The 55,713-nt window shown below is 41.1% G+C and carries 37 protein-coding genes; 16 read left to right on the plus strand and 21 right to left on the minus strand.

Annotated features, from left to right (window positions below):
* The 3 genes from QX565_RS07425 to QX565_RS07435 form a co-directional block, all read right to left on the minus strand.
* The coding region (locus QX565_RS07425) for a chondroitinase family polysaccharide lyase (protein ID WP_502874517.1) at window positions 1-1,872 on the minus strand (1,872 nt) is incomplete at its 3' end.
* 27 nt (window positions 1,873-1,899) lie between these two features.
* Complete coding sequence (locus QX565_RS07430) at window positions 1,900-3,435, minus strand: sulfatase family protein (RefSeq protein ID WP_289292215.1); 1,536 nt, start codon at window positions 3,433-3,435, stop codon at window positions 1,900-1,902.
* A 227-nt stretch (window positions 3,436-3,662) separates the two neighbouring features.
* Window positions 3,663-7,733, minus strand: a complete 4,071-nt coding sequence (locus tag QX565_RS07435; protein ID WP_289292217.1) for a hybrid sensor histidine kinase/response regulator transcription factor — start codon at window positions 7,731-7,733, stop codon at window positions 3,663-3,665.
* Between the two features lie 73 nt (window positions 7,734-7,806).
* Between QX565_RS07435 and QX565_RS07440 the strand changes: the two genes are divergently transcribed.
* Together QX565_RS07440 and QX565_RS07445 are read left to right on the plus strand one after the other, a co-directional pair.
* Window positions 7,807-8,448 (plus strand): carbohydrate-binding family 9-like protein, encoded by a 642-nt coding sequence (locus QX565_RS07440; protein ID WP_221650625.1) that lies wholly within the window; start codon window positions 7,807-7,809, stop codon window positions 8,446-8,448.
* A 595-nt stretch (window positions 8,449-9,043) separates the two neighbouring features.
* Window positions 9,044-9,817, plus strand: a complete 774-nt coding sequence (locus QX565_RS07445) for a hypothetical protein (protein ID WP_221650626.1) — start codon at window positions 9,044-9,046, stop codon at window positions 9,815-9,817.
* Between the two features lie 665 nt (window positions 9,818-10,482).
* Here QX565_RS07445 and QX565_RS07450 read toward each other — a convergent pair.
* From QX565_RS07450 to QX565_RS07470, 5 genes are all read right to left on the minus strand, one after another.
* Window positions 10,483-11,412, minus strand: coding sequence for a tyrosine-type recombinase/integrase (locus QX565_RS07450; protein ID WP_289292222.1), 930 nt, complete (start codon window positions 11,410-11,412; stop codon window positions 10,483-10,485).
* A 339-nt stretch (window positions 11,413-11,751) separates the two neighbouring features.
* The gene (lpxA, locus tag QX565_RS07455) at window positions 11,752-12,522 is read right to left on the minus strand and encodes an acyl-ACP--UDP-N-acetylglucosamine O-acyltransferase (protein ID WP_221650628.1); all 771 of its coding nucleotides are present in this window, start codon (window positions 12,520-12,522) and stop codon (window positions 11,752-11,754) included.
* A 49-nt stretch (window positions 12,523-12,571) separates the two neighbouring features.
* Window positions 12,572-13,957, minus strand: coding sequence for an efflux transporter outer membrane subunit (locus QX565_RS07460; RefSeq protein WP_221650629.1), 1,386 nt, complete (start codon window positions 13,955-13,957; stop codon window positions 12,572-12,574).
* Between the two features lie 98 nt (window positions 13,958-14,055).
* Window positions 14,056-17,259, minus strand: coding sequence for an efflux RND transporter permease subunit (locus QX565_RS07465; RefSeq protein WP_221650630.1), 3,204 nt, complete (start codon window positions 17,257-17,259; stop codon window positions 14,056-14,058).
* A 29-nt stretch (window positions 17,260-17,288) separates the two neighbouring features.
* On the minus strand, window positions 17,289-18,437 hold the full coding sequence (locus QX565_RS07470; protein ID WP_289292226.1) for an efflux RND transporter periplasmic adaptor subunit: 1,149 nt from the start codon (window positions 18,435-18,437) through the stop codon (window positions 17,289-17,291).
* Between the two features lie 1,203 nt (window positions 18,438-19,640).
* On the opposite strand from QX565_RS07470, the gene QX565_RS07475 reads away from it, so the two are divergent.
* A complete protein-coding gene (locus QX565_RS07475; RefSeq protein WP_414429675.1) occupies window positions 19,641-21,512 on the plus strand; it encodes an Ig-like domain-containing protein in 1,872 nt (623 codons plus the stop codon).
* The gene (locus QX565_RS07480) at window positions 21,466-22,332 is read left to right on the plus strand and encodes a DUF3108 domain-containing protein (RefSeq protein WP_289292230.1); all 867 of its coding nucleotides are present in this window, start codon (window positions 21,466-21,468) and stop codon (window positions 22,330-22,332) included. The genes QX565_RS07475 and QX565_RS07480 overlap by 47 nt, the downstream gene beginning before the upstream one ends.
* Here the strand turns inward: QX565_RS07480 and QX565_RS07485 are convergent.
* Window positions 22,319-22,726 carry a PaaI family thioesterase gene (locus tag QX565_RS07485; RefSeq protein ID WP_221650633.1) on the minus strand — a complete coding sequence of 136 codons (408 nt, stop codon included), beginning with the start codon at window positions 22,724-22,726 and terminating at the stop codon, window positions 22,319-22,321. The two genes, QX565_RS07480 and QX565_RS07485, sit on opposite strands and share 14 nt — an antisense overlap.
* Window positions 22,727-22,945: 219 nt before the next feature.
* Between QX565_RS07485 and QX565_RS07490 the strand changes: the two genes are divergently transcribed.
* Entirely contained in the window at window positions 22,946-24,151 is a 1,206-nt protein-coding gene (locus QX565_RS07490) for a glycoside hydrolase family 88 protein (RefSeq protein ID WP_289292233.1), read from the plus strand.
* Between the two features lie 122 nt (window positions 24,152-24,273).
* Window positions 24,274-25,818, plus strand: a complete 1,545-nt coding sequence (locus tag QX565_RS07495) for a sulfatase family protein (protein WP_221650635.1) — start codon at window positions 24,274-24,276, stop codon at window positions 25,816-25,818.
* Between the two features lie 239 nt (window positions 25,819-26,057).
* Here QX565_RS07495 and cysS read toward each other — a convergent pair whose 3' ends face one another.
* From cysS to QX565_RS07515, 4 genes are all read right to left on the minus strand, one after another.
* Window positions 26,058-27,533: a cysteine--tRNA ligase gene (gene cysS, locus QX565_RS07500; protein ID WP_289292236.1), complete on the minus strand. Its 1,476-nt coding sequence runs from the start codon at window positions 27,531-27,533 to the stop codon at window positions 26,058-26,060.
* A 58-nt stretch (window positions 27,534-27,591) separates the two neighbouring features.
* Entirely contained in the window at window positions 27,592-28,407 is an 816-nt protein-coding gene (locus QX565_RS07505; RefSeq protein WP_221650637.1) for a Cof-type HAD-IIB family hydrolase, read from the minus strand.
* 329 nt (window positions 28,408-28,736) lie between these two features.
* Window positions 28,737-33,044: a pectinesterase family protein gene (locus tag QX565_RS07510; RefSeq protein WP_289292239.1), complete on the minus strand. Its 4,308-nt coding sequence runs from the start codon at window positions 33,042-33,044 to the stop codon at window positions 28,737-28,739.
* 154 nt (window positions 33,045-33,198) lie between these two features.
* Window positions 33,199-36,246, minus strand: a complete 3,048-nt coding sequence (locus QX565_RS07515) for a DEAD/DEAH box helicase (RefSeq protein ID WP_289292240.1) — start codon at window positions 36,244-36,246, stop codon at window positions 33,199-33,201.
* A gap of 54 nt (window positions 36,247-36,300) precedes the next feature.
* Here QX565_RS07515 and mnmA point away from each other — a divergent pair, with 54 nt between their 5' ends.
* Window positions 36,301-37,368 carry a tRNA 2-thiouridine(34) synthase MnmA gene (gene mnmA, locus QX565_RS07520; RefSeq protein WP_221650663.1) on the plus strand — a complete coding sequence of 356 codons (1,068 nt, stop codon included), beginning with the start codon at window positions 36,301-36,303 and terminating at the stop codon, window positions 37,366-37,368.
* A gap of 244 nt (window positions 37,369-37,612) precedes the next feature.
* Here the strand turns inward: mnmA and QX565_RS07525 are convergent, their stop codons facing one another.
* Window positions 37,613-39,124 (minus strand): GH3 auxin-responsive promoter family protein, encoded by a 1,512-nt coding sequence (locus QX565_RS07525; RefSeq protein ID WP_289292242.1) that lies wholly within the window; start codon window positions 39,122-39,124, stop codon window positions 37,613-37,615.
* 136 nt (window positions 39,125-39,260) lie between these two features.
* Here QX565_RS07525 and QX565_RS07530 point away from each other — a divergent pair, with 136 nt between their 5' ends.
* On the plus strand, window positions 39,261-40,274 hold the full coding sequence (locus tag QX565_RS07530; protein ID WP_221650641.1) for an ATP-dependent 6-phosphofructokinase: 1,014 nt from the start codon (window positions 39,261-39,263) through the stop codon (window positions 40,272-40,274).
* A 5-nt stretch (window positions 40,275-40,279) separates the two neighbouring features.
* Here QX565_RS07530 and QX565_RS07535 read toward each other — a convergent pair whose 3' ends face one another.
* Genes QX565_RS07535 through QX565_RS07550 form a run of 4 tightly spaced genes read right to left on the minus strand, consistent with a single transcriptional unit; the run spans window position 40,280 to window position 43,642 of the window.
* Window positions 40,280-41,227 (minus strand): glycosyltransferase family 10 domain-containing protein, encoded by a 948-nt coding sequence (locus QX565_RS07535; protein ID WP_221650642.1) that lies wholly within the window; start codon window positions 41,225-41,227, stop codon window positions 40,280-40,282.
* Entirely contained in the window at window positions 41,224-42,123 is a 900-nt protein-coding gene (rnc, locus tag QX565_RS07540) for a ribonuclease III (protein ID WP_221650643.1), read from the minus strand. Before rnc ends, QX565_RS07535 begins: the two co-directional genes overlap by 4 nt.
* Window positions 42,124-42,127: 4 nt before the next feature.
* Window positions 42,128-43,390: a beta-ketoacyl-ACP synthase II gene (gene fabF / locus QX565_RS07545; RefSeq protein WP_221650644.1), complete on the minus strand. Its 1,263-nt coding sequence runs from the start codon at window positions 43,388-43,390 to the stop codon at window positions 42,128-42,130.
* Between the two features lie 15 nt (window positions 43,391-43,405).
* Window positions 43,406-43,642: an acyl carrier protein gene (locus QX565_RS07550; protein WP_002558672.1), complete on the minus strand. Its 237-nt coding sequence runs from the start codon at window positions 43,640-43,642 to the stop codon at window positions 43,406-43,408.
* A gap of 98 nt (window positions 43,643-43,740) precedes the next feature.
* Here QX565_RS07550 and purN point away from each other — a divergent pair, with 98 nt between their 5' ends.
* Window positions 43,741-44,361, plus strand: a complete 621-nt coding sequence (gene purN, locus QX565_RS07555) for a phosphoribosylglycinamide formyltransferase (RefSeq protein ID WP_289292247.1) — start codon at window positions 43,741-43,743, stop codon at window positions 44,359-44,361.
* Between the two features lie 357 nt (window positions 44,362-44,718).
* Here purN and QX565_RS07560 read toward each other — a convergent pair whose 3' ends face one another.
* Window positions 44,719-45,747: an endonuclease/exonuclease/phosphatase family protein gene (locus tag QX565_RS07560; protein ID WP_289292249.1), complete on the minus strand. Its 1,029-nt coding sequence runs from the start codon at window positions 45,745-45,747 to the stop codon at window positions 44,719-44,721.
* 236 nt (window positions 45,748-45,983) lie between these two features.
* Entirely contained in the window at window positions 45,984-47,036 is a 1,053-nt protein-coding gene (gene pdxB / locus QX565_RS07565) for a 4-phosphoerythronate dehydrogenase PdxB (protein WP_289292251.1), read from the minus strand.
* A gap of 122 nt (window positions 47,037-47,158) precedes the next feature.
* Here pdxB and QX565_RS07570 point away from each other — a divergent pair, with 122 nt between their 5' ends.
* The 6 genes from QX565_RS07570 (at window position 47,159) to QX565_RS07595 (ending at window position 52,293) form a co-directional block, all read left to right on the plus strand.
* Window positions 47,159-48,250: a glycosyltransferase family 4 protein gene (locus QX565_RS07570; protein WP_221650655.1), complete on the plus strand. Its 1,092-nt coding sequence runs from the start codon at window positions 47,159-47,161 to the stop codon at window positions 48,248-48,250.
* Window positions 48,251-48,331: 81 nt separating this feature from the next.
* Window positions 48,332-48,937 carry a DUF4254 domain-containing protein gene (locus QX565_RS07575; protein WP_221650656.1) on the plus strand — a complete coding sequence of 202 codons (606 nt, stop codon included), beginning with the start codon at window positions 48,332-48,334 and terminating at the stop codon, window positions 48,935-48,937.
* Window positions 48,938-48,940: 3 nt separating this feature from the next.
* Window positions 48,941-49,978: a glycosyltransferase family 9 protein gene (locus tag QX565_RS07580; protein ID WP_221650657.1), complete on the plus strand. Its 1,038-nt coding sequence runs from the start codon at window positions 48,941-48,943 to the stop codon at window positions 49,976-49,978.
* Between the two features lie 19 nt (window positions 49,979-49,997).
* Window positions 49,998-50,981, plus strand: a complete 984-nt coding sequence (locus tag QX565_RS07585; RefSeq protein WP_221650658.1) for a glycosyltransferase family 2 protein — start codon at window positions 49,998-50,000, stop codon at window positions 50,979-50,981.
* Window positions 50,982-50,999: 18 nt separating this feature from the next.
* Complete coding sequence (locus tag QX565_RS07590) at window positions 51,000-51,383, plus strand: GtrA family protein (protein ID WP_221650665.1); 384 nt, start codon at window positions 51,000-51,002, stop codon at window positions 51,381-51,383.
* Between the two features lie 4 nt (window positions 51,384-51,387).
* Window positions 51,388-52,293 carry a lysophospholipid acyltransferase family protein gene (locus QX565_RS07595; protein WP_289292255.1) on the plus strand — a complete coding sequence of 302 codons (906 nt, stop codon included), beginning with the start codon at window positions 51,388-51,390 and terminating at the stop codon, window positions 52,291-52,293.
* Between the two features lie 5 nt (window positions 52,294-52,298).
* Here the strand turns inward: QX565_RS07595 and QX565_RS07600 are convergent, their stop codons facing one another.
* Window positions 52,299-53,426, minus strand: a complete 1,128-nt coding sequence (locus QX565_RS07600) for a glycosyltransferase family 4 protein (RefSeq protein WP_289292256.1) — start codon at window positions 53,424-53,426, stop codon at window positions 52,299-52,301.
* 115 nt (window positions 53,427-53,541) lie between these two features.
* Between QX565_RS07600 and QX565_RS07605 the strand changes: the two genes are divergently transcribed.
* Window positions 53,542-55,482, plus strand: coding sequence for an LTA synthase family protein (locus tag QX565_RS07605; RefSeq protein WP_289292258.1), 1,941 nt, complete (start codon window positions 53,542-53,544; stop codon window positions 55,480-55,482).
* Window positions 55,483-55,713 lie beyond the last annotated feature (231 nt).

Consider the following 55,713-nt stretch of genomic DNA (forward strand, 5'->3'; position numbering starts at 1 on the left):
CCATAGATAACGCGAATGACCGCGGGCTACTGCCGACCAGTTATTACGACGTTGTATGGATACACAAGCGTATCCCATTGCTTTATTTCCTTCAGGATCCTGTTCCGGACTAAATCCTTTAGCAGTAAATAGATTTCTGAAGGATTCTTCTTGTTTGTTGCATTTATACGGTGCTTCTGTAAGGCGTAAATAGGCATTGGCCATATCTGTGTCGATATCTTGTTTTCTGTCAGGGGAGCCTGCCAGAGCCATTAGAATATAATGCTCGGGAATTAACTCTCCTTTCCCATTGGGATGACGCCCGGACATTGAGAGAGGGAAACTACGTTTGTTACAATAGAAACGCATGGTGAGAAGTACCTCTTTTACTGTCTGATGAGCTAATTCTGATACTGCAAAATTGGTATGACTTAATAGGTAAATCATGTTGGTAGCTCCGGTAAGACCACCTGTTGCATAGGCCGGATAATTGTTACAATGGTGATAGGCGGAACCGTCTGCTTTGAAGGCATCATTCAACCCTTCAGCCGGTAGACAACCATTATTGAGCCATCGTGAGTAGGATTTCAGATACTGTACTTTCTCAGGAGTATCTTCCATGAACAGGATGCTGGCGATGCGTCCGGTACTGAGTGTATTAAAGAAATCAATATCGATACCTGCTGTTTTCGGTTTATTATATACATCGTTTACAGTCGAATACCAAAGCATTGCCTTTTCTGCTTCTTCTTGTTTTCCTATTTCCCGGAATACCTCTTTCATCAGAAAATAGGCTGTAAAGAAAGGACGGAAACTATAACCGTAATGGGTGATATTACCCAGACAACTGCCATATGCTATCCCCTGATCGGTAATATGATCATACATTGTAATAAACATTTGCTTGAGCGCGTCTTTGTCTTGAGGATTTATTGCATTGTTATATGCCACGGCGATTCTGTTCATCAAACTAAAGAAATTGCTAACCTCCATGTTATTAGCGGCTATTATATTTCCTTTCCAATCCGGCAGAATGCGTTCGTAAGCTTCGGCTGCACGTCCGTAAAAAAGAGGAAGTCCGGAAACTTTGCCATCTTTGTATGTTATACCATAGGAGTCATATGCTTTGCGCAGGTTGGCTATCGTCTGAGGAGTAACCTCACTTGGAGGACAGATTATTTCCCGCAGACGATTTTCTATTACTTTTATTTCCTTATGTTGCAGGTTACTAACCGTCTTTTCCAGTGGGATATCCGGAGTTAATTGAGAATATTTTAATGCAAATAACCAATGATTACCGGTTTCTTTGTTAACAAACGGCACTTGTAAATCGGCAGTTTGATAACGATGATCCATTTTAGCGGCTGTGAGCAAATGATCAATGAATATTTCGCCCGGAACATCGGGAGCGGTAATGCGTATTTTGTTCATTCCCTCTTCGGGGGTCCCTTGCATATCCCGTTCATAAGATACCCAGGCAGCCCGCCATCCATGGAAATTCAATCCGAAAGGGAACGAAGTACATACTTTTCCATCTTTCAGAAATTCGAATTGCATAGTTTGGGCTATTGGCTTTTCATTGTATATCCATACCACAAAGACTGACAGGTATTTATCAACTCCTGTCGGATCTTTCTTTTCGAATTTCAGATCTTTATCAATGGTGATACTGCTCCCTGGCTGGAATTTCCATTGCAGGGAGTGCGTACCGTCTTTATAATGTTGGTCGGAGATGGATAGACCGGAGTTTGTACCGGAAATAAATGAAGGTACTTCTGCCGATTCGAAAGACAGAAGCCTGTCATGTTTAACTATTTGTGCTGAAAGCAGGATAGGTGTAACCGCCATTATGGTAGCACAGATACCATTTCTGATAGATTTGTATTTTGTCATATGAATTGTGTATTAAAAATAAGATCTTTATTTCTTTACTTCTTCTAATAAAGCAGATAACTCTTGCACTATTTTGGGATGTTCGTTTGCCACATTCTGTCTTTCGGAAGGATCAGATGACAGATTGTATAGTTGAGCACGTTTATCATTGCCTAATTCCATTTTTGTCCAGTACTCGATAGCCGGTCCATCACTGGGTTCAATGTATTTCCATTGTCCCTTGATGATAGCAAGTGTATTATTCAGGTTTTGCTGTACAACGTAGTCACGGTTAGCAGCTTCTTTACCTAATAACACTCTTAAATGTTCCTGACTATCAGGAGCAGCCCCCTTTCGCAAAGGCTGTTTCAGTAAAGAAGCAAGAGAGGCATAAACGTCTATTTGGGAGAAAAGGGCTTGTTGTTTACTTGGTTTGATGCCTGCCGGCCAGCGAACGATGAATGGAATGCGTGTACCAGCTTCATAAGCACTGTATTTGCCACCTCTGTAAATCCCCATAGGGGTATGGCCGTTCAGCATTTCAAGAGCCTGGTCTTGATAACCGTCATCAATGACGGGACCATTATCGCTTGTGAAAATTAGCATTGTGTTGTCTGTAAGGTTCAGGCTGTCCAATGTATTCATGATTTCACCGATTGTCCAGTCCAATTGCAGAATAACATCACCGCGGGTACCTAATCCGCTTTTACCTGCAAAACGAGGGTGTGGAATGCGGGGAACATGTACATCCTGTGTTCCCATATACAGGAAGAACGGTTCGTCTTTATGTTGTGAAATGAAGTTTTTAGCTTTGTTGGTAATGATGTCGGCAATATCTTCGTCTTTCCAGAGAGCCGATTTTCCTCCTGTCATCCATCCGATGCGGGGAATACCATTAATAATTGTATTGTTGTGCCCTTGGCTGGGTTTGAGTGTAACCAACTCTGGATTTTCTTCACCTGTAGGCCAGTTACCCACTTTATGATTATAGCTGACTGTAATCGGGTCGTTCGGGTCGAGTCCTACTACCCGCCCATTCTCTACGAACACACAAGGTACACGATCTACGGTAGCAGGAATTACAAATTCGTAATCAAAACCGATGTCTTGTGCATTGGGTGATATCTGTTTATTGAAGTTGGTTCCTCCTTTGGGACCTAGTCCGAGATGCCATTTCCCTATTACACCGGTAGTATATCCTGCATCTTTCATCATGTCGGCCATCGTGACACAAGTAGTATCAATAATTAATTCGGAGTTTCCCGGAGCAATTCCTGTGTTTTCTTGTCGCCAGGGATACATGCCTGTTAATAGTCCGAACCGGGAAGGAGTACTGGTGGCGGAAGTTGCATAGGCATTGGTGAACTGTACACCTTGTCCTGCCAGCCGGTCAATGTTAGGGGTACTAACTTTGGTTGCTCCGTAACAACTAAGATCACCAATGCCAAGATCGTCAGCAAAAATATAGATAATATTAGGTTTTTGTTGCTTGTTATTTCCAGTTTCTTTTTGGGCACTGACTCCACAACTCGTTATCAAAGTGATACCGGAAAGTAGAGGTAAAGTATACAATACCTGTTTCATGGTTTTTATTGTTTAAGGATTTCTACAGTGCAAAGATAGTCCTCATGAAACAAGATAGTGGATAATGTTGTACGGATAAAGGCAAGAAAAGTACATAATGGGGAGTGATAAGCGATTAGGGATGGGTGATTAGTGGTTAGTGATTAGTGATAAGTGATTAGTAGGCTGCGCAATTTTCCTGTATGGTACTAATCACTTATCACTAATCACTAATCATTAACCACTAATCACTCTTCTTCTTCGTCGTCTTCTCCTTCTTCTCCTTTTCGATAATTCATCGGACTGACGTGATATACATCTTTAAAACATTTACTGAAATATCGCGATGAAGAGAACCCTACTTTATCCGAAATTTCTGTAATGTTCAACTCTGGATTGTTCCGTAACATAACGGCACCTTTTTTCAGACGGATGGTAAGTATGAAATCATTGGGAGTTTGTCCGGTTACGGCTTTTAGCTTACTGAACAGGTTGGTACGTGCCATTCCCATTTCACGGGCAAAGGTATTGACATTGAAAGTTGAATCATCCAGATACTTTTCTATAATTTCCATAGCACGGTCCAACATCTCCTTATCCATAGGATTTGTGGCCAGAATCTGTGCAAATGCCTGAGGCTGTTTTGTAAACTTCTCCTGCAACTGAATACGAGAATTGACAAGATTATTGCAACGTGAAACTAATATGTTGATATTGAATGGTTTTGTGATATAATCATCAGCTCCAAGACGTAATCCTTCTACAGTATGTTCTACGGCAGTTCTTGCTGTAAGTAAAACGACCGGGATATGGCAGGTATTAAACTCGCCTTTGATCTGTTTGCACAATTCCGTTCCGGACATACGAGGCATGACTACATCACTTAACACGATACCTGGCATTTCCTTCTGTACCAGTTCCAATGCTTCTACGCCATCCGATGCAGTAATAACCTGATAGAAAGTTCGGAAGAGTTCTGCCAGCATTTCACGAATAGATGCATCATCTTCCACAATCAGCATTTTAATATCTGATGGGTGAGTCGGAACGATGTCGTTGTCTAAAGCTGCTTCTGCCATTACAGCGGCAGTACCTGGCTGTACGGGTTCCTGCTGTTGTATGATCTCTTCTTTCAGGGAAATCTGCTCTTGTTCAAAGTGCCCGTTGCCTAATTTTAATGTGATAATAAAGCTACTGCCTTTACCTTTTTCACTTTCTACGGATATTGTACCGTGATGTAACTCAATGATACCTTTGGTTAATGCCAGTCCTATTCCGGTTCCGGCACCTACTGCTAAAGTGTCAAGCTGCTCAGTCTGATAGAAGCGGTCGAATATTTTATCTATCTCGGCAGCATCAATACCCGAACCTGTATCTTGTATTATGATGACAGCATTGCCGTTTTGTTTTTTTACACAGATAGAGATCGTGTCTTCTTCCTTAGTATGCTTTAATGCGTTGGAGAGTAAATTGTTGATGACTTTTTGCATCTGCTTCTGGTCATACCATACTTCAATGTCTTCCTCCTCTTTTTTAAATTTGAAGTTGATTTTTTTGCTGCTGGCATACTCTAAAAATAATAAGTAGTTTTCATAAAGGAAAGTAACCAGATTATGCCTGCTTACTTTAATCTTCATATGTCCCTGTTCCTGTTTACGGAAATCCAGTAACTCTCCGATTAACTCGCGCAATTGCATACTGCTTTTGTAAATCCTTAAAATTTTATTATACACAGTTGGAGTAAATGTCTGTATTTGTAACAGCGTTTCTATCTGCCCCACAATAAGTGTAAGTGGTGTACGGAATTCATGAGAAATATTAGTGAAGAATCTTAGTTTGGACTGATTTAATGATTCCAGATCTTCAATATGTTTCTGTTCGTATTTGAGAGATTCACGCAAACGGATTCTCGATTTATAAACCCGGATAAGATATAATAGCAGACTACCTGTTAACACAACATAAATAAGGTACGCCCACCAAGTCTTATACCATGGTGGAAGAATATGAATTTTTAGCCGGATTGCTTTGATATCTTCCCGCTGGGTCTTTACTATAAAAGTATACGTACCGGGATTCAGGTTGGTGTATGTGATGAAGTTTTGACCGCGTTGTACACTGTTCCATTCATTGGAAAATCCTTCGAGACGATAAAGTATTTTATCCCGGTTGGCAGGAATATAGTTCGAGGTGGCATATTCGATACTAAACATATTCTGATTCGCCTGTAGGGTAATCTCGGGAGTATAAGATAAAGAGTATTGCAAGATACCGGTTTCGTCATCCGGAGCAATCTCTTTTCCGTTGACGACGAGACGTGACAGGAGGATATTGTATGATTTTGGGGTAAAAAACAGAGCTTTTTCGTGAAAGGATATCATTCCCTGTACACCACCCAGGAATACTTCTCCGTCACGGGTGATATACAGTGCATTCTCATTCACAGCAGTTAAAGGAAATCCGTTTTCAATGCTGTAATTGTGGAATCTTCGGTTAGGAACATCAAACTGGGAGAATCCTTGATTAGTAATGAGCAGCAGGCAGTTTTTTTCAAAAGACGATTCATGTATTTCGTAGATACAATCACTGGAGAGGCCGTTTTTCTGCATATCGAAATTCTCAAAACTATCTGTTTCCTTGTGATACAGATCGAGCCCGCTGCCTGATGTAGAAAACCATAAGTTGCCCTGGCTGTCCTGCATGATACTGTTTACATTGTTGTTACTGATACTGTTTGTATGATTGTCGACATCGTTCGGAATTGTTGGGTCATGTCGGTAATTGGTCAGTTTATCTGTATCAAACCGATAGGAATAAACGCCTTCGCCTGTTGCAGCAATCCAAAGTGTACTGTCTCTATCAACAAATAAATCGGCCACCATTTTTATAGCCTGTCCTTCTCTGGTATCTTTGAAGAGTTGCTGGCAGGTTTCTGTTTCCGGATCAAATAGGCATACCCCGTTTTGTGTACCCACAATGAGCTGATCATGGAAAGGAGTTATATCCCGGATGATGTCTGAGGGTAATGAGTGGGGATCATCTTCTTTCATTCTGTAATGAGTGAAGCGGTTCGTACGTAAATCCAGTTTATTAAGTCCGCCTAAGTGGGTTCCGAACCACATTCTTTCACCCTTTTGATCATAATAGATCGCTTTTACGTTATTATGCGAAATACTGTTGCGTCCCTCTTCGTGGCGTAACCATCGGAAAGTCCCTTCTTTTCGGTAATAGACATTTACTCCACCTCCTTCTGTACATATCCATAAATTTCCATCCTTATCTTCTATCATACGTCCGATGATAGAACTACTTAGGCCATCCCGTTCTGTATCGGAAGCTTTGTATCGGGTATAAATTTCGTATTCCGGATTGAAATAATTTACTCCTCCGAAATAGGTACCGAGCCACAAGGTACCCTGGGCGTCCTTTACAATGCACCAGATAGAAGAGTGCGTGAGGCTTTCTGTTTCATGGCCTGCTGTATAAACGTCAAAACGGCCATTCTTCTTTTGATAACGATTCAGCCCATTAAATGTACCGATCCAAATATTTCCATTGTTATCCTCACAACAATCTCTGACAAAATCAGAAGAAACACTATTTGGATTTAACGGGTCGTGACGCATATTGTGTATTGTTCCCCCTCTGTCGATGTGATATAATCCGTATTCCCAGCTTCCGATCCATAGCTCTTTTGAAGAATCCTGGTAAATACTTGTTATATTTCCCTTTTCAATGGGGTGGGTAAGTGTTTTGTTTTTGTCTAGTTTGTAAACGCCGCTGTTTTCGGTTCCCATCCATAGATTACCTTTATCGTCAAGATGGAGGCAAACGATAGAAATATCTTTTCCTGCCAAGTGGTAAGTAAGATCAAAGTTCCGTGTCTCCTTATTGAATACATATACTTCATCCTTTTTACCGATAAAAAGACGTTCGTTAAAATAAATACTTGTGACTTTTCCTTGCAATAAAGTGGTAAACTTTTGGGTGGTAAGGTCGAACTCGGCTACACCTTCCGTACATAGCACATAGACTTTTCCTTTCTGATCTCCTGTAATACGAAGAATGGTATTACAGAACAAACTGTTAGGATTGTTTTTCTGTAGTTTGAATGTTTTTATATTATTACCATTGTAACGGTTCAGCCCTTCACGTGTGCCTATCCAGATTCCCCCTTCTTCGTCTACATAGAGACTGTTCACAGAAAACTGAGATAACCCGTCATCAGTAGTCAGATGACTGAAAGTTATGTTTTGTTTCTGAGCAAGAACGGTGACTGTATTAAGTATAACTAAGAATAAAAGGATGAATTTTTTCACTTTTTGCCGGGTTTAAGGTGAAACTAACCACAAATATATTACTTTTGTTTGACTTATAGAAATACATGAAGCTATGAAAGTAAAAAAAATTAGTGTAGCCAACGTGGAAGTCAGTTCACTTCCTAAATTGCTGGATGAAGAAAAGATTGGATTCCAGCCTATTAATCAAGTGAATTGGACAGAATATCCTTATTGTCCGAAAGTAGAATTTCGGGTAGCTCATACAGAGAGTGCCATTTTGCTGCATTTTAAAGTAACAGAGGCCAGCGTGCGTGCCCGCTATGGCGAAGATAACGGTTCGGTGTGGACTGATTCCTGTGTGGAGTTCTTTTCTATTCCTGCCGGCGACGGAATCTACTATAATATTGAATGTAATTGTATTGGGACTGTTTTGATAGGGGCCGGTCCACAACGTAACAACCGTGAACATGCGCCGGTAGATGTAACGGCTCAGGTACAGCGTTGGTCAAGTCTCGGACGTGTACCTTTTGAAGAGCGGGTAGGAGAAATAACCTGGGAGGTTGCCTTGGTTATTCCTTATACTGCATTTTTTAAACATCAGTTAACCTCACTGGATGGTAAAACAATAAAGGCGAACTTCTACAAATGTGGTGACGAACTTCAAACTCCGCATTTCCTTTCCTGGAATCCTATCGAGATAGAGAAACCAGATTTTCATCGTCCCGATTTCTTCGGTACATTGGAAATGGAATAAACAAGAGTGTTTATCTTCTTCCACCTGTTTTGAACGAAACGGCTAATTCCCTTAAAGTTCATAACAGGTGGAATTTTTTTTGTTCTGCATTTATTTATTCTTCTGAAACTGCTGATGGTATCCACATAGCATATAATCTAAAATATAAAAATAGTATATTATTATGTCTATAAATGCATGCATTTAATATGTTGTTTATTAATGTGATATGGATATTGGTATGCTCTTGCTGTATTTATAACATCCGGATGTTATAATGGGAAACATCTGGATGTTCTAATATTCCGCTCCTTGAGTTCTTTTTATATCAAAGTTACTGTTTGTATGTATACAAGTGTACTGTTAGTGGTAGGAAATATAGTATAGGTTGGATCTCTTTATATAGGGAGAAACATTTATAGATTTGTATTGAGAAATATAACCGAACAGTGATAAGAAAAAATATATATAAGAATTTATTTTATATTGTTGACTATTAGAATATAATAATGAGAATTTTCTTACATTGTTGTAATAAAAAAAACTATATTTGAGAATTGTTAGAGTGGAAAGTACTTACTTCTTATTATTGATGTTTAATTTAAAATTGAATATTATGAGGTGTTCATTTTATCTTTTAATGTTGTGTACAGTTTGCTTGGTGAGTTGTGCTACTGGAAAACAAATGGTTTCCAGTGTAGTTCGTAATGCAGAAACAGGAGATGCTGTGAAAGAAAAAAGCATATATGTACCAAAGGGTACAGTCTGCATTATACATAATTCTAATTTTAAGGAGGATAGTAATGGAGAAATTCTATACTCTATGTTATTAAACGCTTCTGATCGTAAGAAAAAAGGTAGTTATGTTATTTCAATAGAAAATGGATCTTTGTCTCATCGCTTATTGAACGAGCTGGAAAAATATATCGATGAACAGAGAAACAGAGACTGTTCTTCGATTTATACAAGAAAAAACACCAACAATAAAGATAGTTTGTTATTGGCTATAGCTGAAAAATATCAGCCTGATATGGTTATTATGTTGGCTGATATGAAAACTGTAATGCATGTTGGCGGTAAGAAAGTAACCGATGACGGCTCTTTGAATGATCCTATTACTTCTTATTCTGGTTTTGAGGTTAATAATGTAGGTCAGACATATACTTTTCCAAAGGGTGAGCAAGACTTATTTGTAAGTACGAATGTTGTATTGGAATGGTATATATATGATTCAAGTTCACACAAGACGATTCGGCTAGATCAGAATTTAGATAATTTATGTAAAGAATATTATGCCCATGGATTTGCATATAAAGAGATTGATGATCTCACAACAGTTGTTTTGAAAGAAGTAATGAAGGAGTTTACTAAAATATTACGTATGAAATGAGTCACAAATTGATTAAGAAGAAGATGCATCCGACTTTTATGTTGATAAACAATTAGAGTATGTAAGCATCTTCTTTTTTTCTGATTAAAAGAGACGGACGATTGTGATTATCCCTCTTTCTTTTAGCTCTGTTAATATTTGGGCCTCTTTACTGCTGCGGGCTCTGGATCTGTGAGCAAGGCTATAAACCCGCCAGGGAGTAGTATTAAATGTAGCTGCGATGTTAATATACTCCTTTCTGTTGCTCGAAAATAAAAAACTACCAAACCATGTTATCATAACTCCTGTCTGTTTTGCTTTTTTGTTAATAATATTATTTTCAGGTTATAGTTCTGTTACTTTGTAGGTAACAGAAAAAAGGTAAAACAGGAGCTCTAAAGCGTTTTGAGTAGCCGTTTTTTAAATTATTTATCATTTGCATAGAAGTAGATGCAATAGTAATGTAGTCCATATTTATTCGGATAGATATGGTGATGTTATTCTTTTACATTATAAGGTTGTTTTATGAGTAGTTTGGGTGAAATGTTCCTCTATTCTTAATTTTTGATTTATATTTCCTTGTTTTGATAAAAAAATAGGAGGATTATTTTGTTCATAGGAAAAATATTTTAATCTTTGTACCAATATATATATTCTGTTACCTACAAAGTAATAAGGTCAGCAGTTCATGGATTGAGGTGTATTACTGACGAAATGATTTTCCTGTTTGCTGCATCTATTTTTTCAATATTGAAGGGCTTCAAATAAGTCTCCGTAACTGTAATTGATGAATGTCCCATTGCTTCTGAAATAATTCCGGGATGGATTTCATTATAATAAGCCAGGGTAGCCCATGTGTGCCTTGCGGTATATGAACTCAGGCGTGTCCTGAGCCGAAGCACTTCTGTTAGAAGAGAAAGCTGCTGATTGAATGTGCGTAGTGTCCATTGATATTCATGGTAAGCCTCTGTTGTACCTTCTTTATGGGTCAGAAATGGAAACAGGTAAGGGGAATGTGGATTTGTATCCATATATTCCTCCAGAATACTTAATGCTTCCTGAGGTATTTTTACGGTTAGTTGTTTACCCGTTTTGCGGCGACGGTAGGTGATGATGTTGCCATTTAAGTCTTTTTTGTGTAAGTTCACCAAATCTACAAAAGGTAAGCCACGCAGCATAAACATAAGAATGAATAAACCGTGCGTACGGGAAAGGTGGTGGGGTGTTTCATCTGTATTCCAGCTATGAAGTATTCGGGACATATCTTTGATATTCAATGCTTTCTTTCTGTCTGCCCGTGTTCCTGTATAAACCTGCTTGAACAAGCGCGGAACGTAGGGAGCCAGATGCTTATCGACAGCACGGTTGTAGGTGGCCCGTAATGCCCGTAGATACGTGGACACTGTATTCCAGCTTCTTTGTTTTTGCCTTAAATATGATTCAAAGCCTTTCAATAATTCCGGTGTAATTTTTTTGAAAGGTATTGTGTTGCTATGGCAAAATCCTATAAAACTATTTAAACTGCTTTTGTATATATGCGCGGTCCCGTGATTATTATTCTTCTCAAAGTTATAGATTACAGAGCGCATGAAAAATACGAAATCTTTTTGTTTCATTCTTTTTGATTATTAGTTTATAAATGATCAGTGAAATATCTCTTCTGTTCTTCTTTTAAATCTATCTGTATATATTTACATATTACATAGATAAAAGAGTGTAGAGAACAAATTCAGATGAAAGTTATTCTTATTTTTCAGACTCCTTAGCTAACGAAGAAGGCTTGTTAACTTTTATTTGATATAATATATCTGCATTAGAGAGGAAAGTGGAGGAATTCTGATGGAGGATCTTATGGTGGTAAGTTTATATGGATGATTGGTGATTAAAAGAAGAAGGTTCTGTCTACCCTTTTAAGGGCAAACAGAACCTTCTTCTTTTAAGTATATTTTTCAGGCTTATTTTACAATACCTCGTTCCGATCCTTTCACGAAGCTAACGATGTTTTCGATTTCTTCGCTCATTGGTACCTGATCTATGATTTTCTGTACAGCATCAGTCAGGCTGAAATTACCTTGGTAAATCAAACGGTAGGCATTGGCAATATGGCGTAAAATTCTCTCCGAAGTATTGTGGTGTTGAGTCAGTACAACAGCATTCACCCCATGATAAGTAGTTGGATTACCTGACATAATAATATATGGAGGAACATCTTTTGAGATGCGGCATCCGCTTTGGATCAATGTCCAGCTACCTACATGACAATACTGATGGAGGATAACGTTACCACTTAGGATAGCACAATCGTCAAGTGTACATTCGCCGGCTATTGTTGTTGCAATTCCTGCTACGCAATGGTTGCCTATCTGAACATCGTGACAGATGTGAACCTTATCCATGAGGAAGTTCTCATTTCCAATTTTTGTAGCATTGCCTGCAAAGGTTGCACGGCTGATTACTACATTTTCACGGATATGATTGTTGTCACCAATAATCAGATTGGTTTCTTCTCCCGTATAGTGGAAGTCCTGAGGTTCTGCACCGAGTACTGCATGGTGGTGTATCTTATTACCTTTACCCATACGTGTTCCTTTCAGAACACTGGCGTAGGCCATGATTACACAGTCGTCCCCGATTTCGACATCTTTTTCGATATAGGCAAAAGGTTCGATAGTGACATTTTTTCCAATTTTTGCCTCGGGGTCTACATAAGCTAACGGACTAATCATATTATTTACGATTTAATTATTAACGATTTACGATTGAGGAAACGTTTCCTCAATCTTCTCTTCCACCACCCAATGCACGATACAGGCTTACTATAGCCTGCATGCTGTCGAAGCTGTCAGATACCTGCGACAAACGTGCGCTAAGCAGTGATTGCTCTGCTGACAGTACTTCAAGATAAGTAGACGTGCCTAATTTAAACAATTCTTTTGTATATTCAGCACCTTTCTCTGCAGATTCTACCTGAAATTTACGTGCAGAGGTTTTTTCGGCTGTTGTTTGATACAAAGAAAGGGCATTACTAACTTCGCTTCCGGCATTCAGCAGAGATTGCTGAAAAGCAAGTTTTGCTTCTTCCTGTTGTGCTTTGGCTATTTTCAAACGGGCAATATTACTACCACGATAGAATAGAGGCTGTGTCAGTGAACCAAGAGCTGAAGCAAGAAGTTTACCCGGATTGACAATCATACTCCCCGCACTGTTAGTCCAACCGGCAGAACCGCTGATTGTAATTTGCGGATAGAAAGCAGCACGAGCTGAATTGGTGTTATAGTAAGTATTGGCCAATGCCATTTCAGCAGCTTTCACATCGGGGCGGTTCGATAATAACTGGAGAGGTATTCCTACTGAAAATTCAGAAGGCAGTTGCTGTTCTTCAAGTGTACTGCGTTTGACGGTTTGCGGAGCTTGTCTGAGCAGCATACAAAGTGCATTCTCTGTTTCACGAATGCTCTGACGGATAGCAGGAAGGGATGCCAATACTTGTGCATAAGCCGTTTCGCTTTGTGAAACAGCAGCGGCATTGGTCATTGCTGCATCTTTCATGGCACGCATTGTTTCTACATTGCGCTTCATGATGTCGGCTGTTTGTTCGGAGATGTCCATCTGACGGTCGAGCATTAGCAATGTATAGTACGTATTGGCGATACCGGCTATAATTTGTGTCTGTACAGCCTGGCGGTAAGCCTTGGTTTGTAATAGGGTAGCTTGTGCACCACGTTTGGCATTCAGCAATTTTCCAAACAAGTCAATTTCCCAGCTGGCTGTTACCGGCAGCGAATACGTCTTGGTGGCAGCACTTTTATCAAAGCTGCTGATTGTTCCCTGTGGCGACAGTGCTAACGAAGGAGCATAAGCCAGACGTGAAGTCATTAGCGCATTTTTTGCTTCTTCTACTTTCAGGATGGCTGTCTGGAGGTCGGTATTATTGGCTAACCCTTGCTCGATAAGTGTTTGCAACTGAGGGTCAGTAAACACTTCTCTCCAAGGCAGATTGCCGAAGTTGGCAGTATCTGAGGCCAGTGTATCACCGGTAGCTACCGTGTCGCGATACAAACCGGCAGTCAGTATGTCTTCGGGCCTGTCATACGATTTATAGATGTGGCAGCTGCTCAGAAGAGCAGTTGCACACAACATATATATAATTTGTTTCTTCATTCTAATCTTATTTAGTAGTTGGAATTTAGAATTTAGTAGTTAGCAGGAGAAGAATGGGGTTCTTCTAACTTCTAACTGCCGGCTTCTAACTTCTAATCTTATTTAGCATATTGTTCAATTTCTGTTTCAGCATCTGAATTGTCGATATCTTCCCATTCCATCGGTTTGATTTTCTCCTGTAAGTACTGGAAGATTACGAACAATGCGGGTACTACAAATATCTGGCAAATCATACCAATCAACATACCACCTACGGCAGAAGCACCTAATGCACGGTTACCATTGGCACCTACACCAAAGGCGAACATCATAGGAAGCAAACCTACTACCATAGCCAATGAGGTCATCAGGATAGGACGAAGACGCGCACCGGCACCTAATACTGCAGCCCAGGTAATACTCATACCCATCTTACGACGGTCGAGGGCAAACTCTACAATCAAAATGGCGTTCTTTGCCAACAGACCGATCAACATAATCAAGGCAATCTGCATATAGATGTTGTTGGTCGCTGCCCCAAGTATCGGGACAATGTTGTTGGCAAGCCCCATCAGATGTACGAAAATGAAACTACCGGCCAGACCGAATGGTACAGAAAGCAATACTGACAATGGCAGGATATAACTTTCATACTGGGCACTCAACAGCAAGTAAACGAATACGAAGCAAAGGATAAAGATCATTGCCGTTGTACTGCCGCTTGAACTCTGCTCTTCACGGGTCATACCGGAGAACTCATAGCCGAATCCGGTTGGCAGGGTTTGTTCTGCTACTTCCTGCATAGCTTGAATAGCCTGACCACTACTATAACCATCAGCCGGGTTACCGTTGATCTTCATAGACGTAAACATGTTGAAACGGGTGATATTATCCGGTCCGTATACTTTCTTGATAGTCATGAACTGGGTGATGGGAGCCATTTCATTTCCGTTACGCACTTTGATTGATTTCAAAGACTCCAGATTGGTACGACTGTTAGGATCGGCCTGGATCATTACACGGTACAACTTACCGAAACGGTTGAAGTTGGATGAGTATAGACCACCATAATAACCTTGTAGGGTCGTTAGGATTGCATTCGGAGTCAAACCTGCTTTTTTACAAGCTGCCGCATCAATATCAATCATGTATTGCGGGAAGTTCGGATTAAATGAAGTTTGTGCCGAAGCAATTTCAGGGCGCTCTGTCAACTTGGTTATAAAGTCTTGTGCCACCTCATAGAATTTGTCCAGGCTACCCCCGGTTTTGTCCTGCAAGTTCAACTCAAAACCGTTGGATACACTATATCCGGGGATCATAGGAGGTGCAAACAGCAAAACGCGTGCATCTTTTATTACCTTACGGGCTTTGAGGTAAAGCATACCAGAGACAAAGTCGGAACGCTGCTCAATGGTACGGTCATCCCAGTTTTTCAACTTACAGATAAATGAACCGTATCCCGGTCCTTGACCTGCCATGAAGCTGTATCCGGAAATCATCGTACGGCTTTCGATAGCGGGTTCGGAAGCAAGCAGACTGTCTATTTGCATCAATACCTGTTCGGTACGGTCTTGTGATGTACCGGGAGGAAGATCGACAACTGCCATAATGGTACCGGTATCTTCATTGGGAACCAGTCCGGTAGGAGTGATCTTCATAAAGAAGAGCAGCAAGGCGATACCGGCTACTACGGATCCTATCGTCAGCCAGGGCTTATGGATAAAGTTCAGTGTACCTTTCTTGTATTTCTTTAATATCCCGTCGTAATAAACATTGAATGCAGTGTGGAAACGGCTGACGAAAGTAGATTTCTTTCTTTCTTCCGGATCATGAGGTTTCAATAAGATAGCACATAATGCCGGAGTCAGTGTTAATGCATTTACAGCAGAAAGTCCGATTGCAATCGCCATGGTAAGACCGAACTGGCGGTAGAATACACCGGATGTTCCCGACATAAAGCTAACCGGGATAAACACGGACATCATTACCAGCGTAATAGAAACAATGGCACCACCCAATTCACTCATGGCGTCAATGGAAGCAAGACGGGCTGATTTGTAACCCTGGTCCAGCTTGGCATGAACGCCCTCGACGACGACGATGGCGTCGTCGACCACTATGGCAATGGCGAGCACCATGGCGCAAAGGGTCAGCAAGTTGATACTGAATCCGATGATATAAAGTACGAAGAATGTACCAATCAAGGCTACAGGGATGGCAATGGCAGGAATCAATGTAGAGCGCAGGTCTTGCAAGAAGATGTATACCACGATGAACACCAGAATAAAGGCTTCAATCAGCGTTTTGATTACTTCATGAATGGAAGCGAATAAGAAGTCGTTGGCATTCTGCGAAATACTTACTTTTACGCCCGGAGGCATTGTTTTCTCTGCATTTTTCAGTAAAGTTTCGCAATCCTGGATAATCTGTGTTGCATTGGAACCCGCTGTCTGGAAGATAATGGCAGTTACACTCGGATGACCATTTGTTTTATTGGCAAACCCGTAAGTCAGACGTCCCAATTCAACGTTGGCTACATCCTTGAGGCGTAATACTTCACCATCGGCAGTGGCGCGGATGACGATATTCTCAAATTCTTCCTGGCTTTGCAGACGGCCTTTATACTTCAATGTATATTGGAAAGTCTGGTTACCGCGTTCGCCCAGTGAACCCGGGGCAGCTTCGATATTTTGTTCTGCCAGGGCAGCGGAGATGTCAGTCGGCATCAAGTGATATTGAGCCATTATTTCCGGTTTCAGCCAGATACGCATGGAGTAGTCAGACCCCATTACCATGGCGTCACCTACCCCCGGCACACGCTGTACTTCCGGAATAACGTTGATTTTGGCATAGTTCTCAAGAAACTCATTGTCGTACTTGTCGTCAGAACTATAGAGAGAGAAGACAAGCAACATACTGGTTTGCCGTTTAGAGGTGATAACACCCACCTGTGTAACCTCTGCTGGGAGGAAGCCCTGAGCTTTGGCAACACGGTTCTGCACGTTCACGGCAGCCATATCCGGGTCGGTTCCCTGTTTAAAGTAAACTTCAATGGAGGCATCTCCGGTGTTAGTTGCCGTAGAAGTCATGTACATCATGTTCTCCACACCATTGATCTGCTCCTCAAGCGGAGCAATCACACTGTTCAATACAGTCTGTGCATTGGCTCCCTGATAAGTCGTGCTGACACGTACAGTAGGAGGTGCGATGTCCGGATATTGGGAGATAGGCAGTGATATAAGGCCTAAGATACCCAGAATTACTATCAGGATGGAGATGACCGTTGATAGTACCGGACGGTTAATAAATCTATCTAATTTCATATTTTAATCTTCTGATTTTACATGTTTACTTATTTCTTCTGCTCTAATGATGCTTTGAAATGTTCGGCAGACTCTTGTGGAGTAAGCGGCTTGATCGTTGCGCCGTCTTTTAGTGTACTTACGTTTTCCAATACGATTTTATCGCCCGCATTCAGTCCTGAAGTAACAATGTAATTTTGTCCGTCATCAAGATTGAGTACTTTGATTTCTGTATTCTTAACCGTGTTGTCGTCTTGCAGTACATACACAAATTTCTTATCCTGAATTTCATAAGTTGCTTTTTGCGGAACAACAAGTGCGTTGGGTGAACTATAAGGGATAAGGATACTGCCTGTTCCTCCGGTTCTCAGCAAGTGGCCTTTGTTGGGGAAAGTAGCACGAATGCTTACCGCACCGGTATTCTGGTCAATAACACCACTGACCGTTTCTATTTTTCCACTGTCACCATACAGGGTACCGTCTGCCAAAGTCAATTGAACGGGTGGAAAGTTGTTCAATGCTTCCTGTTGAGAGCCATCTTTGCGGATCAGGCTGAGCAATTCTTTTTCTGTAAGTGAGAAATAGACGTACATTTCAGAAATATCCGAAACAGTGGTCAGCGGAGTTGCACTGGAACCACTAACCAAACTTCCTACACGGAAGGGGATAGAGCCTGCTACACCATTAGACGGGCTGGTGACACGGGTATATGCCAGGTTTTGATTGGCACTGATTAACTGTGCTTCGGCAGAAGCTTGTTGTGCCTTGGCAGAAGCCAATGTGTTTTCGGCCATTTCCAGGTCATAATCACTGATGATGTTTTTTTTGTTTAATTCCCGTTTATTCTTAACTGTGATTTCCTGGGTAGCTACGTTTGCTTTTGCAGTTTGTACTGCGGCCTTAGCTGCACGTGCGGCTGATTCGTATTGTACCGGGTCAATGACGAACAACACTTGTCCTTTTTTTACCATTGAACCTTCGTCGATACAAAGTTGAGTGATGAAACCAGACACCTGTGGCCGGATTTCAACATCTTGTTTTCCTTTAATAGTAGCCGGATAAGAACTCGTCAGATTAACTGTTGTCGGTTGCAATGCCTGCACTGCACATTCCGGGGTTCCTCCCAAGTCAAAACCCTTTTTGCCACAACTCGACAAGAGGGCCAAACAAAATGCAAATAATACAATTCTACTTTTCATACTTCTATATTCAGTGTTTATTGATAAATTTTCTACAAATAGTGTGCTCATAAGTATTATTAGGGATAGAAGGAGAAAACTGAGACTCTTCTCTTTAGTTTTTCGCTGCAAAAGTACTTTAAATTCTTATATAAATGTTCGATAACCGACTCTTTTTTAACTATGTTTTTCTCTTATTAATATAGGTATTGTCTGAATGGTACATTCATTGGTAAATTATAACATTTAAAGACTTGTCGGGGTTGTATTACTTTGATTCTTTGTTAATAAAACAATAAAGTTATGTGGCCAATATGCCAATGCGCCAATTAGCTACACTGTATTGCTGAAAGACATTGCCAAATTAACACATTGGCAAATTGTTCATTATTGATCGGTTTTGAATATATTTCACCACAGAGTAACACGGAGATCCACAGAGTTTAAATCTTTATTGAAATGCAGATGATCGCAGATTTTCGCAAAGGGAAACAAAACTAAGATAAAGAACTACAGTCTTTTAATCTATCTGTGTTTATCTGTGTTAATCCGTGTTTCATCAGATAAACAGTACTCTGTGAAACTTTGTGTTACTCTGTGGTGAGTTTCGCTCATATCTGTACGGTTTTGAGCTTAATGGCGTTTGTCATTGCTATCAGTCTCTTTCTCCGGTATTGATAAAGCTCTATCTCGTAGAGTAACGTATGAAGCCTCGGTGTGTAACATTGTTTTAGATGTACATGTAAAGCAGTACGACATGTGCATGTGGGACAACACGACATGTGCATCTCATGCTGCTTTACATGTACATCTAAAACAAGACTACTCACCGGGGAAAGGAACGTTCCTTCCTGAGAAAGACAAAGTACAATACCGAACAAGGGGATCGATATCGTCTATGGATACTTCCGCTACCGAAAAGATTGGGCCATAAGTTTCGTCACTGTACAGTTTTAAGTGTATTTAACCGCAGAGGATACAGAGGGCACAGAGTTTAAAAGAAACCTGGATGAACGCAGATTAAAAGACTGTGGATCTTTATCATACATTCGTTTTCCTTTACGAAAATCTGCGATCATCTGCGTTTCAACGAATCATCGCTTGTCGTACCTCCCCGTGCGGGAAGCACTATTACTTGAACATTTTCCTTTAAATAAGTGTAAAGTATAGTATTTATTCTCTGAGAACCTTTATTTTTGCATCATGTTAAGAAAAGAATATAATATGAAGAGGCTTATTCGCAAGGTATTGGCTGTGGTTACGGTGATAGCTGCTCTCTATTCGTGTGCCAGTATAGGAAGGCCCGATGGAGGACCACTTGATGAGACTCCTCCCCGTTTTATTGGCAGCACGCCTGCTGCAGGGGCACTTAATAATACAAAAACAAAAGTATCACTTTCTTTTGACGAATTCATTAAGCTTGAGAAAGCGAATGAAAAGGTCGTGATTTCTCCTCCTCAGGTGCAGCAACCGGAGATAAAGGCATCAGGAAAGAAGATAAGTGTCAACCTGCTTGATTCTTTGAAGCCTAACACAACTTATACAATTGATTTCTCGGATGCTATTGTTGATAACAATGAAGGCAATCCGTTAGGTAATTTTGCCTTTACTTTCTCTACCGGAAGTGCGATTGATACGATGGAAGTATCCGGAACATTGCTCGAAGCCTCCAACCTGGAGCCCGTTAAAGGAATGCTGGTAGGTATGCACTCCAATCTGTCTGATACTGCATTTACGAAACTTCCTTTTGACAGAGTAGCCCGTACGGATAGCCGTGGACATTTTACGATTCGTGGTGTTGCTCCGGGGAAATATCGCATTTTTGGTTTGATGGATGCCGACCAGAACTTTGCTTTCAGCCAGAAGAGTGAAGCACTTGCTTTTAATGATTCGCTGGTTATTCCCCGCTGGGAAGAACGTATACGTCAGGATACTACCTGGGTGGACTCTCTTACCATCGACACGGTTGTAGAAAGGAAATATACTTATTATTTACCGGACAATGTGATTCTGCGTTCCTTTAAGGAAGATTTGTTTTCACAATATCTTGTGAAAAACGAACGGTTGACTCCTGAGAAGTTCACGCTTTACTTTGCAGCAAAAGCAGATACGCTGCCTGTGTTGAAAGGATTGAATTTTGATGAGAGGGATGCCTTTATTATAGAGAAGAATCTGACTAATGATACCATTCACTATTGGGTGAAAGATTCGTTACTTTATAAACAGGATACTTTATCTTTGAGCCTGAATTATTTGTATACAGATACACTTAATCAGTTAGTACCCCGTACGGATACTCTTAACCTGGTGGCGAAGACTGTAAAGAAGGCTGTGGACGAACCTAAGAAAAAGAAGAAAAAGAAAGGTGAAGAAGAGGAACCGGAGCCAACCAAGTTCCTGCATGTATCTACGTATATCCCGTCTACAATGGACGTATATGATTATATCTCACTCTCTTTTGACGAGCCGATAGTTTCATTTGATAGTGCAGCTATTCATTTGAAACAGAAGGTAGATACTTTATGGGAAGATATCTCCTTTACCTTTGAACAAGATTCGTTGAATCTACGTAAATATAACTTGTATTATGAATGGGAGCCAACGCGGGAATATGAGTTCTCTGTAGATTCTACAGCTTTTCATGGCATCTACGGTTTGTTTACAGATAAAATAAAACAGAATATAAAAGTTCGTTCGCTGGAGGAATACGGGGCCATCTATTTTAATGTTTCAGGATGTGACTCTATTGCATTTGTAGAACTGCTTGATACGCAGGATAAGGTGGTGCGAAAAGTCCCGGTTGTCAATGGGCAGGCCGACTTCTATTTCTTGAACCCGGGTAAGTATTGTGCCCGTTTGATAAATGATACGAATGGGAATGGTGTATGGGATAGCGGTGAATACGAGACAAAGCGTCAGCCGGAAATGGTGTATTACTATCCTCAGATACTCGAACCTAAAGCCAATTGGGAGGTTGAACAGACCTGGGATGTAAAGGCTCTTCCATTAGACAAACAGAAGCCGGATGAACTTAAAAAGCAAAAACCAGATGAAGACAAGAAAAAAAAAGATAGAAATAACAATCGCCGCAATTAGTAAACGGATAAATTTAGTATGGCTTATGCTGTTGGTAGGGTTGTGTTGCTCTATGCCTGTTAAGGCCCAGTGTGAAGCACCCAATGAAGCATTTAAATCTGGCGAGCATGTGATGTACGACTTATTCTTTAACTGGAAATTTGTATGGATCAAAGCCGGGATAGCCAGTCTTACAACGAATGCGACCACTTATCATTCCAAACCTGCCTACCGGTTTAATCTTTTATCCATAAGCAGTAAGAAGGTTGATTTCTTTTTTAAAATGCGTGATACGCTGACGTGCATTGTCGGTGAGAAGCTCGAACCCCGTTATTTTCGGAAGGGTGCTGAAGAAGGTAAGCGCTATACAGTGGATGAGGCCTGGTTCTCTTATAAAGACGGCTTATGTTTTGTCAATCAGAAGCGGACTTACCGGGATGGTGAGATAGTGGAGACGGAATATAGTGACAGCCGTTGTGTTTTTGATATGCTTAGTATTCTGGCACAGGCTCGTTCCTACGATCCAAAGGATTATAAAGTGGGGCAAAAGATCAACTTCCCGATGGCTACAGGACGTAGGGTAGAGGAGCAGACGCTGATCTATCGCGGGATGAAGAATATCACAGCAGAAAATGATACTACGTATCGCTGCCTTGTTTTTTCGTTTGTAGAATACACTGATAAAGGCAAAGAGAAGGAGGTCATTACTTTTTATATTACGGATGACAAGAATCACCTCCCTGTCCGTTTAGATATGTTTCTGAATATCGGATCGGCCAAAGCTTTTCTGAAGAGTGTTTCCGGGAATCGCTATCCGTTGACCTCAATCATTTCAAAGTAAAAGGTACTTGCTGATCTTTGCGGAATACACTTGATTCAAAGGTCGCAATTAGTTCATTCTGCTGATTGGTAATATCTATCTGATAGTATCCGGTGCTTCGTCCGATGTAGCGTTCACGGGCTTCGGCGTAGAGTGTATCGCCTTCACCACTGGCGCGTAAAAATGTGATATTGGAGGACAGAGAGAAAGCAAGTTGCCCATGTGAATTGGCAGCAGCTGCCAGGGCGAGGTCGGCAAGTGTGAAGATGGCTCCTCCTTGCGTGCGGTTGCCTGCATTGAGATGCTCTTTTTTAATTTCCAGTCTGGCTTTACTGTATCCTTCGCGTACTTCCATTAGTACAATGCCTGCCCTTTCGGCAAATAGGTCATTTTTGAAAAACTCTTGTGGTGTCATAATAACTAATTATTCTATGTGTCAATATGCCAATTGGCTGCGCAATAATACCGTACGCCAATTGGCACATCGGCATATTTTAGTATATTGGCACATTATTTTCTGCAAATGTACCAAAAATGTCTCTTAATTGGATGATTTAGGTCGGTCAAATCTGTAAGATTGCCTTATTTTTGCCACCATGAAATTAATTACTTTACTAATATAAATCCATGTATTATGAGAACTATTTTGAGTGCATTGGGGCTTTCCCTTCTGGTCTTGACGAGTTGTAACAGCCAAAAAACGGTTGAAAAGGACTTTATTCAGGATAACATAGACAATGCGGTAGCACAAAACACAATCCAGACCGATATCATTGAAAAGTCGGGTAAGATTTTAAATCCCCGTACAATTGATGAAAAGGGAAATATAGTCTATATCCCTATTGACGACTGGTGTTCGGGATTTTATCCTGGCAGTATGTGGCTCACTTATGAGCTGACCGGAGATAAGAAATGGTTGCCTCTTGCAGAGAAATATACAGAAGCTCTTGATTCAGTAAAGCATTTGAAATGGCATCATGACGTGGGCTTTATGATTGGATGCAGCTATCTGAACGGTTACCGTCTGGCTGATAAAAAAGAATATAAAGATGTAATTGTTGAAACCGCCCGGTCATTGTCTACCCGTTTTCGTCCGAATGCCGGTGTAATTCAATCATGGGATGCTGATAGAGGTTGGCAAGGAACGCGTGGCTGGAAATGCCCCGTTATCATTGACAATATGATGAATCTGGAACTGTTGTTTGAGGCAACTGCGCTTTCGGGTGATTCTACTTTCTATAATATCGCAGTAAAACATGCCGATACTACCATGGCTCATCATTTCCGCCCTGATAATAGTTGTTATCATGTGGTTGATTATGATCCGGAGACGGGTGAAGTGCGTAAAAGGCAAACTGCACAAGGGTATGCTGATGAATCGTCATGGGCTCGTGGACAGGCATGGGCACTTTATGGATATACTACTTGTTATCGTTATACACATGATAAAAAGTATCTTGATCAGGCGCAAAAGGTGTATAATTTTATCTTTACCAATAAGAATATGCCGGAAGATCTTGTACCGTACTGGGACTTTGATGCTCCTAATATTCCGAATGAACCACGCGATGCTTCTGCTGCTTCCTGTACGGCTTCAGCTTTGTATGAGCTGGAAACTTATCTCCCGGGGAATAATTATAAGGCAACAGCCGATAAGATAATGGAAAGTCTTGGCTCGCCGGCTTATCGTGCGGCAGTGGGTACAAACGGTAACTTTATCCTGATGCACTCTGTAGGTAGTATTCCTCACGGTGCCGAGATTGATGTTCCGTTGAATTATGCCGACTACTACTTCCTCGAAGCGTTGATACGTAAAAGAGAAATGGAAGGGGGGAATTAATTAGTAGTTAAGTAGTCAAGTAGTTAAGTAGTAAGTAGAAAATAGTATCATACTTACTACTTAACTACTTGACTACTTACTACTTATTAACTACTTACTACTTATTAACGACTTATAGAGCTATGAACAATCGAGTAAACTTATTATTTGGCGGATTGAGTTTGCTTGCTTTGCAGGGTTGCAAAGCCCCGCAAGTAGAGCAAGCCGGACATCCCAATATTATCTATGTTTTTCCGGACCAGTATCGTAATCAGGCTATGGAGTTCTGGAATCAGGATGGATTCCGGGAGAAGGTAAACTTCAAAGGTGACCCCGTACATACCCCCAACCTGAATGCTTTTGCCCGCGAATCGGTAGTGCTGACTTCTGCACAGAGTAACTGTCCGCTGAGTAGCCCGCACCGGGGTAGTTTATTGACGGGTATGTATCCAAATAAAAGTGGTGTACCATTGAATTGTAACTCCAGTCGTCCTATCAGTTCACTGCGTGAAGATGCAGAGTGTATAGGCGATGTATTCTATAATGCCGGATACGACTGTGCTTACTTTGGTAAACTCCATGCTGACTTTCCTACACCTAATGATCCGGAGCATCCGGGAAAATATGTAGAAGAGCAGCGGCCGGTATGGGATGCTTATACTCCCAAAGAGAGGCGCCACGGTTTCAATTATTGGTATTCATACGGCACGTTTGATGAACATAAAAATCCTCATTACTGGGATACGGATGGCAAGAGACATGACCCTAAAGAGTGGTCACCTTTGCACGAGGCCAAAATGGTCGTTTCGTATCTGAAAAATGAAGGCAATGTACGTGATACAAAGAAACCATTCTTTATTATGGTCGGAATGAATCCGCCCCATAGTCCGTATCGTTCACTCAATGACTGTATGGAAGAAGACTTTGATTTGTATAAAGATCAGCCTTTAGATAGCCTTTTGATTCGTCCCAATGCGGATACAAAGATGAAGAAGGCAGAGTCTGCCCGTTATTATTTCGCCTCAGTGACGGGGGTAGACCGGGCCTTTGGTGAGATACTGGACGCATTGAAAGAGATGGGGCTGGATAAGAATACAGTCGTTATATTTGCTTCCGATCATGGTGAAACAATGTGCAGTCAGCGTACGGATGATCCTAAAAACTCTCCTTATGCGGAATCGATGAACGTTCCGTTCCTGGTGCGTTATCCAGGTAAGATTCAGCCACGTGTAGATGATCTGATGATTTCCTCACCGGATATCATGCCTACTTTGTTGGGATTGTGTGGCCTTGGAGACTCTATTCCGGCTGAGGTACAAGGACGTAATTTTGCTCCGTTGTTCTTCGATGAAAAGGCGGATATTGTGCGTCCCACAGGAGCTCTTTATATTCAGAACCTGGATGGAGAGAAAGATGAAAACGGATTGGTTGTGTCGTATTTCCCATCGTCAAGAGGTATTAAAACAGCACATTATACACTGGCTCTCTATATCGACCGTGATACAAAGCAGTTGAAAAAGAGTTTACTGTTCGATGACTTGAAGGATCCTTATCAGATGAATAACCTTCCGCTGGAAGAGAATCAGGAAATAGTGAAACAACTCTGTACAGAGATGGGGGCTATGTTGAAGGAGATTGATGACCCTTGGTATAGAGGACAGATACTTTCTGAACTGATTTCTTATTAATGATGGAATGTTTCATCTTGTTTTATCGGATTGAGAATTTTGTTTCAATACGTTGAGAAAGTTTTCTCAATAGGTTGAGAGTTTTTTCTCAACGGGTTGAAACACTTGTTTCATATCGATTGAGAGTGTTGTTTCATATGTATTGAAACACTTATTGATAGGTATAAAGAAAGAGGTCAGAACCGTGATAACTACCGGTTCTGACCTCTTTCTTTTGCTTATATAAGGGGTAAGAGTGATTACTTATTCAATCTCCACTCAAATCCGTCTTTAGTATCTTTCACTTCAAATCCCAGTGCCGTGAGTTCATTGCGAATAAAGTCCGAAGTAGCCCAGTCTTTGTTGGCTTTCGCTTTTACACGCTGCTCCAGTAGCATATCAACCACTTTTCCATAGGCAGCTTCACGGCTATCTGATGCCCCTGCTTCTTCTTTCAGACCAAGAATTTCAAAACTGAACAGATGGAATGTCTCTTTCAACTCTTTCAGGTCTTCGGCAGATATGGTATCGTTGCCGGCAATGATATTGTTGATCATCCTGGCCCCTTCAAACAGGTTGGCAATGACAATCGGTGTGTTCATATCATCGTTCATGGCCTCATAGCATTTGGTGCGCAGTTCTTTTACATTTACTGAAGAACCGGTTGCGGGAACAATCTTTTCCAGATTGTCGATCGCTTCCATCAATCGCTGTAATCCTTTTTCTGATGCTTGCAGAGCCTCATTGCTGAAGTCTACCGTGCTGCGATAGTGTGCCTGCAAGATGAAGAAACGGATGGTCATAGGTGTATATGCCTGTGCCAGTAATTTGTGGCTACCGGTAAAGAATTCGTCCAGCGTGATGAAGTTGCCGAGAGATTTACCCATCTTCGTCCCGTTGATGGTAATCATGTTGTTATGCATCCAGTAATGTACCATATCGTCACCTTGTGAAGCAACAGATTGAGCAATCTCACATTCGTGGTGCGGGAATATCAGGTCCATACCTCCTCCGTGGATATCGAAATGTTCTCCCAGATACTTGCGTCCCATAGCTGTACACTCTGCGTGCCATCCGGGGAAACCGTCACTCCAGGGTGAAGGCCAGCGCATGATATGCTCCGGTTGTGCTTTCTTCCAAAGGGCGAAGTCGGCCGGATTATGTTTCTCGCTTTGTCCATCGAGGTCACGCGTAGTATTCAGTACATCGTCCAGGTTGCGTCCGGAGAGTTTACCGTAATGATAATCTTTATTGTATTTGGCTACATCAAAGTAGACGGAACCTTCGCTTTCGTAAGCATAGCCGGCTTCCAGGATTTTGCTAACCAGTTCAATCTGCTCTATAATATGTCCCGATGCGTGTGGCTCGATACTTGGCGGAAGGACGTTCAATGCATCCATCGCTTTGTGATAACGGTTCAGGTAGTACTGTACCACTTCCATCGGCTCTAACTCTTCCAGGCGGGCTTTCTTGGCTATTTTATCTTCACCTTCATCGGCGTCATGCTCCAGATGGCCTACGTCAGTGATATTGCGTACATAACGTACTTTGTATCCCAGGTGTGTAAGGTAACGGAAAAGTACATCGAATGTGATAGCCGGGCGGGCATGTCCCAGATGGGCGTCTCCATATACGGTTGGTCCGCAAACGTACATCCCTACATGCGGAGCGTGTAAGGGTACGAACAGCTCCTTTTTCCTATCTAAAGTGTTGTAAATGGTCAGTTGATGTTCCATAACGTTTGAGATTTATTCAGTTTGAAACCACAAAGTTAGAATAAATAATTGATATTTCTTATTTTGCTGCTGAAAAGTATCTGTCTACGACAGCAGCTACACCGTCTTCGTCGTTGGAGAGAGTGATGTAATCTGCAGCTTTCTTTACCGGCTCCTGAGCATTGGCCATTGCTACTCCAAGCCCGGCAAACTTAATCATGCTAAGGTCATTATAACCATCGCCCACGGCTACCATGTCTTCCCGTTTCATGTCGAGCTTTTCCAATAATACGGTGAGTGATTGTGCTTTGTCGATGCCCAGTGGGACAAGTTCCAGAAAATAGGGTTCGGAGCGGTAAACACTGATCTGACCTTGCAACCGGATAGAAAGCTCGGACTCAACAGCTATGAGTTTGTCCGGGTCGCCTACGATCAGGCATTTAGGAACAGGAAGATGGATATCGGTCAGGAAGTCTGTACTTTTCCGCACCTCCATTTTGTTAAGGAAGGCTTCTTTCTTTACATATTCGTCTTCCGGGGTTTCGGTCACAATACATTCTTTGTCATAGGTCAGGATGGCAAGTTCATTTCTTTTGGCGCATTCGTATAGCTGGGGGATGACAGTATCCGGTAGTACATTTGCATAGAGTATCTCTTTGCTTTTCCAGTCAATGATTTCTCCGCCGTTGTAGGAGAGTATATAACCGTCGAACTGATTCATTTGCAGTTCATCGGCCAATGGAGCAATGCCGTAAGTCGGTCTGCCCGAAGCCAGTACCAGCCGTGTACCTTGTTGTTGTGTTTGTATCAATGCTTCCCGGTTGCGGGGCGTTATTTCTTTTCGGGTATTGGTTAGTGTACCGTCAAGGTCGAGTACGAGGATTTTATAGTCCATCTTTCTGCTCAGTGTTTGATTTGAGGATGCAAAGATAATGTTTTCTGATTAGAAAGGAGCAAAATTCACCACAGAGTAACACAGAGTTCCACAGAGTTTAAATTTTTATTGAAACGCAGATGAACGCAGATTATCGCAAAGGAAAACAAATGTATGATAAAGAACTACAGTCTTTTAATCTTCGTTCATCTGTGCTAATCCGCGTTTCATCAGATAAATACTACTCTGTGGAACTCTGTGTTACTCTGTGGTGAAATACACTCAAAACCGTGTTAATCCGCGTTTTAATTAACCATCGTTTGCCGCACCTTCCGGTGCGGCAAGCACCACTATTTTACAAATTCTTTCACTGTTTCTATTGAACCGTCGCTATAGATGGTACGGAGGATGTTTAGTCCCTTCTCAGCCTTGTTAAGGCGGATACCGTTCACGTTGAAGTATTGACGTTCTACTACCTCTTTAGCTACAGTGCTCTGTTCGATACCAGTGGCATTACTGTTATTGGAAGGTTGTCCCAATCCACCCATTTGGTTGGCGGCGCGCACAGTAAATACATCATTATCGGTTGCATCTGCCGGGATGGCATAGCTGGTTTCATTTGTAAAGTCGATCACTTTTCCGTTTTTGCAGATAGCATAGCAGAATACATAATCGCTGGCATTCCAGGAGAGGGTAGAACCATTGACCGTCAGTATCGGGGCTGCTGCCTGTTCGGTTAATAAAGCCGGTTGCCAGGAGTCACTGCCACTCAATACATTCTCGATAGTAAAGCGGGATGCCTCTTCTTGAGTCAATACCGGGCTGTAAGGTATGCTTCCCCCTGTGTATTGAGTTTTACGGGCACTGCAATCAACAGCCATTCCGCTTTCGGTGTGGCTATTGTATTCAGCAAATAGTTTCGGGACAATTGTTTCACTCATGTCACTCCATCCTTCTGCTTTCGGAAGAACTTTCATGGTTGTGTTAATCCATACACTCATCGGAGCACCTTGCCAAGGACGTCCCAGGGCATAAGAACCTTTGTTTGCATCGTATCCGTCAATCGTACAATCATTGAATACATATCCCCATTCAGTGTCACCTGCCGGAGCCGTGATACAGTTGCCCGAACGGTCTTCCAGATAAAGCAGTGTACGGTTGAAGAAGACATCGCCACCACCGCAGATAAAGTCTACCGTGCCATGAATTTCGCTGTCTTCAAAATACGAACGCATACGATTGTTGTTTGAGTAATATGTATCCTGATAGCTCAACATACGTACGTTTTTATATACGTTTTTGTTTCCTTTGTCTTGCAGGCAGACAGCACGTCCGGTACTTCCCTGATAATCATAATCGTTTTTCAGTGTGAGGTCCTGCATGTAGATATTTTCTCCTGTTGGGCGTAGGGTAGCTGACACGGAGATACCTTCTACCGGTGCTTCATTTACGATTACTGTGTTTTCCATGCTTTCACCGATCAGTGAAATGTTGGATTTCACGTCTGTCAGGCAAAGTTCTCCTAAATCGTAAATTCCATCGTGCAGGAAGATGCGGAAGCGCTCTCCTGATGTAGAGGCTTCATTCCCTTTAGCCAGTGCTTCGAGCAGTTCTTCTGCATTGCTGACGATGGCGTCATACCTGCCCGGAGTCACTACCGGAGGTGCTATCGTTGTGAATTTGAGAGTGATATTCTCTTTTATCTTGTTATCGAAGAAGTCGGATATACTGTTGCCCGGCAATGTGAAAGTGTAAGTTGTATTGTAATCCAGACCCATGTATGGGAATGTAATGGTTCTGCCTGCTACAGACGGGGTCAGTGTTTTGTCTCCCAACGTTGCTACAGTTCCCTCAGCTATTTTCACTTTATTATCGAATGTCAGTACAATACGGCCCGTAGCAGAAACCTCCTCAGCATTGTTTGCGGGGAGAGAAGAGAGCAATAGGGGCGCTCTTTCCGGATCAACTCCTTTTTGTACTCCGGTGATGTAGATAGAACCGATTGCCGTACCATCATTTTCTGATGCGGTACCTACAATCTCAGAACTGTAATCGGGAATCCAACGGAGATACAATGATGCGGCATTATTACATGATTCGGGCAGTGTAGCTTCCAGCGGTGTCCATGCCTTAGCACCCGGTAGAGTAATGCGGGCTGCTTCTGTGTAGTTGGTTCCGTCCAGAGAGTATTCTAACTTCTGTACAGAATATGCGTTATAGTTGTACAGCATTCTGGAAGTTACCTTGATATCAATAAACTCAGAAGCATTTATACGGGTTTCATAGTAATATTTATCAGAGATGTTCTTCCAGTTTACAGCGGCAGATTCACCTTCGTAGTTCCCTGACTCTTTTGATTTGTCGAGCCATGCTTGAGTTGTTCCGTCTTCTTTGCGTAGAATGAGCGTTGTAGCTTCATTCTCACCTGTAGAAGCGAAGTCTGCCGGACGGCTGCTGTTGCCTTTCCGAACAAAATCCCATCCTACAATATAATCGGCAGCACTGTATACTGCAACGAACTCTTTGTTACTGTCCATTCTCACAGGAAGTTCATAACCCATCTCTCCGCTTTTCCAGTTCAGGAATGTGAGGATGTGGTTTTCTGTAGCAGTAAGAGTGACCAAGGTACCTTCTTCATACATGTTCTTACCATTTACGACAGTGGCATCAGGAGTGGCTGTTACCATGTAATTGTTTGCTCCGCCTTCTGCACTTGTTGTAAGTGAATAAGTAGCTACCGGTTCAAATACGGCCGTAATGACCATATCTTCGTTTAATGTTTGTTTGTAGGATGCTTCTGTAGAGAGAGTGTTTTCTGCTGCATCTGTCCATTTCACGAACTTGTAGCCGAAGTTCTTTCTAGCCGCCAGCGTTACTTCTGTACCTTCGTCATACTGGCTGCTGGATGGAGAAACGGATACATTTCCGGCTTCTTCGGGAGAAACTTTCGTTGCTAATGTTACTTGTTTGGCAGTAATTTCAACATTTGAGTAAATCTCCAGTTCGAACATATAAGCATTCTGAGTAGGAGCGAGGTTGGTCCAGCGGAGCTGTACGTTTTCCTCATTTATGGTGCATTCTACCCATACTCCCTTTGCCGGGTCGGCAAAGGCATCGGAGAGTACTACCCAATCGGTATCAGTTGCATTTTTCTTTTCCAGTTTGAATCCACGTTTACCACCGGTAGCTCCGTGGAAATAACGTACTTTAGTGATATTGCTGAATGCGGATGTTGTGATAACTCCGGACAGATTCTTTTCGGACATAGCGTATCCTGTCAGGTCACCGAATTTATCTACATTCTGTCCTTGTGGTGAAACGGTAACACCATTGAATGTGAAAGTCACTGCTTCGTTACTGAAAGTAGTTGTTTTTTCTACGCTTACATCACCGGAATTAGAAGAAACGGCTTCCCAGTCAGTGAAATCTGTAGCAATAACAGGACGTTCCTGAATATTGGACTCAGCTTTCGGATATACTATTTTGAAATATCTGAAGTATCCTCCGTCACCTATAACAATGTCAATTGTGTTATCACTACCTCCATACGTATAAGTTGCTACATTGCCGGACAATTGATAGTTTGTATCACCGGCAATCGTAGTGGTAGTAGTTGGATTATACGATTCGAGAGATATAACTGCGTTTTTAACAGCCGGGAAAGTAAGAGTAGTTCCTGCATTCATTTGTGCCCAATCTGTCCGGCCCACATTATTAATTTTACCGGGTTGGGTGTTGAAGTCGATTCTTACATCAATTACGTTACCATTAACTACGGCTTGTGATACATAAAAACCGGCTTTTCCTTCATAAGCCATTTCCGGCGCACCATTCTTTTGTTGAAAGTCCCAAACGATGGTTACTTCATCATCACGGTCTTCCAATGATACGGTGTTATCTGTAAATATAGGTATCAAAGCAAGGTCTGCTACTACTGTAACTTCTTCTCCCGGTTTGTAATTTAGAGTACCATCTGTCCATGCAGTAAGTGTCTTGCCTTCTACATACATTGTTCTGTTCAGAGGAAGAGTATAGGTTGCTCCTGTTTGTACTTCTGCTTCTGACGGAACTATTCCGGCATTACTATATTCGCCTGCTGAGAACGTTATTTTAGAGTTTGCAGGAACTTCATTAACTGCTTCAATAGCGAGATATGGGATGTAGTTACCTCCTTTTATTGAGAGAGTAGTTGGCTCTCCATTGTAATAAGCTTCGGCACAAGTCTGATCGTTGTGATAGCATTTCCCGTTGTTGGTATTCATAGTTGCCACTTTTGCCCCACCAGTATCCGTAATGGTGACGTCACTACCCCATGCACATGTACCGATAGAGATTTTCACCGGGCCTTGCACTTTTACGGTAGCTGTACCCGGATTGAAACCATGCTCGTTGCTATGATATTTGTAGTTGTTCAGTATGATATTGGCAGTTGCGTCGTCTGCTGCCACACGGGTTGGGGTGCCGTCTTCGGCAATGGCTATACCGAATGTTACCTGGGTTTTGTTGTTGATTTCTTCGTCGGATAGGAAATTTCCGTTCATCAAATTCAGCTTGATGTCTTTAAAACCAGAATCTCCTTCTGTCCTCGTTGAAGCCTTTGCAGATAAACTGCTTATAAGGCATACGAATACAAGAATGGTGTAATATACATTTCTCATAATACAAGAATGGATTAAAGTTAATACTATATTTCTGAGCGACGAATATAGTACAAACTGTAAACAAGGCGGTTACCTGTTTTCCGATTAAGTCAGATATTACACAAGATAGAACAGTTTGTCTATCTGTCCGGTTAAAAAATACAAGTCTGGTTCATTCCAGAAGCCCGATCCATTCCTGATCTGTCAGTACAGGCATCGATTCGCTGTCGGTGATAAATGTCTCGGCAAGTTTACGTTTATCTTCTTGTAACCGGATGATTTTCTCTTCAATGCTGTCTTTGGTGATAAAACGGTAAGCAATGACCTGCTTATCTTGCCCGATTCTATGTGCGCGGGCAATGGCTTGTGCTTCGGCTGCGGGATTCCACCATGGATCAACGATAAATACATAGTCCGCTTGTGTAAGATTGAGTCCCACTCCTCCGGCTTTGAGAGAGATGAGAAAAGCACGTATCTCCTCTGTCTGAGAGAAGCGGGCTATTTCTTCCGGGCGATTGGTGGACGAACCGGTGAGGAGAGCGTATTGCCAGCCACGTTTGCGGAATTCTTCAGCGATCAGTTCCAGATGCTTTACGAAAGATGAAAATATCAACACTTTGTGCCCTTCACTGTAGAGAGTTTCATAGATGTCAATAATTTGTTCCAGTTTGCCCGATTCTGTGTTAGATTCGGGGAATATCATTCTGGGATGACATGACAATTGGCGTAGCCGGGAGATGCCATTGAGTACAGTGAACTGTTGGTGCTGTTTTTTATTAAGCTGCAACAGTGTATTGCGCAGGCTGTTTTTCTCCTGTTGGTAAACTTCGTTTTGCTTTTTGGCCATATCACAGTAGATGATTTCTTCCGTGAGTGGTGGTAACTCGGGAGCAACTTCCCTTTTACTTCTGCGCAGGATGAATGGGGTGATGAGTTGGCGCAGGCGCAATTCCATACGGCTGTCTCCTTGCTTGATCGGGTTGATGAATTGTTTGGTAAACGCACTCTCATTTCCCAAAAGTTCCGGCTGAAGGAAGTGAAACTGTGCCCATAAATCTTTTAGTGAGTTTTCGATAGGTGTACCGGTCAGTACCAGTCTACGATGGCTGCGTAGTTGGGTGGCACATCGGAAAGTGAGTGAGTCGCTGTTTTTTATATTCTGGCTTTCGTCCAGTACGATGTATTCAAAGTTGTACTGACGAAGAATATTTATTTTATTGCGCATGGTACCATATGATACGAATATCAGTTGAAAGCGGTCGAAAAACTGTTCCGGGTGCCCTGATTTAAAATAACTGTTACTGTTAAATTCTGCCATTGACAGATTGGTAAAACGGGTCGCCTCACGTTTCCAGTTGTGCAACAGAGAGGTAGGAACAACGATGAGTGTACTCGGTTTTCTGGTGATCTTACTACTACTTGCCGAAATTATACAGCCAGGAAGCGTATTTTCTGCTGTTAAATCATCGAAAAGACTAAATTGCCCCATTCCATCGGAAATGTGTGACTCCTTTTTTAACATGAAATTACACTCCTGCTTTACTTTGATTACACTTTCTTGTAAAGGATTAACACTTTTATCACCTTCTGCCGGATAGCTCTTATTGCTGTCAGCGTTATAGATCTGTTGTAATAAGGTGAGTGTCTGGAGTGTTTTTCCCAGACCCATATCGTCTGCAAGGCAACCTCCGAATCCTTGCTCATAGAGGTGCATCATCCATGCATATCCTTTATATTGGTAAGGACGTAACCGGGCTTTCAATCCTTTAGGGATTGGATATTCCTGTTGAGGCTGAAGAGGAAGGGGGTCTTTATGGGTATTACTTTCCAGAATAGAACTAACGACTCCTATATAGGGGTGCTTGACATAAATTGTTTTTCCGCGTGTCATACCTAGTTCCATCAGATTGGCGTACTTAGTGAACCACTCTTCCGGAAGTAAAATGATACGTCCGTCGGGGAGTGTATATTCATGCCTGTCTTCAAGAATGTGCTTGCGAAAGCGGCTGAAAGGGATACGTAGCTCACCGATGACAGCTGTGATGTGGAGCTCAAACCAATCCGGACCGTCATCAAAACTTTGCTCAATCCGGATTTCATCCAGACTATACGGCCTGTCTTGAATACCACTTGTCAGTACGAATGATTCCTGTAACATTGTATGGTGATGAGCGATCCATTCGTGGATACTTTTTTCCGGTACGTTTTCGGATAGTTTGAAGTGTGAATCGCTGATTGCTTCCAGTCCTGCATTCTGCAACAATTGTATTGCTTTCTTTTCAGTATCGGGAGTTCTCCTGAAATAACGTATGATACTTTTCCCTTCCAGTGTTTCCCGAAAAATGAATCTCCTTATTCCGTCAGCCGGTTGCGAACTGAATACTTGGTCTCCATAGCGGAAGTTTAATCGTAAGAGTGGCGTATTATAGATGGTATCTTCTATATATAGCAAGCATTCGCATATCCTCTTTTCTTTTTTGATTTCTAATCCTTGTACATCGATATTATGATAACGGGCTACAGGAATGAGGATGTTATCGATATACTTCTCCGTAAGCGAGGCATCTACACTGATGTGCGTTTTTCTGGTGAATGGCAAGAGGCGCGAACTCTCAATATGTTGAAATATATAGACTTCCATACCCAGTAATAATATAGCCGGATTAGAAGTTAGAGTAGTGACCGGTTTTAACTCAGTAAGAGGTATTGCTTTACCTTCATTATAACATTGCAACTGATAATTGAAAGACTGCTCGTTGACTTTAAATGAAAAGTGAACTTCTACATCCCTTTTGTTTATATGATATGCATGATGTGGATAGAGTAGTTTGCTGCGGCTTTGTTTTTGATATAAGGGTAAGTTATAGGTACGTATCAATTCCATCATCTCCTGTAACTTCTTCTCGATGAAAAGGCGGATATTTCTCAATTTTTCCGGTTCTTCGGTCAATCGGCGTAAGAATTTGGGAACGGTTTTATCCTTCGAGTAGACAGTCATCAGATATTTCTCTGTATAGTGTGAAGCTATTTCGATGGCCTTTTGTTCTGTTTTACTCATTTGTGCCATGGCCTTGGGAGACAGGTGGAAAGCTTGTTCTACTAAACAGAGTTCTTCTCTTTCAGAAGAACTTTCGGCAACGTATGGGAGGAGGAGCGTACCTAATGTCGGATGTTCTGAAAGGACAATGATGAATAGGTTATGTGATGATGATTCTCTCATTCTGTTTAGTTTGAAAGGGTAAAGATACGGGAATTTGTTTAATTTTGCGGCATGATGGATCAAAAGAAACGTGTGTTGTTGGGAATGAGCGGTGGAACCGATAGTTCGGTAGCCGCTATATTACTACAGGAAGCCGGCTATGAAGTGACTGGAGTGACTTTCCGCTTTTATGAACTGAATGACTCGGTTGAATATCTGGAAGATGCCCGTACGTTGGCAGGTCGTCTGGGCATTGAGCATATAACTTATGATGCCCGTGAAGTTTTTCGTGAACAGATCATAACTTATTTCATTGATGAGTATCTGTCAGGGCATACCCCGGTGCCTTGTACGCTTTGCAACAATTATTTAAAATGGCCTTTATTAGCGGAGTTAGCCGATGAAATGGGGATTTTTTATATTGCTACCGGGCATTATGTGCGAAAGATGTTCTTGGAAGAAAAATATTATATTATTCCGGCTATTGATTCCGATAAAGACCAGTCATTCTTCTTGTGGGGGTTGAAACAGGAAATATTGCAACGCATGTTACTTCCGATGGGAGAGATGACAAAGCCTGAAGCTCGTACCTTGGCTGCGGCACGGGGTTTTGAAAAGGCAGCGGTCAAGAAAGACAGTCTGGGAGTTTGTTTTTGTCCGATGGATTATCGAAGCTTTTTAAGACAATATCTGTGTCATACCTCTGCTACTACAAAGGTTCAAAAAGGGAAGTTCCTCGATGAAAAGGGCAATTTTATTGCCTGGCATGAGGGGTATCCGTTTTATACTATCGGACAACGCCGTGGATTAGGTATCGACTTGAATCGTGCTGTGTTTGTAAAAGAGATACATCCGGTGGAGAATACAGTGGTACTATCTTCATTGCAGGCTCTTGCTAAAACAGAGATGTGGCTGAAAGATTGGAATATTGTGGATGAATCCCGCTTGATTGGCCCGGAAGACATTATTGTGAAGATTCGCTATCGGAAACAAGAGAATCATTGTAAGGTGCAGATCACAGAGAAAGGACTCTTATATGTACTTTTGTATGAACCTCTTACAGCCATTGCACCTGGTCAGGCTGCTGCTTTCTATAAAGATGGCTTATTGCTGGGTGGGGGAATTATAGTAGACTCCAAATAGATGAGGCAGTTACTTTTCTAAGGCTTTTGCAAGATAGGTATGTATTGAACTTATAGAATGTCGTAACCGGACGATGATCGAGATGTGCATGTCGTACTGTCTGACATGTACATCTCGTACAGTACGACATGTGCATCTTGTGCTGTACCACATGTACATCTCGAACATTGCTCTTTACCGGGAAAAGAATTGCTTGCCGTATACAAAAACTGCGTACATCCCGGATGCACGCAGCTCTATGTTGTTATGCTTTATTCAGTTCCAGCATTTCTTCTATATATTCCCTCGTATTGCTTAGCCGGGGGATCTTGTGCTGTCCACCTAATTTGCCTTTTTTAGCCAACCAATCATGGAATAACCCTTTGCGGGCTACGATAACCTCCAAGGGTTGCAAAGCGATATCCTTCCAGCGCTTTGCTTCATAATCAGAGTTTACTTCTTTGAGAGTAGTATCCAGTATAGCAGCAAAATTCTCGATGGAATCGGGCATTTTTGCAAATTCTATCAACCATTGGTGGCGGCACTTGGCGTGCTCGTCCATGAATACCGGTGCTGCGGAATAATCACTTACTTGTGCTCCTGTTATAGCACAGGCTTTGATCAATCCCTTTTCTGCATTGTCCACTATTAACTCTTCTCCAAAGGCATTGATGAAATGTTTGGTTCGTCCGGTAATGATGAACTTATAAGGATTCTTACTGGTGAATTTTACTGTATCACCGATCATGTATCTCCATAATCCGCAGGAGGTGGAGATTATCATTGCATAATTCTTGTTCAGTTCTACTTCTTCCAGACAACAGGTACGCGGAAATTCTTTGCCAACCTCTTCGAGAGGCATAAATTCATAGAATATTCCATAATCAATCATTAGCAGCATAGCGGGATCGGAGAGGTCATTCTGTGTTCCGAAATATCCCTCTGAGGCGTTATAAGTTTCTACGTAATGCATCTTCGGAGATCGGATGACCTGCTTGTATTGCTCACGATAAGGGTTGAAAGCTACGCCGCCATGGAAGAATACTTCCAGATTGGGCCATACTTCTTCCAATGACTCTTTACCTGTCTTTTGAAGGATGTTTTTAATTAATACCAGCATCCACGACGGTACTCCGGAGAGGTTAGTCACATTGGCAGGAATCGTACTGTTGGCAATCGCTTCTATTTTGGTTTCCCATTCACTCATCAGAGCTATTTTCTTACTGGGAACACGTATCAGATTGATGAGAGGGCTTACATTTTGTATGAGGATGGCAGATAAATCGCCTACAAGACTGTGGTTGGAGTTTAGGTTAGGGCTATGGCTTCCGCCGAGAATTAATCCTTTTCCTGAAAAAAAACGGCTTTCCGGATTTATCCGGAAGTAGAGGGCAGCTGCATCTTTTCCTCCACGGTAGTGAATGTCTTGCAGGGCCTCTTTGCTTACGGGAAGGAATTTACTCTTATCGTTGGTGGTTCCCGAAGACTTGGCAAACCAACGAATTTCCGAAGGCCAGAGCAGATTCTGTTCTCCTGCACGAAGACGCTCTACGTAGGGCTTTATCTCTTCGTAGGTCTGTACAGGTATGCGATTTTTGAAGTCTTCGTAATTTCGGATAGATTTATAATCATACTTCTTTCCCCATTCTGTGTTAGCGGCCTGGGTGACGAGACGTGTCATAACACGGTGCTGTATCTCGCCAGCCTGACTGGCATAGAGGTCTATTTCTTTTAAACGGGAATTGAACGCCTGCTTTATAATCTTTGTGATATTCATTTCTCTTTTAAATGGGTAATGTTTAAGCCTACAAATGTAACCTTATTTATCTTTTTTTTCTATCTTTACGACGGAAATAATAGTTAAAAGTTAAAAGACGGGAGATTAGTTCCGAACTTTAGAACAAAAAACGGCGATGAGAATTGGTATTTTAACTTCGGGGGGCGATTGTCCCGGCATTAATGCTACGATTCGTGGCGTGTGTAAAACTGCCATAAACTACTATGGTATGGAAGTCGTCGGTATTCACAGTGGTTTTCAGGGCCTTCTGACTAAGGATGTGGAACTAATAACCGATAAATCCCTTTCAGGTTTGCTGAATATGGGTGGTACCATTTTGGGGACTTCCCGTGAGAAACCATTCAAAAAGGGAGGCGTAGTAGCCGAGAATGTTAATAAACCGGCTTTGATCGAGCAGAACATAAAAGAGATAGAGCTTGATTGTGTGGTTTGTATCGGAGGTAATGGTACACAAAAAACTGCTGCCAAATTTGCCGCTATGGGGTTGAATATCGTTTCTGTGCCCAAAACCATTGACAATGATATCTGGGGGACAGATATTTCCTTCGGCTTTGATTCTGCAGTAAGCATCGCTACGGATGCTATTGACCGTCTGCATTCTACAGCCAGCTCACACAAACGTGTGATGGTAATTGAGGTGATGGGACATAAAGCCGGCTGGATTGCCCTATACTCTGGGATGGCAGGTGGTGGTGATATTATTCTTTTACCCGAAATTCCTTATAATATAAAAAATATTGGTGAGGTGATCCTGAATCGTCTGAAGAAAGGGAAACCTTACTCTATTGTAGTGGTTGCAGAGGGCATCCAGACTGATGGACGCAAACGTGCTGCGGAGTATATTGCGCAGGAAATAGAATATGAAACAGGCATCGAAACGCGTGAAACTGTTTTAGGATATATCCAGCGTGGTGGTTCGCCTACTCCTTTCGACCGCAATCTATCAACACGTATGGGGGGACATGCAACAGAGTTGATAGCCAACGGACAGTTCGGACGTATGATATCCTTAAAAGGTGATGAAATTTCATCTGTTCCTTTGGAGGAGGTAGCCGGGAAATTAAAGCTGGTTACAGAAGATCATGATCTGGTGATTCAGGGACGGCATATGGGAATCTGTTTCGGATAAAATACTCATTTCGAAGAAAACCATTTCAGCGGATTGATCCGTTTGCGAAATAATTTATCTCTCATCATGCGGTGCAATCTGTATTGATAAGTTTGGATATATCCGTGAGTTGGAATATATCTGCTTTCGGATAGAGGCTTTTCGAAGATATTATCGAAGAAAGTTATCAGTTGTTCTTCCCAGTTTAGATAATTCTCCTTATTAAACCAGGGAGTAGATAATAGAGAAAGGTACTCATCATCATTCTGATCCAGTCGGACAATGTGCTCTACTGCTTCTTCCAAAGAAGAATAGCTGGAGACATTGATAAAAGAAGCCGGGTTGAAATCTCGGTCAATAAGTTTATTACCCCAGTAGATAGGTACGGAGTTAACAAGCATCGGCTCCATGATTTTTTCAGTGGTATAACCGTCACACATGCTATTTTCAAATGCAATATTGAATTTGTAGTCCTTGATAAAAGCAGTTTTATCGGGAACCGGACCTCCTACATTATTTTTATAGCGACCTCCCGAATCCACTTGTTTGTATTCTGACAATAGTTGGAAAAAACGTTCTCTTTCGGGAGCTCCTTTGGCATTAGAAACTACGAAACTACAGAATTTACGGTTAAGAACCACTTCGGGAACTATCACTTTGGGAGCTGCTAATTGCTGTACACCATATGCTGTGTAAAAAGGTATACGTATATATCTGTCACCGAATGATAGGAAGTTAAAGCCAATGGCATAGTCGCAGATATTGAAATCTGGCGTGATGTTTTCACCGGAGTAGAATATTTTAGTACAATTGTGATAATCTATATTTTCATATCCAAAGACTGAAAAGAACAGATAATCAGGAGTATCACTAAGCTCAATCCGATATTTCTTAGAAATTATATCTGCTATGAAGTTGTGTTGGGGATCAAAGTTTTCCCAGAAATCAACGAATTTTACTTTTATAGTTTTCATGTTGTTTCGGATAATTCATGCTCTTCGGTGAGCTCTTTCTGTGTGAGACTTTCTGTTACTGTAATTATTTCTGGTTCTTGTTCTGGTATTTCTGCTGTCGCCTCTTCTGTTTCTATTACTGCTGCTGTTGATTGTATTTTGGCTTCTTCTATACTTGCCATGAATTCAGGCGTCTTTATTTTTTTTAGCGCCATTTGTGCAGCATTTTGTTGGGACTCTTTTTTAGAATAGCCTGTTCCGGTTCCGGCAGGTATGCCCTCAATATGTACTTCTGTCTGGAACACAGGATTGCTTTCTTTGTCGAAGAATTGTTCTATAAGTTCAAAAGAGACTTCAACCTTGTTTTTCTGGCTCCATTCAATCAGTTTAGATTTGAAGTTTACTTCTTTGCGTGACAATTTATCCAGATCAATATACGGATGTATTATTTTCTCTTCAAGAAATAACTTACAACGTTCGTATCCCTGATCAAGATAGATGGCCCCGATAAAAGCTTCAAAGGCATTGCCGTACATATAACTGTTGTGAGATGAAGAGCGGGTGGAATATTTAATGAGTTTGTCAAGGCCGATTTGTACAGCCAGTTTGTTCAATGTTTCGCGTTGAACGATTTTTGAACGGGTATTGGTCAGGAAACCTTCCCTTTTTCCCTCGAAGTGTTTATATACGATATCTCCTACAATGGCGTCAAGAATAGCATCACCCAAAAATTCCAGGCGTTCATTATTTAAAGGGCGTCCTTTTTCAGAACGGAGAGAAGTAGATTTGTGTAGAAGAGCTTGCTCGTAGAGATGGATGTTACGAGGATAGAATCCAAGTATTCTATAAAAACAAAGATAAGACTCTCTGTCCTTACAGAACAGCAGTCTTATCTTGTCTATTTGATTTCGTAGCACGGCTTTACTCTGCGTATTTCTTGAAGATGACACAGGCGTTATGACCACCGAATCCAAATGTATTGGACAAGGCAACGTTAACTTCACGTTTCTGTGCTTTGTTGAAAGTGAAATTAAGGTTATAGTCTATGTTCTCGTCATTGTCACCTTCTTCATGGTTGATAGTCGGAGGAACAATACCATTTTTGATAGCAAGAATACTTGCAATAGATTCTACCGCACCGGCAGCACCTAATAAATGGCCTGTCATTGATTTGGTTGAACTGATATTCAACTCAAATGCATGGTCACCAAATACTTCTTTAATAGCTTTAGCTTCCGAGATATCACCTACAGGAGTAGATGTTCCGTGTACGTTGATGTAATCAACTTCTTTCGGATCCATTTCTGCATCTTCCAATGCGTTCAACATCACTAACTTAGCGCCTAATCCTTCCGGATGTGAGGCTGTGAGGTGATGAGCATCAGCTGACATACCTACACCGGCAACTTCTGCATAGATCTTCGCACCACGTGCTTTGGCGTGTTCCAATTCTTCAAGAATAAGACAACCACCACCTTCACCCATAACGAATCCGTCACGGCTTGCGCTGAACGGACGGGATGCACTTTCCGGGGAGTCATTGCGGGTAGACAGTGCATGCATTGCATTGAAACCTCCTACACCGGCAGCAGCGATAGCAGCTTCCGAACCACCAGATACGATTACATTCGCTTTACCCAGACGGATAAGATTGAATGCATCGGCAATGGCATTAGTAGAAGTAGCACATGCAGAACATGTTGCATAGTTAGGACCGTGGAAACCATACATAATAGAAATCTGTCCGGCAGCAATATCCGAAATCATCTTAGGAATAAAGAACGGATTGAACTTTGGACCATTTTCCTGATGAAGAGCGTAGCTACTTACTTCTTCTTCAAATGTACGAATACCACCGATACCTGCACCGAAAATAACGCCGATTCTATTTAAATCTTCATTTTCGACATCAAGACCAGAGTCAGCAACTGCTTCTTTGGCTACTGCTACAGCATATTGTGTATACAGGTCCATTTTGCGTGCTTCTTTGCGGTCGATATATTTAGTTGCATCGAAGCCTTTTACTTCACATGCAAATTGGGTCTTGAATAGCGAAGCATCGAAATGAGTAATAGGCCCTGCTCCACTAACCCCGTTCACCAGGTTTTCCCAAAATTCGGGTACACTATTGCCAACGGGAGTAATGGCGCCGAGGCCTGTTACTACAACTCTTTTTAATTCCATATTGATGAAATCCGATTACTTAGCGTGTTCTTCGATATAAGATACAGCGTCACCTACAGTACCAATCTTTTCAGCTTGGTCATCTGGAATAGAGATACCGAATTCTTTTTCGAATTCCATGATAAGTTCTACAGTGTCAAGAGAATCAGCTCCCAGGTCATTAGTGAAGCTTGCTTCAGTTGTAACTTCTGATTCTTCAACGCCTAATTTATCAACGATAATCGCTTTCACTCTTGATGCAATTTCAGACATAACTTTAAGTTTTTAATTAATAATTAGTTTTATTTCTTTAATTTTGCGGTGCAAAGGAATAAATATTTATCGTTCTGCGCAAATATTTGATTAAATAAATGCATTCTTTTGCACATTTTTCACTGTTTTGTGCAGAGAATAGGTTGGTTATGAAGAAAAACATCGCAATTTTTGCTTCCGGTTCCGGCACAAATGCCGAAAACATCATCCGGTATTTCCAGGAGAATGATTTAATTAGAGTGGCATTGGTACTTTCTAACAGGAGTGATGCGTATGTTTTGGAACGTGCAAACCGTCTGAAAGTGCCCTCCAGGGTGTTTTTTAAAGATGATTGGAGTTCCGGTGAGCAAATTTTGCTTTCATTGCGTGAATATAATATTGATTTTATTGTTCTGGCCGGATTTCTGGTGCGTGTACCTGAAATACTTTTGCATGCTTATCCTGATAAAATCATAAATATACATCCTGCTTTGCTTCCGAAGTTCGGAGGGAAGGGGATGTATGGCGACCGTGTACATGAAGCAGTAGTGGCTGCCGGAGAAAAAGAAAGTGGTATTACTATACATTATATAAATGAACGCTATGATGAAGGCAATACTATTTTTCAGGCAAAATGCCCGGTATTGCCCGAAGACTCATCTGCTGATGTAGCAAAGAAAGTGCATTCTTTGGAATATGAATGTTATCCGCTGGTAATAGAAAAACTCTTGAGTTGTTGAAAAAATATCTATTGAGGTGCTTAGCATAGTTATTTTATATACATTATTATATAATGCGAATCAGTAGTTGGAATCAGTTAAGAATTAGTTTTGTTCATATTTGATCGGAAATGAGCAAAACTCACCACAGAGTAACACAGAGTTTAAATCTTTATTGAAACGCAGATTTTCGCAAAGGGAAACAAATGTATGATAAATAACTACAGTCTTTTAATCTGCGTTCTGTGTTAATCCGCGTTTCATCAGATAAATACTACTCTGTGTGGCATAAAAAATACAAAGCCATTTAACTCGTTTCTGCTGTTGAACTCAATAACCAACTATTGATTCGCATATATAATATGATTGTTATTCTGTTTATTCCGTGAAACGGAATGTGACCAGTAATCCTTTGTGATCGGTAGGCCATACTCCTTTAGGAAGGAGGAATTTATCTTTGGATGTTTCCTTTACTCTTTGACTTCGTACAATGGAACTTTTGGGGCCGAATATAATTGCTTTTTCTGCTTGTAGCCCTTTCCCTTGATAAAAAATGAAGTCGATCCGGTCACGTTCGTCTGCTTTCGGTGCCCAGGTTAACTTTTCGGGGGCTATTAACAGATTGTCCGAAGGATAAGTAAATCCGGGGTGTGTAAGCGGATTAGGATAAATTTCACGATAGCTGTCAATGAATCCGGCCTCTTCAAGTAGAGTGGTTACTGTCCAGGGGATAACCATGCCATTATGGTCGTACATATCCTTGTTCGTTTCCAACCAGTCACGATGAGAGGGCTCATTGAAATCTCCTCCTAAAATAATGCTATATCCGTTGGTCATATCCTTATGGGCTTGGTCAATGAATAGCTTGATGGCATCATCACGTTGCGAATCTGTATTTACTTTCAATACTTCTTCCACTGTTTGAGGTTTGGGAATTTCTTTCCAGGTAGAACCGTCATATCCGCGTACATTGTAGTATGCACAATCCAGATAATCAAGGTGGGCTGTGTATACGGCTACCTTGTGTCCGTTGACGGTGGCCAATAGTCGGTAGATACTACCATGATCTCCATTCTCGGGAAAAACTGTCAGAGAATCTGTGATGGGATGTTTACTCAATAAGCCGGTGTCATAGCTATAAAAAGAGTAGTAAGTCAATCCCTTTTCTCGCAAGGAAGACAGAATGCGGGCACTAAAATTGCTTTTGTTATAGTTTCTGACCTCGCTAAAGGTGACAAAGTCTGGTTTTAAACGGACAATTTCATTAATGATAGCGTCGTAACCCCCTGGTACAGATGTTCCTTCTTGCCAGACATTCCATTGTAAAACAGTAAATTCTCCGGCTTTCTTACTGTTTGCAGATAGAGTGCTCAGAAGGAGAAAAGCAAGTAAAAAAAGTTTTTTCATGATATTTAAAAGATAAATAAATTGTAATTTCCAAATTTATAAAATGTGGTGAATAGTTGTTTTAAAATCAATTATATAATTATTCTGTGCCCTATAACATCATAATCCTATAACTTTATTAACATAGTGTCTTAACTACCATTTTGATGTTTACAGAAGTACGTACTTTATACCTGTAAAAGTACGTACTTTTTACCTATAAAGTATACTAATTAACACCAAGTTAAATACGTATTTTATTCCGGCACTTCAACTGATATAATATACGCCTCTTTTTCTCTTCTTAGAGGATAGTCTCCCCGAAGTTGTTCAAACTGTTCAGGATGTGATTTTAATCGGTTACTATCTTGGCGTGGATCGTATATTTTTAGTAAAGCTTCCTCTAAAGTTGCAGCTTGTATGAATGTGTTTTGGGGTTGCATAGGCGTGATGGTATAGTTGGCTTTTATATCGAAATGCCGGCAGAGAGCGTCCAATGACATCCGTGTTGCATTTGCTTTTCCATCTGCTGAATATCCTGCGATGTGAGGGGTTCCTATTATTACTTTATTCAATAACTCAAGATTAATAGTGGGTTCATTTTCCCATACATCAATGATTGCTTCAGAAATGACTCCTTTTTGTAGGGCTTCCAGCAATGCTTTTGTTTCAATAACTTCTCCACGGGAAGTGTTGATAATTATGGGTTTGCGTTTGAGAGTACGGAAGAATGATTCGTTTGCCAAATGGTAGGTTTTGTATTTTCCGTCTTTGTATAGAGGCACATGGAAAGTTATTATGTCACATTCTTGCGCTATTTGTTCTAAAGAACAAAATTCAGCATTCCCTTCTTGTTCTTCTTTGGGAAGGTCATTCAGCAATATGCGCATCCCTTGTGTCTTTGCTACTTCAATTATTTTACTTCCTACATTTCCAACTCCTACAATGCCTATACACATTTCATTAAGATTTTTACCTTTGGTGATCTTCAGCAACGAGAGTACGGATTCAATGTATTGTGCTACAGAAGCAGAATTACATCCGGGAGCATTGGCCCAGGTAATGCCGGCTGTACGACAGTATTCTGTATCAATGTGATCGAACCCGATGGTTGCAGTTGCAATAAACTTAACCTGACTACCTTCCAGCAGTTCGCGGTTACAATGAGTTCTTGTGCGGATAATTAGTGCGTCAGCATCGTGTATGAGTTTTGGTGTAAAGTCTTTTCCTGGTATATAAACAACTTCCTCTGCAATTTCTTTGATAGCCTCTTGTATATAAGGAATCTTGTCATCTATAATAATTTTCATATCATTTTTCATTTTTGGCAAAAATACAAAAAAAATAGTATCTTTGTCGGGACTTGATAGGTAAAAAACTACTGCCTGATGGCAAAGACGACTCGCTATAAAGCTGTAAGATAGAAATAAATATGAATATCATTCAGATTTTTGCATCTCCTGTTTGGGGAGGAGGTGAACAATATATATATGACTTGGCTGTAGCTTCTACGAATCACAGGCATGCTGTCACCTTTTTCTCACGGAAAAGCTCTGTTATAGCTCAGAGAGTTGCAGGAATCGATGGGGAGTATTACCAGTTACCTTTCAAAGGAATTATAGATTTTTACTCGGTTATCCGGTTAAGCAAGTATTTAAAAAAACATCCTACGGATATTATACATATCCATTGCTTCAAAGAAATGTTTACTGTTATCCTTGCCAAACGTATTTCCGGGAGTAAAGCAAAAATAGTTCTCACGAGGCATCTTATTAAAAAAGGGAAAAATAATCCTCTCTATCTTTGGGCCTATCGGCATATAAATCGTATTGTGTTTGTATCACGACTCGGTGAACAAACATTTTTGGGCTCAGTTCCCGGTTTCCCTAAAGAACGCAGTATTGTTGTTCATAACAGTATTCCTCCCTATATAGAACCTATAGATAAGTCAGAAACCCTTCGTGAGAGATTTCATATTCCTAAAGAGTGTCCGCTGATTGTTTTTGTCGGGAGGGTCGTTCCGGCGAAAGGGATACTTCAGTTGATTACAGCATTAGGCAAACTTCACCATCTTAATTTCTTCTCAGTAATCATAGGTAAGGGCAAGGATGACTTTATTGAGCGATTGAAGGCACTTGTGGTTTCAGAGGGGCTGGCTGATAAAGTTGCATTTCTGGGACACTCGGATAAAGTGCGTGCACTTATTGCAGATGCTGATATCGGAGTTGCCCCTTCTTTGTGTAAAGAGGCTTTCGGATTGACTGCCATAGAATTTATGCAGGCGGGAAAATGTATTATAACAACGGATAATGGGGCACAAGTAGAGTTTATTAAGCATGGAAACAATGGATGGTTAGTGACACCAGGCGATGTTGATGCTTTGTCCCAGGCTTTGTCATCATTGATCTTGGATGCTGAAACGCGTAATCGTTTGGGCGATCAGGCTAAAAAATATTTTGAGAAAGAGCTGGCTTATGATAAGTTTTACGAAGCTATAATGCGTGTTTATAGTATGGATGTATAATTAAAAGTAAGAAAGGATTGTTCGTCTGAGAAAAATTCTTTAGCTTTGTCTTATTGTACATTCATTAAAATGATTATAATTATGACATTTAGTAACCTTTGCAATGACATTTTTGGGAAATCGACCAGCGATTATCATATTACAGATAGTGTGGATGCTCCGATGAATAACCCATACGAGTTGAAATCGATTGAATATTATTTGTATTTAAAGAACTGGATTGATGCTGTGCAATGGCATTTTGAAGATATAATCCGTGATCCTCAGATTGACCCGGTAGAAGCATTGAAGTTGAAACGCAGAATTGACAAGTCCAATCAGGATCGTACGGATCTGGTGGAATTGATTGACAGTTATTTCCTTGATAAATATAAAGATGTAGTTTCTCTGCCGAACGCTACGATTAATACGGAAAGTCCCGCTTGGGCTGTTGACCGTCTCTCTATCCTTGCCTTGAAAATCTATCATATGCAGCAGGAAGTAGACCGTACGGATACAACGAAAGAACATCATGACCAATGTCTGGCCAAACTTTCTATTCTGTTGGAACAACAGAAAGATCTGTCAACGGCTATTGACCAATTGTTGACTGATATTGAGGCCGGCAGAAAATACATGAAGGTATATAAGCAGATGAAGATGTATAATGATCCGGCTTTGAATCCGGTACTTTATGCTAAAAAATAAACGATGGCCCGTATTCTTATAATTCGATTCTCAGCACTTGGTGATGTTGCCATGACTATTCCGGTAGTCTATTCGTTGGCAGCCCAGTATCCTCAGCATGAAATTACTGTGTTAAGTCGTGGGGTGCTACAGCCTCTTTTTCAAGGTCTACCATCCAATGTACACTTTATAAGCGCAGATCTTACCGGTAAGCACAAAGGATTCTGGGGATTGAATATACTTTATTCGGAGTTGAAAAAACTTCATTTCGACTATGTGGCTGATTTTCATAATGTGCTGCGTACGAAATATATCCGTTTAAGGTTTAGAATGTCCGGAGTTCCGGTAGCATTTATTGATAAAGGTCGAAAAGGGAAAAAGAAATTAGTACGGCGCCATAACAAGGTATTGGAGAATCAGAAAAGCTCTTTCAGGCACTATGCAGATGTATTGGAGGAGTTGGGTTTCCCGGTCTTGTTGAATTTTACTTCTGTCTATGGCGAAGGAAAAGGAGATTTCTCTTTAATAGAACCTGTAACCGGAGCCAAAGAGAAAGGGATAAAATGGATTGGTATTGCTCCTTTTGCCAAGCATGAAGGAAAAATATATCCTATAGAATTACAAGAGAAAGTGGTCGCCCATTTCGCTCAACGTCCGGATGTTAAAGTGTTTCTGTTTGGCGGTGGAATGAGAGAACAGAATGTATTTGATTCATGGATGTCAAAGTACCCATCTGTGACGTCTATGATCGGTAAATTAAATATGAATACGGAGCTGAATCTGATGAGCCACCTGGATGTAATGCTTTCTATGGATTCGGCTAATATGCATTTGGCTTCGCTGGTAAATACTCCGGTGGTTTCCGTTTGGGGAGCAACTCATCCTTACGCTGGTTTTATGGGCTGGAAACAGTTGCCAATCAATACAGTACAGCTTGATTTATCTTGCCGTCCCTGTTCGGTATATGGGCAGAAACCTTGTTTTCGCGGGGATTATGCTTGTATGAGAAATATTAAACCAGAGCAGATAATAAGTAAAGTGGAAGGTCTGTTGATTGATTAACCGGAAAAGTAAAGAAGAAATGAGACTTGCCATTGTTGTTCCCTGTTATAAAGAAGAAGCGGTATTGGTTGAAACAACCAAACGTTTGACCAAGGTGATGGAGGCGCTTGTCAACAGGAAACTGATAACGCCCAATAGTTTTATTCTTTACGTAAATGATGGAAGTACAGATGGAACATGGTCTTTGATTTCAACTCTTCATTCAAATAATAAATCTATTTGTGGGGTCAATTTAGCCAGTAATGTAGGACATCAGAATGCATTAATGGCGGGGCTTACTGTTGCCGGAAGATTTTGCGATATAGTCATTTCTATTGATGCCGACTTGCAGGATGATACTGCTGTTATAGAAGAAATGGTCATTAAATATAAAGAAGGATTTGATATCGTTTATGGCGTACGTAAAAGCAGAACCTCTGATACTTTCTTTAAACGTTTTACAGCTTTAAGCTTTTATAAGTTCATGCGTGCTATGGGGATAAAGTCGGTTTATAATCATGCTGACTATCGTCTAATGAGCAAGAGAGCCATTGAACAGTTGTGTAAGTTTCGTGAAAGAAATCTTTTTCTTAGAGGCATTGTGCCATTAATCGGTTATAATACGGCTTCTGTATATTATGACCGGGTTGAGCGATTTGCAGGAGAATCTAAATATCCCTTTAGTAAAATGCTGAACTTCGCGATAGACGGCATTACCTCCTTTTCTGTGAGACCGGTGAGAATGATCCTTCTGGCAGGACTACTGTTTCTATTAATAACTGTGGGAGTATTGGTCTATATCTTACATTCACTCTGGATTGGTCATGTTGTTCCGGGGTGGACTTCACTGATGCTTTCAGTCTGGTTTGTGGGAGCTGTAATTTTGATTAGCCTTGGAGTTGTGGGCGAATATATTGGGAAAATATATATTGAGGTGAAAGATAGACCCCGTTATAATATTGAATCTGTTTTATTGAATAATGAAGATACGGAGAATCCGGATGCGAAGACTGTGCACGACTAAGGTAAGATAATGGAAGGAATGTTGAAATCAAGAGAAAAGCGATACGAATTTATTCGGTTTTGTGTGGTCGGGGTATTAGCTTCGGGTTTACATTATGGGGTTTATTATCTGTTACAAACAAGGATTAATGTAAATGTTGCCTATACAGTGGGATATTTGATTAGCTTGATATGTAATTTCTTTCTCACTTCGTATCTTACTTTCCATAGTTCACCTTCTATCAGGAAGGCCTTGGGTTTTGGAGGAAGCCATCTGGTTAACTATTTGATTCATTTGTCTTTTCTGAACCTTTTCTTGTATTTAGGAATTTCAAAGGTGTTGGCTCCTGTTTTAGTTTTGGCTATTGCAGTTCCAATAAATTTTTTATTACTTCGTTGGGTTTTTAAGCATAAAAATAAGTGAGAGTATGAAAACTGTTTTATATTATTTTGTTTTTTTCTTTTGGTTTGTTGCTTCTTTATTACCGTTGCGATTTCTCTATATATTCTCTGACTTATTGTATTTTCCACTTTATTATTGTGTTCGTTATCGCAGGAAGATTGTTCGGAAAAATCTGATTGAATCTTTCCCTGAAAAGGAGTTGGGGGAGATACAAAGAATAGAGAAAGCATTCTATCATTATTTTTGTGATTATATGGTGGAAACGATTAAGCTGTTTTCTATGAGCGAAAAGCAGATACGCAGGCGGATGACTTTTGGTGGTGTGGAAAAGATAAATGAATTTATAAAGGATAGAGATTGTGTCGCTTATCTGGGCCACTATTGTAATTGGGAGTGGGTGGCTTCTTTACCTTTACATTTAGATATTGATAAAGACCTTGTGGTAGGACAGATTTATCACCGATTGGAAAGTCCGGCTTTTGATCAGCTATTCCTGCGAATGCGAAGTCGTTTTCGTGCAGTTAATATAGAGATGTTCATGGCTTTACGTCAATTGGTACGTTATAAACAGCAGAATAAACGTTTCATCATTGGCTTTATATCCGATCAGTCTCCCAACTGGAATTTTGTGAATATGTGGACTGATTTTCTGAATCATAAGTCCTCATTCTTTGTTGGTGCAGAAGGCATTGCTAAAGCAACCGATGCTGTAGTAGTGTATATAGATGTACAAAGAGTAAGAAGAGGGTATTATCATGCAGAGTTTATCCTGATGACCGATCAACCCAAATCCTTCCCGAATTATGAAATAACGGTTGATTATGCCCGGCGCCTGGAGGCGACTATTCAGCGAGCTCCTCAGTATTGGCTGTGGAGTCATAATCGGTGGAAAAGAACCTACGAAGAATATCTGAGAAGAAATCAGAAATAATAATTTTACAGCGAGAGGTAATGTTCCATCATTTGCCGGGTTAATGTCTCTTGTCCGAAACGAGCAGCATACTCTGTTCCTTTTTCAATCATTTCCTGTTGTAAGGTGGGATTTGCCATGACTCGATCTATGGCATCGGCAAGTTCCTGTTCATTTTCGGGATTTATGTAGATGGAATGGTTTCCACCTGCTTCTTCCAGGCAAGAACCTGTAGCTCCGATTACAGGAATTTTACTGTTTAATGCTTCCAGAATGGGAATACCGAATCCCTCAAAAAAACTTGGATAGATAAATAGAGAGGCCATCTGGTAGATAGCAGGGAAATAACGGAACGAAACGTTGTGCAACATTAGAAGCCGATTCGACAGTCCGTTCTCCCGCGCATACTGAAGAACGGTATCCGCATAAGGGGTATGTTTTCCTATCGCTACCAAAGGGAGGTCACAAGAAGCTTTTGTAAGAGCCTTAGCTATTAACAACAGGTTTTTGCGGCTTTCAATACTTCCCACATATAAAAGATATTTTTCCGGAAGCCCGTATTGTTTGCGTGCTTCTTCTTTCAAACCGGAGTCTGCCGGGTGGAGAAAACTTTCATCACATCCTTGATAAATAACTTTTATTTTTTCTGCCGGAATATCAAAATAGTGTATAATGTCTCTTTTGGTACATTCGCTTACAGCGATAATACTGTTGGCTATCTGGCAGGCCCGGCGAAATTTATAAGTATATATGTTGCGGTCTATATATGAATAGAAGTTAGGATAGCGAAGGAAAATCAAGTCATGAATCGTAACGATACTTTTGATTTCTTTCAACCGTTCGATCCCTAAAGGGAGTTCATTACTAAGCCCGTGGAAAATAGCCGGATGATCGTTTTGCAGCTGTCCTTTGATACCGCTGACACGCCACAATGAAGGTAGATTTTTCCAGATCGCTTTATCTGGATAACAGACAACACAATTCTCTTGCTGTGACAAATTACCCAATAACTTTGCTTTTCGTTCATTGGGAGTGTACAACAGGTATTTGTTTTCAGGGTAGTAACGGCTTAAGCCTTCAATAACAAAGCGGCTGTAATTGCCGAGACCTGTGCGGTTTTGTGCTGCTCTTTTGGCATCAAAAGCTATTTTCATTCGTTTTATAATTTCTGGTTTATAGGTTGCAAAGGTAAGTGTTTTTGGGTATTTTAATGGCAGAACCAATTAAATATATTAATTTTGTCGCTGTTATACTTGATATTACATTAATATGAAACGATCTCTTTCTTTCCTTCCTTATATACGAGTGGTGCTTGCTGCACTATGTAATCTGGCGCTGTCCTATCTTCTTTTTATGATTTGTCGGTTTGTTTTTTTGTGGGTCAATTACTCTTATTATTCAGAATTGACAGGCGCTGAATTAATGACAATACTTAAAGGGGGACTGGTTTTTGATACGTCTGCTATCGTTTATATCAATGCTTTGTACATTCTTCTGATGTTTTTCCCATTACACTATAAAGAATATAAACGCTATCAGCAAGTGACAAAAGGCGTTTTTGTCTTTACCAATAGTATTGCCCTGATTATGAATCTGATGGATACGGTCTATTTTCAGTTTACCAATCGCCGGACCACTGCTTCCGTTTTCAATGAATTCAGTAATGAGAATAACATAGCAGGCATTATCGGAGTAGAGTTGCTGAATCATTGGTATCTGACTTTGCTGGCTGTTGTGTTGATTTATGGTATGTTTAAGTTATACAGAAAGCCTTTGGGAAAATCAGAGAATCTGAATCCGTGGAGTTATTATGGAATGCAGTTGGTTTGTCTTGTTGCTGTCATACCTTTTTGCATATTTGGTATGCGTGGTGGTATCGGAGCTGCTGTGCGACCTATTACGGTTAGTAATGCCAACCAATATGTCAATCGTCCCATTGAGACAGGGCTGGTGCTTAATACTCCTTTTGCGATGATACGTACTATTGGTAAAAAGCCGTTTGTAGTACCTGCCTATTATAAAGATGAGGCTGCGATGGAGGCCGTTTATACACCTGTCCATACTCCGGCGGATAGTGTGCAGTTCCGTCCGCTGAATGTGGTGGTATTTATCATGGAGAGTTTCGGAAAGGAATACATTGGTGCTTTAAATAAAGATTTGGATGGGGGAGCTTATAAGGGATATACCCCGTTCCTGGATTCATTGATTTCAGAGAGCCTCACATTTGAATATTCTTTTGCCAACGGGCACAAAAGTATTGATGGGATGCCTTCCGTATTGTCCGGTATTCCTATGTTTGTAGAACCCTTTTTTCTGACACCGGCTTCAATGAATAAAGTATCCGGTATTGGGGGTGAGTTACGTAAAAAGGGATACTATACTGCTTTTTTCCATGGTGCCGAAAATGGTTCAATGGGCTTTGAAGCTTTCTCGCGAGCTACAGGTTTTCAGGATTATTACGGGCGTACAGAATATAACAATGATGACGATTTTGACGGTCGATGGGCTATCTGGGACGAAGAGTTTTTCCAGTTTTTTGCAGATGAACTTTCTTCTTTCCGTCAACCTTTTGCAGCTGCTCTTTTTAGTGCTTCTTCCCATCATCCGTTTGTAATACCCAAACGATATGCGGGTAAGTTTCCCAAAGGGACATTGCCTATTCATCAGTGTATTGGCTATTCGGATTATGCGTTGAAACGTTTTTTCGAGAGAGCTTCTCATGAGCCTTGGTTCAATAATACATTGTTTGTGATCACAGCCGATCATACCAATCAAACGGAACATCCCGAATATATGACTGAAAGCGGCACATTTGCTGTACCCGTCATTTTTTATCAGCCGGGTAGTACATTGAAAGGGCATATCGATGCTATAGCCCAACAAATAGATATAATGCCCACTGTATTGGGATATTTGGGATATGACAAGCCTTACATTTCTTTCGGATGTGATTTGCTCACTACTCCCGCCGATCAGACTTCTGCAGTGAACTATATAGGCGGTGTTTATCAATATCATAAAGGTCATTATCTACTTCAGTTTGATGGTAAAGAGCCGGTTGCCCTGTATGACTTTGTTTCAGATCGTTTGCTGGAACATAATTTGTTAGGTACTTTGCTCGAAATACAATCTTCTATGGAATCAGAGTTGAAGGCAATAATTCAGCAATATATGACGAGGATGAATACGGATAAGCTGGTGTGTGAATAAAGTATATTTGTAATTATTGGAGAACAAAAAGACTTCTTGGTTGTATAAAAAATAGATCCTTTGGTAAAGGAAAAAAGAATACATTTTGGTTCTATTGTAATCTGTTGAAAATCAGAATGGTATATTGGGACGTTTTTCCTCTACCATTATCTTTGCCATGGAAAACATAGTTCTTTATGAACGTTAATAAGAATAAATTTCTTAATATTGTCTCGTAAACAAGAAAGCCTC

The organism is Bacteroides sp. 41_26 (assembly GCF_949740115.1).
GTDB classification, from domain to species: domain Bacteria; phylum Bacteroidota; class Bacteroidia; order Bacteroidales; family Bacteroidaceae; genus Bacteroides; species Bacteroides nordii.

Bases quoted from the DNA above. Each gene is read 5' to 3' on its own strand.
- QX565_RS07570 (WP_221650655.1), top strand. From the start codon at position 47,159: ATGAATATCATTCAGATTTTTGCATCTCCTGTTTGGGGAGGAGGTGAA.
- QX565_RS07525 (WP_289292242.1), bottom strand. From the start codon at position 39,124: ATGAATATCACAAAGATTATAAAGCAGGCGTTCAATTCCCGTTTAAAA.
- QX565_RS07595 (WP_289292255.1), top strand. From the start codon at position 51,388: ATGAAAACTGTTTTATATTATTTTGTTTTTTTCTTTTGGTTTGTTGCT.
- QX565_RS07585 (WP_221650658.1), top strand. From the start codon at position 49,998: ATGAGACTTGCCATTGTTGTTCCCTGTTATAAAGAAGAAGCGGTATTG.
- QX565_RS07460 (WP_221650629.1), bottom strand. From the start codon at position 13,957: ATGAAGAAACAAATTATATATATGTTGTGTGCAACTGCTCTTCTGAGC.
- QX565_RS07495 (WP_221650635.1), top strand. From the start codon at position 24,274: ATGAACAATCGAGTAAACTTATTATTTGGCGGATTGAGTTTGCTTGCT.
- QX565_RS07510 (WP_289292239.1), bottom strand. From the start codon at position 33,044: ATGAGAAATGTATATTACACCATTCTTGTATTCGTATGCCTTATAAGC.
- QX565_RS07550 (WP_002558672.1), bottom strand. From the start codon at position 43,642: ATGTCTGAAATTGCATCAAGAGTGAAAGCGATTATCGTTGATAAATTA.
- QX565_RS07445 (WP_221650626.1), top strand. From the start codon at position 9,044: ATGAGGTGTTCATTTTATCTTTTAATGTTGTGTACAGTTTGCTTGGTG.
- QX565_RS07450 (WP_289292222.1), bottom strand. From the start codon at position 11,412: ATGAAACAAAAAGATTTCGTATTTTTCATGCGCTCTGTAATCTATAAC.
- QX565_RS07505 (WP_221650637.1), bottom strand. From the start codon at position 28,407: ATGGACTATAAAATCCTCGTACTCGACCTTGACGGTACACTAACCAAT.
- QX565_RS07475 (WP_414429675.1), top strand. From the start codon at position 19,641: ATGAAGAGGCTTATTCGCAAGGTATTGGCTGTGGTTACGGTGATAGCT.
- QX565_RS07535 (WP_221650642.1), bottom strand. From the start codon at position 41,227: ATGAAAACTATAAAAGTAAAATTCGTTGATTTCTGGGAAAACTTTGAT.
- fabF (WP_221650644.1), bottom strand. From the start codon at position 43,390: ATGGAATTAAAAAGAGTTGTAGTAACAGGCCTCGGCGCCATTACTCCC.
- QX565_RS07465 (WP_221650630.1), bottom strand. From the start codon at position 17,259: ATGAAATTAGATAGATTTATTAACCGTCCGGTACTATCAACGGTCATC.
- QX565_RS07485 (WP_221650633.1), bottom strand. From the start codon at position 22,726: ATGACACCACAAGAGTTTTTCAAAAATGACCTATTTGCCGAAAGGGCA.
- purN (WP_289292247.1), top strand. From the start codon at position 43,741: ATGCATTCTTTTGCACATTTTTCACTGTTTTGTGCAGAGAATAGGTTG.
- QX565_RS07515 (WP_289292240.1), bottom strand. From the start codon at position 36,246: ATGAGAGAATCATCATCACATAACCTATTCATCATTGTCCTTTCAGAA.
- QX565_RS07600 (WP_289292256.1), bottom strand. From the start codon at position 53,426: ATGAAAATAGCTTTTGATGCCAAAAGAGCAGCACAAAACCGCACAGGT.
- cysS (WP_289292236.1), bottom strand. From the start codon at position 27,533: ATGGAACATCAACTGACCATTTACAACACTTTAGATAGGAAAAAGGAG.
- QX565_RS07440 (WP_221650625.1), top strand. From the start codon at position 7,807: ATGAAAGTAAAAAAAATTAGTGTAGCCAACGTGGAAGTCAGTTCACTT.
- QX565_RS07430 (WP_289292215.1), bottom strand. From the start codon at position 3,435: ATGAAACAGGTATTGTATACTTTACCTCTACTTTCCGGTATCACTTTG.
- QX565_RS07470 (WP_289292226.1), bottom strand. From the start codon at position 18,437: ATGAAAAGTAGAATTGTATTATTTGCATTTTGTTTGGCCCTCTTGTCG.
- pdxB (WP_289292251.1), bottom strand. From the start codon at position 47,036: ATGAAAATTATTATAGATGACAAGATTCCTTATATACAAGAGGCTATC.
- mnmA (WP_221650663.1), top strand. From the start codon at position 36,301: ATGGATCAAAAGAAACGTGTGTTGTTGGGAATGAGCGGTGGAACCGAT.
- QX565_RS07590 (WP_221650665.1), top strand. From the start codon at position 51,000: ATGTTGAAATCAAGAGAAAAGCGATACGAATTTATTCGGTTTTGTGTG.
- QX565_RS07490 (WP_289292233.1), top strand. From the start codon at position 22,946: ATGAGAACTATTTTGAGTGCATTGGGGCTTTCCCTTCTGGTCTTGACG.
- QX565_RS07480 (WP_289292230.1), top strand. From the start codon at position 21,466: ATGAAGACAAGAAAAAAAAAGATAGAAATAACAATCGCCGCAATTAGT.
- QX565_RS07575 (WP_221650656.1), top strand. From the start codon at position 48,332: ATGACATTTAGTAACCTTTGCAATGACATTTTTGGGAAATCGACCAGC.
- QX565_RS07605 (WP_289292258.1), top strand. From the start codon at position 53,542: ATGAAACGATCTCTTTCTTTCCTTCCTTATATACGAGTGGTGCTTGCT.
- QX565_RS07580 (WP_221650657.1), top strand. From the start codon at position 48,941: ATGGCCCGTATTCTTATAATTCGATTCTCAGCACTTGGTGATGTTGCC.
- QX565_RS07560 (WP_289292249.1), bottom strand. From the start codon at position 45,747: ATGAAAAAACTTTTTTTACTTGCTTTTCTCCTTCTGAGCACTCTATCT.
- QX565_RS07530 (WP_221650641.1), top strand. From the start codon at position 39,261: ATGAGAATTGGTATTTTAACTTCGGGGGGCGATTGTCCCGGCATTAAT.
- lpxA (WP_221650628.1), bottom strand. From the start codon at position 12,522: ATGATTAGTCCGTTAGCTTATGTAGACCCCGAGGCAAAAATTGGAAAA.